Source organism: Pseudomonas kitaguniensis, from assembly GCF_009296165.1.
Lineage (GTDB): Bacteria > Pseudomonadota > Gammaproteobacteria > Pseudomonadales > Pseudomonadaceae > Aquipseudomonas > Aquipseudomonas kitaguniensis.
The window spans coordinates 1-57,671 of the sequence record NZ_VUAZ01000081.1; the positions used below are offsets into that span (position 1 = coordinate 1).

Here is a 57,671-nt window from a genome sequence, read left to right on the forward strand (position 1 = left end):
TTCACCGAGGCAATCACCGCAGGCGCCAGGCCCGGCAACAACAGGCCGGCGCCAACGGCTTGCATCACGCGGCGACGGCCGAGGTCGAAGTGGCTCATGCAGTTGCCCTCTTGAGTATCAAAAGGGCCACTTAAGCACGGGCGCATGAAGCGGATGTGACACTGATTACAGGCCGATGCAAATCAACTGTGGGAGCGGGCTTGCTCGCGATGGCATCCACTGGGTATTGCTGATGTACCGAGGTGCCTGCATCGCGAGCAAGCCCGCTCCCACAAAAAGCAAAAGCAGCTCTGCTGTGTCTGCAACAGCCGCCGTTGATCTGCTTCAACCACTCAGGCCGCTACAGATGTAGAGCAGCGCCCACCTTCAATCTGATAGAACTTCTAGCCCCACACCCGCCTCATACCTGATAAGCCCACACCCACGGCACGCCCATGGATCTCGTCATCGCCCGGCCCGAAGGCCTCTACTGCCCCGCTGGTGATTTCTATATCGATCCCTGGCGCCCGGTTGAACGCTCAGTTATCACCCACGCCCACGGCGACCACGCCCGCACCGGCAACCAGCATTACCTCGCCGCCGCGCCCGGCGAAGGCATTTTGCGCTCGCGCCTGGGCCAGGACATCAACCTGCAAACCCTGGCTTACGGCGAAAAGCTCGTACACCACGGCGTCACCTTAAGTTTTCACCGGCCGGGCATGTACTCGGCTCAGCCCAAGTGCGCCTGGAGTACCAAGGCGAGGTCTGGGTAGCTTCCGGCGACTACAAAGTTGAACCCGACGGCACCTGCGCGCCTTTCGAGCCGGTGCGATGCCATACGTTTATCACCGAATCGACCTTCGGCCTGCCAATCTACCGCTGGCAACCGCAAGCGCAAATCTTTGCCGGGATCAACGACTGGTGGCAGGCCAACATCGCTGCCGGCAAAGCCAGCGTGTTGTTCTGTTATTCCTTCGGCAAAGCCCAACGCATCCTGCATGGCATCGACGCCAGCATCGGCCCGATCCTCAGCCACGGTGCCGTTGAGCCGCTGAACCGTGTGTACCGCGAGGCCGGTATCTACATTCCCGAAACGCTCTACGCCGGTGACTTCAACAAGGCCGACCCACTGCTGCGCCAAGCCTTGATCATCGCCCCGCCGTCCGCTGGCGGCAGCAGTTGGATAAAGCGCTTCGGCGACTACAGCGACGCCTTCGCCAGCGGCTGGATGCGCCTGCGCGGCACGCGGCGGCGGCGCGGTGTGGACCGGGGTTTTGTACTCTCGGACCATGCCGATTGGCCGGGACTGTTGTGGGCCATCGAACAAACCGGCGCCGAACGGGTGATGGTCACCCACGGCTCCGTCGGCGTTTTGGTGCGCCACTTGCGCGAGAAAGGCCTGGACGCCCAAGGCTTCACCACCGAGTACGGCGATGACGAAGAAGAGGCCACCGCATGAAGGCCTTCGCTGAGTTGTACGCCAACCTCGACGCCACGACCTCCAGCAATGCCAAACTGGCCGCGTTGCAAGCTTACTTTTTGCAGGCTGCGCCAGAAGACGCGGCGTGGGCAGTGTATTTCTTGTCCGGGGGGCGGCCGCGTCAATTGGTGCCCACGCGCCTGCTGCGCGACATGGCCACCGAAGCGTCGGGCATCGAAGCGTGGCTGTTTGAAGAGAGCTACCAGTCGGTGGGCGACCTGGCCGAAACTATTTCGCTGCTGTTACCCGAATCGACTTACACCTCGCAAGACGGGCTGGCCGTGTGGCTGGAAGAAAAACTGTTGCCGCTGCGTGGGTTGCCACCGCTGGAACTGGCCGAACGCTTGCCCGCGTTATGGGCACAACTGGATCAGCCGAGCTTGATGGTCTGCATCAAGTTGATCACCGGCAGTTTTCGCGTCGGCGTGTCCAAATTACTCGTCACCCGCGCCCTCGCCGCCATGGCGGATTTGGACAGCAAACGCGTGGCCCAACGGTTGGTGGGCTACACCGACCTGTCGAACCGTCCGACAGCACAGGGTTACCTCAAGCTGATCGCCGCCGAATCATCCGACGAACATGCGCAACGCGGCGGTCAGCCTTATCCGTTTTTTCTGGCACATGGGCTGGCGCAACCGGTGGAGCAATTCGACGCCTTGCTCGGTTCGCCGACCGATTGGCAGGTGGAATGGAAGTGGGATGGCATTCGCGCGCAGTTGGTCAAACGTGAGGGCCGGCTGTGGATCTGGTCGCGCGGCGAAGAGTTGGTCACTGAGCGTTTCCCTGAGCTGCACAGCCTGGTCAGCGGCCTGCCGGATGGCACGGTGATCGACGGTGAAATCGTGGGGTGGAAGGACTCGGTACAACCGTTCGCGTTGCTGCAACAGCGCATCGGCCGCAAGACCCTGAGCAAAAAAGTCCTAGAGGATGCACCGGTCGCGGTGCTGGCCTACGACCTGCTTGAGCATCAGGGCGACGACTGGCGCAACCACACGCAAGGTGAGCGCCGCGCCCAGCTTGAAAAAGTCATCGCGGCCTGCAATCAACCGGTGCTGCAAGCCTCGCCGCTACTGACGGGCACGACGTGGCAGGCGCTGGCCGAACAGCGTGAAGACTCGCGCCGCCTCGGCGTGGAAGGCATGATGCTCAAGGCGCGCGACGGCCTGTACGGCGTGGGCCGCACCAAAGACATGGGCGTGTGGTGGAAATGGAAGGTCGACCCGTTCAGCGTTGACGCGGTGTTGATTTACGCGCAGCGCGGGCACGGCCGACGGGCCAGCCTTTACAGCGACTACACGTTTGCGGTGTGGGACGGCGCGCCCGGCAGTGAACGCACGCTGGTGCCATTTGCCAAAGCCTATTCAGGCTTGACTGACGAAGAGATGCGCAAGGTTGATGCGATCGTGCGCAAAACCACGTTGGAAAAGTTTGGCCCGGTCAGCAGTGTGACCCCAAGCATGGTGTTTGAGTTGGGCTTCGAGGGCATCGCCTTGTCCAAGCGCCACAAGAGCGGCATTGCGGTGCGGTTTCCGAGGATGTTGCGCTGGCGGCAGGATAAGCGCGTGGAAGAAGCCGACACGCTGGTCACGCTGCAGGACTTATTGAGCTGAGATAAATCCCCTGTGGGAGCGGGCTTGCTCGCGAATGCGATTGTTCAGTTACAGATGAGTTGACTGACCCGACACATTCGCGAGCAAGCCCGCTCCCACATTCCGATCTGCGCATGATCCAAAACAGTGCGCTCAATTTTCGACGCCCATTTTCGGGCATCTCCTACACTCATAACGGCCTTATCCCACCTTTTAAAACGCTAATTCGCAGCGACATTCGGAACTATGGTGCAGAAATTGCTACTTGTGATCCGTCTGACAGCGTTCAGTAACAGTCCTAAACGCGCCACAAGCGCTTATCTTGGTTTCCAGGGATTACATAATGAAAAAAGCATTGCTGACCCTTTCTGCACTGGCTCTGTGCATGGCTGCTGGTGTTGCTACAGCCAAGGAATACAAGGAATTGCGTTTTGGTGTCGACCCTTCCTACGCGCCGTTCGAATCCAAGGCGGCTGACGGCAGCCTGGTGGGCTTCGATATCGACTTGGGCAATGCGATCTGCGCCGAGCTGAAGGTCAAGTGCAAATGGGTCGAAAGTGACTTCGACGGCATGATTCCAGGCCTCAATGCCAACAAGTTTGATGGCGTGATTTCCTCAATGACCGTGACCGCAGCCCGTGAAAAGGCGATCGACTTCTCCAACGAGCTGTTCTCCGGCCCGACTTCCCTGGTGTTCAAAAAAGGCGCTGGTTATTCAACGCCTGAGTCCCTCAAAGGCAAATCGGTCGGTTACGAGCAGGGCACTATTCAAGAAGCCTACGCCAAGGCCGTGCTCGACAAAGCCGGTGTGACCACCAAGGCCTACGCCAACCAGGACCAGGTTTACGCCGACCTGACTTCCGGCCGTTTGGACGCTTCGGTGCAGGACATGCTGCAAGCTGAACTGGGCTTCTTGAAGTCCCCGGCAGGCGCTGGCTACGAAGTCAGTGCGGCAATTGATGACCCATTGCTGCCGTCGAAAACTGCGGTCGGTATCAAAAAAGGTAACAAAGACCTCAAGGCCTTGCTGGATAAAGGTATCAAAGCGTTACACGATGATGGCACCTACGCCACTATCCAGAAGAAACACTTCGGCGATCTGAACCTGTACAGCGGTAAATAACACCCTGGCGCCCATCTTTTTCAGGTGGGCGCTTTTTTGTCGCCATAGGTCCTGAATTCATGTTTGAAGATCTTTTGCAAACCCTGGGGCTGAGTGCCTTCAGTTTGAAGGGGTTCGGCCCACTGTTGCTGCAAGGTACGTGGATGACCATCAAATTGTCGGTCGCCTCGCTGGCCGTCAGTGTGTTGCTGGGCCTGCTTGGCGCCAGCGCCAAATTGTCCCGCGTAAGCCTGATCCGCATCCCCGCCCAGCTCTACACCACCCTGATTCGCGGCGTGCCCGACCTGGTGCTGATGCTGCTGATTTTTTACAGCCTGCAAATCTGGCTGACTGGTTTTACCGACTTTATGGAATGGGACTACATCGAGATCGACCCATTCAGCGCAGGCGTCATCACCCTGGGCTTTATCTACGGTGCTTATTTCACCGAGACTTTTCGCGGCGCGATTCTCGCGGTGCCGCGTGGCCAACTGGAAGCGGCAACCGCCTATGGCCTCAAGCGTGGGCAGCGGTTTCGCTACGTGACCTTCCCGCAGATGATGCGCTTTGCCTTGCCGGGCATCGGCAACAACTGGATGGTGATGCTCAAGGCCACGGCGCTGGTGTCGATCATCGGCCTGGCCGACTTGGTCAAGGCGGCGCAGGACGCTGGCAAGAGCACCTATCAACTGTTCTATTTTTTGGTGATCGCGGCGTTTATCTACCTGCTGATCACCAGCGCCTCGAACTTCGTGCTGCGCCGGCTTGAACGGCGCTACTCCGCCGGGTCCAGGGAGGCCGTGCGATGATCGAACTTCTGCAGCAATACTGGCGGCCCTTCCTTTATAGCGACGGCCAACACATTACCGGGCTGGCGATGACGATGTGGCTGCTCAGCGCCTCGCTCGTCATCGGGTTTTTGGTGTCGATCCCGCTGTCCATCGCGCGCGTGTCGCGCAAACGCTACGTGCGCTGGCCGGTGCAGTTCTACACCTACCTGTTTCGCGGCACGCCGCTGTATATCCAATTGCTGATCTGCTACACCGGCATTTACAGCATTGCGGCGGTGCGCGCGCAGCCGTTGCTGGATGCGTTTTTTCGCGATGCGATGAACTGCACCATCCTCGCGTTTGCGCTGAACACCTGCGCCTACACCACCGAAATTTTCGCCGGGGCGATCCGCAGCATGGCGCATGGCGAAGTCGAAGCCGCCAAGGCCTACGGCTTAAGCGGCTGGAAGCTCTATGCCTACGTGATCATGCCGTCGGCGCTGCGCCGTTCGTTGCCGTATTACAGCAATGAAGTGATCCTGATGCTGCACTCGACCACGGTGGCGTTTACCGCGACGGTGCCCGACATTCTCAAAGTGGCCCGGGACGCCAACTCGGCCACCTACATGACCTTTCAATCGTTCGGTATCGCTGCGCTGATCTACTTGACCGTGACGTTTGCGCTGGTTGGATTGTTTCGCCTGGCGGAACGCCGTTGGCTGGCGTTTCTCGGGCCGAACCATTAAGGAGCACCTATGCGTCATCAGGTTCACCCACTGATCGCGCCGGTGCCAGGCACGGCGCGGCAAATTCACAGTTTTCACTTCGGCCCGGAACACAGCGACGGCAAGGTCTACATCCAGGCCTCACTGCATGCCGACGAACTGCCGGGCATGCTGGTGGCCTGGCACCTCAAGGCGCGCCTGGCGCAACTGGCCGCAGCCGGGCGTTTGCGCAGCGAAATCGTGCTGGTGCCGATCGCCAACCCGGTGGGCCTGGAACAGGTGTTGATGGACATTCCCCTGGGCCGCTACGAGCTGGAAAGCGGGCAGAACTTCAATCGGCTGTTTGTCGACCTCAGTGAAGACGTCGGCAACCGCGTCGAAGACCTGCTGGGGGATGATGCGCAATACAACGCGCAGATGATTCGCGCCGCACTGTTCTGCGCGCTGGCCGAGCAAACCGCCGAGACCCAATTGCAATCGCAACGGCTGGTGCTGCAACGTCTGGCCTGCGATGCCGACATGGTGCTCGACCTGCATTGCGACTTCGAAGCCGTGGCGCACCTGTACACCACGCCCGAGGCCTGGCCGCAGGTGGAACCGCTGGCGCGGTATATCGGCTCGGAAGCGAACTTGCTGGCGACCGATTCCGGCGGGCAGTCCTTCGATGAATGTTTCACCTTGGTCTGGTGGCAGTTGCAAAAACGCTTCGGCGAGCGCTTCCCGATTCCGATGGGCAGCTTTTCGGTGACGCTCGAACTGCGCGGCCAAGGTGACGTCAACCACGGTTTGGCCAGCCTCGACTGCCAGGCGATCATCGACTATTTGACCCACTTCGGCGCAATTGAAGGCGACGTGGCGCCACTGCCCGACCTGCCCTACCCGGCCACGCCGCTGGCGGGTGTGGAGCCTGTGACCACGCCGGTTGGCGGTTTGCTGGTGTTCAGCGCGCTGCCGGGTGAATACCTGGAAGCCGGGCAACTGATTGCCGAAGTCATCGACCCTATTACTGACCGCGTAACGCCTGTGCTGTGTAAAAACGCCGGCCTGCTTTACGCCCGCTCGCTACGGCGCATGGCCACAGCCGGGATGGTCATCAGCCATGTCGCAGGCTCAGAGGCCTACCGCAGCGGCTACCTACTTTCGCCTTGAGGATGCACGCCCCATGTACAAATTGACCGTTGAAGGCCTGCATAAAAGCTATGGCGACAACCCAGTGCTTAAAGGTGTTTCGCTCAAGGCCAAGACCGGTGACGTGATCAGCCTGATCGGCGCCAGCGGCTCGGGCAAGAGCACCTTTTTACGCTGCATCAACTTTTTGGAAACCCCCAACGACGGCGCGATGACCCTCGACGGCCAACAGATCCGCATGGTCAGCGACCGCGAGGGCATGCGCGTGGCCGATGACGCCGAGCTGCAACGCCTGCGCACGCGGCTGGCGATGGTGTTCCAGCATTTCAACTTGTGGAGCCACATGAGCGTGCTCGAAAACATCACCATGGCCCCGCGCCGGGTGCTGGGCTGTAGCAAGAAGGACGCCGAGGACCGCGCGCGGCGCTACCTCGACAAGGTGGGCTTGCCGGCGCGCGTGGCCGATCAATACCCGGCGTTCCTCTCTGGTGGCCAGCAGCAACGGGTGGCCATCGCCCGCGCCTTGGCGATGGAACCTGAGGTGATGCTGTTCGACGAACCGACCTCGGCGCTCGACCCGGAGCTGGTCGGTGAAGTGTTGAAGGTGATTCAGGGGCTGGCCGAGGAAGGCCGCACGATGATCATGGTCACCCACGAAATGAGCTTTGCACGCAAGGTTTCCAACCAGGTGTTGTTTCTGCACCAGGGCCTGGTGGAAGAGCAAGGCACGCCGGAGGATGTGCTGGGCAATCCGAAGAGCGAACGCCTGCGACAGTTCCTGAGCGGCAATTTGAAGTAAACCTTTACCTCGCCTGGAGGGTCTTTGACTTAGAGCCTCCAGAGCGTCCGCTGCCGCATGGCAAAACCCCTCGATTTTGCAAAAACCTGGTTTGCCGACAAAGGCTGGAAGCCGTTCGCCTTTCAAAAAGACGTGTGGGCGGCGGTTAAGCAGGGCCAGTCCGGGTTGCTGCATGCCAGCACCGGCGCGGGCAAAACCTACGCGTTATGGTTTGCCGCACTCAACCGGTTCGCCATCACTCGGCCGCCCGCCGTCGGCAAGCGTAAACCGCCTGCCGAGCCGCTGACGGTGTTATGGATCACGCCGATGCGCGCGCTCGCCGCCGACACCGCGCGCGCCCTTGAAGCGCCGCTGCACGCGCTGCAGATTCCCTGGAGCGTGGGCCTGCGCACGGGCGATACCAGCAGCAGCGAGCGCGCCCGGCAAACCCGTCGCCAGCCGACCGCGCTGGTCACCACCCCCGAAAGCCTGACGTTGATGCTGGCGCGCGCGACAGTGAGGCAAGCCTTGGGCACCTGCGCATGGTGGTGGTGGATGAATGGCACGAATTGATCGGCAATAAACGCGGCGTGCAGTTGCAACTGGCACTGGCGCGCTTGCGGCGCTGGCACCCGGAACTGATGGTGTGGGGGATTTCGGCAACGCTGGGTAATCAGGCCCACGCGCTTGAAGTTTTAATCCCACAAGGCGACGGGATCAATGTGCAGGGGCAAACGGCCAAATTGTTGCAGGTCGACACCTTGCTGCCGCCCACCACCGAGCGTTTTCCTTGGGCGGGGCATATTGGCTTGAAAATGTTGCCGCAAGTGCTGGCCGAAGTGGACTCCAGCAGCAGTTGCCTGGTATTCACCAATACCCGGGCGCAGTCGGAAATCTGGTACCAGGCGTTGCTCGAGGCGCGGCCGGATTGGGCCGGGTTGATTGCCTTGCACCACGGATCGCTGTCGCGCGAGACCCGCGACTGGGTGGAGCGCGCGCTGAAAGACGGCCAGCTCAAAGCGGTGGTGTGTACCTCGAGCCTGGACCTTGGGGTGGACTTTTTGCCGGTCGAGCGAGTGTTGCAGATCGGCTCGGCCAAGGGCGTCGCGCGGCTGATGCAACGCGCCGGGCGTTCCGGGCATGCACCGGGGCGGCCATCACGGGTGACGTTGGTGCCGACTCACAGCCTGGAACTGGTGGAAGCCGCTGCCGCGCAGGATGCCATCGCCCAGCGGCGCATCGAAGCCCGCGAATCGCCGCACAAACCCTTGGATGTACTCGTACAACACGTGGTGAGCATGGCCTTGGGCGGTGGTTTTACGCCCGAGGCGCTGTTGGCCGAGGTGCGCGGTGCCTGGGCTTATCGCGACCTCACTGAAGCGGATTGGGCGTGGGCATTGGGGTTTGTGCGCCATGGCGGGCTGTCGCTGACGGCTTACCCGGATTACCGCCGCGTGGAGCCGGACGAGCAGGGTATCTGGCGCGTGCCGGACGCCCGCTTGGCACGTCGCCACCGCATGAGCGTGGGCACCATCGTCAGCGACGCCAGTATTAATCTGAAATATTGGAGCAAGGGCGGCGGCGGCAAGAACTTGGGCAGCGTCGAAGAAGGCTTTATAGCGCGGCTCAAGCCGGGCGACGGGTTTCTGTTTGCCGGGCGTTTGCTGGAGCTGGTGCGGGTCGAGAACATGACCGCCTACGTGCGCCGCAGCACTGCAAAAAAAGCCGCCGTGCCGCGCTGGAATGGCGGGCGCATGCCGCTCTCCAACGAGCTGGCGCAAGCCGTGGTTGAACGCCTTGACGCAGCGGCGCACGGTCGCTTTGAAGGCCCCGAGATGCAAGCGGTGCAACCTTTGCTGCAGACCCAAATGCGCTGGTCCGGCCTGCCGACGCGCGAGCATTTGCTGGCCGAGGCGCTCAAATCGCGCGAAGGCTGGCACCTGTTTCTGTACCCCTTCGCGGGGCGCCAAGTGCATTTGGGTTTGGCCAGCCTGCTGGCATGGCGGGTCAGCCAACAACAGCCGGTGACCTTTTCGATTGCGGTAAATGATTACGGGCTGGAACTGTTGAGTGCCACGCCGGTGGATTGGCCTGTGGTGTTGAACGAGACTCTGCTGAGCCCAGCGAACTTGTTGTTGGACGTTGCCGCCAGCCTGAACGCCGGTGAACTGGCCCTGCGCCGTTTTCGCGAAATCGCACGCATCGCCGGGCTGGTGTTTGCAGGTTACCCCGGCGCGCCCAAAAGTACGCGGCAGGTGCAAGCTTCCAGCGGTTTGTTTTTTGAAGTGTTCAAGCAATATGACCCGCAGAACCTGTTACTCACACAGGCCGGGGAAGAAGTCCTGCGTGACGAGTTGGACATTCATCGACTGCAAGACACTCTGCGTCATTTATCGACGCTGAAACTCGACCTGCACGTGATCGAACGGCCCACGCCGCTGGCCTTCCCGCTGTTGGTTGAGCGGATGCGTGAAAGCATGAGTTCGGAAAAATTGTCGGAGCGCATTGCGCGGATGGTCAAGGACCTGGAAAAAGTCGCGGATAACGGGAAGCGCTGATGCATTGCTCATTGGCGCTTGAAGGTGAAGAACTCTGGTTACTCGCAGATAAGGCGGTGTACTGGCCCGCGCGCCAGTGCCTGTTGATCGCCGACGCGCATTTTGGCAAGGCGTCGGCGTATCGCAGCCTGGGGCAACCGGTGCCACAAGGCACCACGACCGACAACCTGCAGCGATTGGACCGGCTGTTGTCGGCCTTAGCGTGCGCGCAGGTGATTTTTCTCGGTGATTTCCTGCACGGCCCGGCTCCCACGCCAGCGGCACGCTGAGCGCCTTGAGGGCGTGGCGCGAGCGCAACCCCGACCTGCCGATGACCTTGATTCGCGGCAATCACGATAAACGCGCGGGTGACCCACCGGCGGATTTGAGGATTGAAGTGGTGCCGGAGCCGCTGCTGATGGGCCCATTTGCCCTGCAACACGAACCGCACACACATGCCAGCCACCACGTGCTGGCGGGGCATGTGCACCCGGTGTACCGCTTGCGTGGCAAGGGCCGGCAAAGCCTGCGCCTGCCGTGCTTTCAAATCGGCACGCGCGTCAGCCTGCTGCCGGCGTTTGGCGCGTTTACGGGTGGCTATTCAGTCGAGCAGCGCCACGATCAGCAGATTTTTGTGATCGGCGATCAGCACGTATGGCCAGTCCGCTAATGGCCTGACCCTACGCCCTTGCGCGCAGCCATCAAGCGACAGGTGCGGGTGGCGGCTCATCGGGAAGCGTGGGCACTCCGGGCTCGGAGGGCTGCGGGTAATCTTCGTCAGGTTGGCCAGGAATACCGCCCGCATAGGCGGGGTCGGCCATCAGGGACCAGGCCAGAACACCAATTTGGTTAGGTTCAAGCCGGGCAAGTTCGGCGCTGATTCGCGGGTTGATCTTCATAGAGTACTCCTCAAGCGTGGCTCGCGCGCTTCACACGCGCCGAGGCAGTACACCCAATAGAGTCGATTCCCGCAGACTAATTCCCTTAGCGTGTAAGACCTTTCTATCAAGCGCGTGGGAGAGTGACGCCGCGCTGGCCCTGGTACTTGCCGCCGCGGTCCTTATAGGACACTTCACAGGCCTCGTCGGATTGCAGGAACAGCATCTGCGCCACGCCCTCATTCGCGTAGATCTTGGCCGGCAGCGTGGTGGTGTTGGAGAACTCCAGGGTGACGTGCCCTTCCCACTCAGGCTCGAGCGGTGTCACGTTGACGATGATGCCGCAGCGCGCGTAAGTGCTTTTACCCAAGCAGATGGTCAGCACGTCGCGCGGAATACGGAAGAACTCCACAGTGCGCGCCAGGGCGAAGGAGTTGGGCGGGATGATGCACACGTCGCTCTTGACGTCGACGAAGCTTTTTTCGTCGAAGTTTTTCGGATCGACGGTTGCCGAATTGATGTTGGTGAACACCTTGAATTCATCGGCGCAACGCACATCGTAGCCATAGCTGGACACACCGTAGGAGATCACCCGATCAGCGCCTTCACCACGAATCTGGCGCTCTACGAAAGGTTCGATCATGCCGTGCTCTTGCGCCATGCGGCGAATCCACTTGTCCGATTTGATGCTCATGGCGGGTGTCCTGAATAGCGAGGTGGAAAAATTCTGTTGGGCATCTTACCGGGGCCAGCTCCGGGGTTCAAAGGGCGAGGGGCTTTTCTTGCCGAATGCACCCTTAGCTATAGGCCGAACCCAACGGGGCCGGGGCTCGTATTGCAGCTTGCGGTGACTGTAAATACCACCGCCGAGCACGAAAATAGAGAAACCTTCGGAAATACCATTGGCACGTTCGGTAAAAACGGTTAAGGTGACGTCACTGTGTTGCTTGTGTCACTGAGAATCTCTACACGATATGTTGAATTTCGATCCAACCATCTCCAAGAATTTTTCCTGCTCTTTGCACTCAGTCTCGGCCAGGGCTTTTCCTGAGTCGCAGTTAACTTTGTTCAAGGAGTTACACCATGTCTAATCGCCAAACTGGTACCGTTAAGTGGTTCAACGATGAAAAAGGCTTCGGCTTCATCACTCCACAATCCGGTGACGACCTGTTCGTTCACTTCAAAGCTATCCAATCCGACGGCTTCAAAAGCCTGAAAGAAGGCCAACAGGTTTCTTTCATCGCTACCCGCGGTCAGAAAGGCATGCAAGCTGAAGAAGTTCAAGTTATCTAACTTGTACTGACTTAGTCGAAAAAACCCCGCCCTTAAAAGCGGGGTTTTTTTATGCCTGGATTTCGGGACTTTACCCGCACTTAACGCCAGGCACAAAAAAAATGTGGGAGCGGCTTGCTTGCGAATACGGTGTTTCAGTTAGCACATCTGGCGACTGATTTATCGTTTTCGCGAGCAAGCCCGCTCCCACATTTCGCCCTGCGCAGCTTATTGGAACAACGACTCGCTCGACAGGCCATTCTTCTCGAGGATCTCGCGCAAGCGCTTGAGACCTTCCACCTGGATCTGCCGCACTCGCTCACGCGTCAAGCCGATCTCCAGGCCCACATCCTCAAGGGTGCTGCTCTCGTGGCCACGCAGGCCGAAGCGGCGAATCACCACTTCACGCTGCTTGTCCGTAAGCTCAGAAAGCCACTGGTCAATGCTTTGCGAAAGATCATCGTCCTGCAGCAGCTCGCAAGGGTCCGTTGGACGATCATCCGTCAGCGTGTCCAGTAGGGTTTTATCCGAATCCGGCCCCAACGAAACATCGACCGAAGACACGCGCTCGTTCAAGCCGAGCATGCGCTTGACCTCGCCTACCGGTTTTTCCAACAGGTTGGCGATTTCTTCAGGCGAGGGTTCATGATCGAGTTTTTGTGTGAGCTCACGCGCCGCCCGCAGGTAGACGTTAAGCTCCTTGACCACATGAATCGGCAACCGGATCGTGCGGGTCTGATTCATGATCGCCCGTTCGATGGTTTGACGAATCCACCATGTGGCGTAGGTCGAAAAGCGAAAGCCGCGCTCAGGGTCGAACTTCTCAACCGCCCTGATCAGGCCGAGGTTACCCTCTTCAATCAGGTCCAACAGGGACAGGCCGCGATTGACATAGCGTCGGGCGATTTTCACCACCAGGCGCAGGTTGCTTTCAATCATGCGTTTGCGCCCAGCCGGATCACCCTTTTGCGACAAGCGCGCAAAATGGACTTCTTCTTCGGGGGTCAGCAGCGGGGAAAAACCGATTTCATTGAGGTACAGCTGCGTAGCGTCGAGCGCACGCGTGTAATCAATGTATTTATGCTGCTTTAACGCGGCGGAGTTTTTGGATTTGGTACGAACTGAGGGTGATGCAGCTCCCTCATTATTCGACATCGATTCCATATCGATGGATTCCTCCCTAAGGAGAACCTCATCGTCGATGTCAAACTCCGGCGCTTCTTTACTGAGAGCCATTGTTATAGTCCTTTGGTGAGTTCGACCTCAAGCTCAAGCGGCGCCTTTATCCTTGGCAACGCTGGAGCCTGTTCCTTATACGTGACGGAACAGGCTGTGCAACCTATCAACGACGGGGTAGGAATTGCAGCGGATCTACAGGCTTCCCTTGGCGGCGAATCTCAAAGTGCAGTTTCACCCGGTCTGTACCCGTTGACCCCATTTCGGCAATTGTCTGTCCGACTTTGACCTGCTGCCCCTCCCGAACCAACAGCCTGCGGTTATGACCATAGGCACTGACGTAGGTGTCGCTGTGTTTGATGATGACCAGCTCGCCGTAGCCCCGCAAACCACTCCCGGCGTACACAACTGTCCCATCAGACGCAGCTAAAACAGGCTGTCCCAAATCCCCGGCGATATCAATGCCTTTATTCAAACTACCGTTTGAAGAGAACTTTCCAATCAGCACCCCGTTTGAAGGCCAGCCCCACCCGGTCGGCGCAGGCCCTGCAGGCGGCAACGGCGCGGCTGCCGGCCTATTCGCAGGCGTAGACGCGGCAGTGCCTGCAGGCCGAGTGATGATCGTGGTTTTGCTCGAGGACGACGGCGAAGATCCGGAATTTGTCACAACTGTCGTAGGCGTTGAACCGGTACGGCCATCGAAACGAATCGTTTGGCCCGGATGTATCGTATACGGCACAGGAATATTGTTGCGAGCTGCGAGCGCTTGTAATCCCAGCCGTAGCGGAAGGCGATCGAGAACATGGTGTCGCCCTTGCGCACGACGTATTGCCCGGTGGTCACTGTCGGCTTTTGTGGCACGGCGTTATTTCGGTCGACAACCCGCGCACCTTTGGAGGGCGAACTGGAACAACCCGCCAATAACAAGGAACTCAAGACAAGGCCAAGCACCAGTCGCTGAAAGCTCGTTTTACTCATACGCTGCGCAAGACCTGTGAGACTCACCCGCCGCTCCCTTTATGGTGGCTGAACATGAATGCCTGTATCAGGCTTGAAATATGACGCAAGTATAACTGGGCATTGGATTTTTACCGGCACAGGACTCATACGAAAAATTCGTCATGTTTAATCCCGGCGTCCAATCACGCTGACTCAACAAGCCCGGCTGTAAGACACATGCTCACCCACAGAATTCACTGTGTGCGAATAAATGATCAGGCCAGCGGCCCGTTGAGCAACGGTACAAAGCGCACGGCGCCCAGCACATGCCGGGAAAAGCCTTCGTCTTCACGCACAATGAGCATTAATTGTTGCACTTCACCGGCGCCCACCGGGATAACCAAACGCCCGCCAGGCGCCAGTTGATCGAGCAACGCCTGCGGCACATCGGTGGCCACGGCGGTGACGATAATGCCGTTATACGGCGCCAGCGCCGGCCAGCCTTCCCAGCCATCACCCCAACGGAACACTACGTTACGCAGGTTGAGTTCGACCAAGCGCTCCTTGGCGCGGTCTTGCAGCACCTTGATGCGCTCTACCGAGAACACCCGCTCTACCAGTTGCGATAGCACAGCGGTCTGGTAACCCGAACCGGTGCCGATCTCCAACACTTTGTCCAACGGCCCCGCCGCCAGCAGCAATTCGCTCATGCGCGCAACCATATAGGGCTGCGAGATGGTCTGGTTGTGGCCGATCGGCAACGCGGTGTCTTCATAGGCGCGGTGCGCCAGGGCCTCGTCGACAAACAAGTGTCGCGGCGTGCGCCGGATGACTTCCAGCACTTGGGCGTTTGACAGCCCTTCTTCGTACAGACGCTGGATCAAACGCTCGCGGGTACGCTGGGAGGTCATCCCGATGCCACGGCGCAGCAGGTCGTCTTGTTCACGCGCCATCAACGCAGCCCCTCCAGCCAGCCATCGAGACTACTGAAGGCATCACTGAAGGTGCGATCAAGTTGCAACGGGGTAATCGAAACATAACCTTGCATCACCGCATGAAAGTCCGTGCCTGGGCCGCCGTCCTCGGCATCGCCCGCAGCCGCGATCCAATAACCTTCCTTGCCACGCGGATCGACCACTTTCAGTGGCGCCGCCGCACGCGAACGATGGCCCAGGCGCGTCAGTTGAATGCCGCGAATATGGTCGAGCGGCAAGTTGGGAATATTTACGTTGAGCACCGTGCGCGGCGGCAGGTCGAGTGAACCATGAGCCTCCACCAGCTTGCGGGCGAAATACGCTGCGCTCGCGAGGTTGTCCAGTTGCCGCGAGGCAAAGGAGAAGGCGAATGAAGTACGGCCCAGAAAACGCCCTTCAAGGGCCGCCGCCACGGTACCGGAATACAGCACGTCATCGCCCAGGTTGGCGCCGAGATTGATGCCCGACACCACCAAATCCGGCTCCTGACTCAACAAGCTGTTGATCGCCAGGTGCACGCAGTCAGTGGGGGTACCGTTCACGCTGATAAAGCCGTTGGCCAGAACCTGCGGGTGCAAAGGACGGTCGAGCGTCAGCGAACTGCTGGCGCCACTCTTGTCCTGGTCAGGGGCCACCACCACGCACTCGGCGTAATCTTGCAGCGCAGCATAGAGCGCGGCAAGGCCGGGTGCGGTGGCACCGTCATCGTTTGATATCAGAATACGCATGGGTTGTCCGTCTGCCCCACCGGCACCAGATCAACAATCTCGCGCACCAAGACAGTGGCGAAGCATCCGGCCGGCAGGACGAATTCCAATTGCAGAATGTCCAGCGAAGGATAATGCCACGTCAACCCGCCAATGGGCAGTCGCAGAATGCGACGTTCCTGGCTCATGCCGGCATTCACCAGCCAATCGCGCAGCTCTGGCTCGCTGGCGGCAATCGCTTGTTCCAGCGCATGCGTAGCACCGGCCGCTGGCGAATCGCCTTCGCCCCACTGCGGCCCGGTAGGGTGCAGGTCCAGAATTGCCAGGCGCGGGTCGCTGCATTCAGCCTCGCCCGCCGGGAAAAAACTACGGCTGTCGGTAAACGCCAGCAGGTCGCCGACCTGGGCGCGCTGCCAGGAACCGTCAGCGACACGTGCGCCAAAACTTTGTTGAACAAAAAACTGCGCGCGGTGGACAGCAACCGCGAACGCACATTGCGCTGCTCCGGCAAGGCCTTGCGCGCCGCCCACGCACGCGCGTCCACCACGTTGCCACCGTTGTGACCAAAGCGCTGGGCGCCGAAATAGTTGGGAATACCGTGCTCGGCGATCAGCTGCAAACGCGCGTCGATGGCGGCGGTATCGCCCGCCAATTGGGTGAGGCGCAGGGTGAAGCCGTTGGCCGAATGTGCGCCGCGCTGCAGCTTGCGCTTGTGGCGCGCAGTTTTAAGGATCTTGAGGCTGTCGTTTTCTGCACCGCTCATGTCCGGGTCGGCTTTGCCCGGCAGTTGCACGCTGAACCACTGGCGGGTCAACGCCTGGCGGTCCTTGAGCCCGGCATAGCTGACGGTGCGCAACGGCACGCTGGCGGCCTTGGCGATGCGCCGCGCGGCCTCTTCGGTGTTGAGCCCACGCTTCTCGACCCACAGCCACAGGTGCTCGCCATCGCCGGTCAGCGGAATATCGAGCACTTCGTCTACCTGAAAATCTTCAGCCGTCGCCTTCAAGACCGCGCTGCCCAAGGCCTCGCCGTAAGCCCGTGGGCCCAGCAGTTGCAGGTCATTCATGCGCGCAGCAACAAGGCGACGGAGTGCACCGCGATGCCCTCTTCCCGACCGGTAAACCCGAGCTTTTCGGTGGTGGTGGCTTTCACGTTGACTTGATCCAATTCAATTTGCAGGTCGGCGGCAATCAGTGCACGCATCGATTCAATATGCGGGGCCATTTTTGGCGCCTGGGCCACGATGGTGTTGTCGACGTTAGCGACTTTCCAGCCTTTGGCGTGTATCAGACCGACCACGTGGCGCAACAGCACGCGGCTGTCCGCACCCTTGAAGGTGGGGTCGGTGTCCGGGAAGTGCTTGCCGATATCGCCCAACGCCGCCGCGCCGAGCAAGGCATCGCTCAAGGCATGCAACACAACGTCGCCGTCGGAATGAGCGAGCAACCCATGGTGGTGTGCAATGCGCACGCCGCCCAAGGTGATGAAATCGCCTTCAGCGAAACGGTGCACATCGTAGCCGTGGCCAATACGCATAAAAAAACGCCCCGATTTAATTCAGGGCGTGATTCTACCTACTTTTGCCTCACATTAACCGAGCAAAGCACGACCATGGTGTCGCAAATGATCTTCGATGAAGCTGGCGATAAAGAAGTAGCTGTGATCGTAGCCAGGCTGCAAACGCAATTGAAGCGGGTGATTAGCCGCCTTGGCCGCTTGCTGCAACGCCTCAGGCTTGAGTTGCACGGTGAGGAAGTCATCGCGATCACCCTGATCCACCAGCAATGGCAGCTTTTGCGTGGCCTCACTGATCAGCACGCAGGCATCCCATTCCCGCCACTTTGAACGTTCTTCGCCCAAGTAACGCGAAAAGGCTTTTTGCCCCCACGGGCAATCCATCGGGTTGTTGATCGGCGAAAATGCCGACACCGACAGGTAACGCCCCGGGTTGCGCAGCGCACACACCAGCGCGCCATGGCCGCCCATGGAGTGGCCGCTGATGCCGCGCTTATCCGACGCCGGGAAATGCGCTTCAACCAATGCGGGCAATTCCTGCACAACGTAGTCATGCATCCGATAGTGCTTGGCCCAAGGCTCCTGCGTGGCATTCAGGTAAAAGCCTGCGCCGAGGCCAAAATCCCACGCGTTGTCTGGGTCGTCCGGCACACCTGGCCCACGCGGGCTGGTGTCGGGTGCGACGATAATCAACCCCAGTTCGGCAGCCATGCGCTGGGCACCGGCCTTCTGCATGAAGTTTTCATCGGTGCAGGTCAGGCCCGACAGCCAGTACAACACCGGCAACTTGCCGCCCTGCTCCGCCTGTGGCGGCAAGTAGACGGCGAAGGTCATGTCGCAACCCAGCACCTGGGAATGATGTTTGTAGCGTTTGTGCCAGCCGCCGAAGCTCTTCTGGCAGGAAATATTTTCCAGCGTCATGGGGATGCTCCCAGCTGCAAGCTGCAGGCTTAAAGCGCCAGGCAGGCGTACACCCGCTTGGCGCTTATAGCTTGCAGCGTGAAGCTGCTTCAGAAGTGGATGACGGTACGAATGCTTTTGCCTTCATGCATCAGGTCAAACGCTTTGTTGATGTCTTCCAGGCCCATGGTGTGGGTGATGAAGGTGTCCAGCGGGATTTCGCCGGTCTGGGCCATGTCTACGTAGCTTGGCAACTCGGTACGGCCACGCACGCCACCGAACGCCGAACCGCGCCAGACGCGACCGGTCACCAGTTGGAATGGACGCGTGGAAATTTCCTGGCCGGCACCGGCAACCCCGATGATGACCGACTCGCCCCAGCCTTTATGGCAGCACTCAAGGGCTGCGCGCATCAGTTGCACGTTGCCGATGCACTCAAAGGAAAAGTCCACGCCGCCATCGGTCAAGTCGACGATCACGTCTTGAATCGGGCGGTCGTAATCTTTCGGATTGATGCAGTCGGTGGCGCCCAATTGCTTGGCGATTTCAAACTTGGCCGGGTTGATGTCGACGGCAATGATGCGCCCAGCCTTGGCCTTGACGGCGCCAATCACGGCCGACAAGCCAATACCGCCCAAGCCAAAGATGGCCACGGTGTCGCCCGGCTTGACCTTGGCCGTATTGAGCACCGCACCGATGCCGGTGGTCACACCGCAACCCAGCAGGCAGACTTTTTCCAGCGGGGCTTCTTTAGGAATCTTCGCGACGGAAATTTCCGGCAGCACGGTGTACTCGGAGAACGTCGACGTACCCATGTAGTGGAAAATCGGCTGGCCCTTGTAGGAAAAGCGCGTGGTGCCGTCGGGCATCAGGCCTTTGCCTTGCGTAGAACGAATGGCCTGGCACAGGTTGGTCTTGCCCGATCGGCAGAATTTGCACTGGCCGCATTCCGGGGTGTACAGCGGGATCACGTGGTCGCCGACGGCCACCGAGGTTACGCCCTCGCCGATCGCCTCAACCACCGCACCGCCTTCATGGCCGAGGATCGATGGGAAGATGCCTTCCGGGTCTGCGCCCGACAAGGTGTAGGCGTCAGTGTGGCACACGCCGGATGCGACCACGCGCAACAGCACCTCGCCCGCCTTGGGCATGGCGACATCCACTTCAACGATCTCAAGGGGCTTATTGGCTTCAAAGGCTACGGCGGCGCGGGACTTGATCATCCGGGTTTCTCCAGGGAGTTAAAAACTAAGACAGTGAGTGTAAAACATGGCTTCTTGATTAATAATCCAGACAAAAGCAAAACATTATTGCCATACAGGGATAATCGCCGTGTTGGAGAACCGTTGGGAAGGCATTGACGAGTTCGTCGCCGTGGCTGAGTACAGCCAATTCACGGCGGCGGCCGAGCGGCTTGGGGTGTCGTCGTCGCACATCAGCCGACAGGTGGCGCGCCTTGAAGAACGTTTGCAAACGCGGTTGTTGTACCGCAGTACGCGCAAGGTAACCCTTACCGAGGCCGGCCAGACCTTCCTGCAACACTGCCAGCGCTTGCAGGACGGTCGCGAAGAGGCCTTGCGCGCCGTGGGCGACCTGGCCAGCGAACCCAAGGGCATGTTGCGCATGACCTGCGCCGTGGCCTACGGCGAGCGTTTTATCGTGCCGTTGGTCACGCGGTTCATGGGGCTCTACCCACAGCTGCGAGTGGATATTGAACTGAGCAATCGTCAGTTGGACCTGGTGCACGAAGGCCTCGATTTGGCGATCCGTCTCGGGCGCCTGCAAGACTCGCGCATGGTCGCCAGTCGCCTCGCCCCTCGGCGCATGTACCTGTGCGCGTCGCCGTCCTACCTGGAACGCTATGGTCGACCGCACAGCGTGTCGGAATTAAGTCGGCATAACTGCCTGATAGGCAGTTCGGATATTTGGCAACTGGCCCAGGACGGTCGCGAATTTTCACAACGGGTGCAGGGAAACTGGCGCTGCAACAGTGGGCAAGCCGTGCTGGATGCAGCCTTGCAAGGCGTCGGGTTGTGCCAGTTGCCGGACTATTACGTGCTGGAGCATTTGCACAGTGGCGCGTTGGTGCCGTTGCTGGAAGCGCATCAGCCGCCGAACACGGCAGTGTGGGCGTTGTACCCGCAGCAAAGGCATTTGTCGCCGAAGGTACGCAAGCTGGTGGATTTTTTGAAGGTGGGGTTGGCCGAGCGGCCGGAGTACAGCCTTTGATCAAGAGGTGGCTGGTTTGGCCTCATCGCGAGCAAGCCCGCTCCCACAGTTGAACAGGGGTTGACCCGTAGGAACACGGTCAACTGTGGGAGCGGGCTTGCTCGCGATGGCGTCGACTCGGTGCCACCGACTACCGCCGATTCGCCCACCGCAGCCGCAGCCACTCCAGATCTTCCGGCCGAGTCACCTTGATATTGTCCGCACGCCCTTCAACCAGGCGCGGCGCCTGGCCGGCCCATTCCATCGCCGAGGCTTCGTCGGTGATCACGGCATCAGCCACCAGGCTGTCGGCCAAGGCGCGGTGCAAGGCGCCCAGGCGGAACATCTGCGGCGTATAGGCCTGCCAGATAAGGCTGCGATCCACGGTTTCGACCACACGACCGTGTTTGTCAGCGCGCTTGAGGGTGTCGCGCGCCGGTACGGCCAGCAAACCGCCGACCGGGTCATGCGCCAGCTCAGCCAACAGTGTGTCGAGGTCATCGCGACTCAGGTTAGGCCGCGCCGCGTCGTGCACCAACACCCAATCGTCATCGCTGGCGCCCAAAGCATTCAGTTGCAGCAACGCATTGAGTACCGAGCCTGAGCGTTCCGAACCACCGTCCGCACGCTGAATGCGCGGGTCTGTGGCACACGTCAGGTTGGGCCAATAAGGATCATCAACAGCAAGACTGACCACCAGGCCCTTGAGCGATGGGTGGTCGAGAAAACAGCCAAGGCTGTGTTCGAGAATTGTGCGCCCGCCCAGTTGCAAATATTGCTTGGGACGGTCCGTAGCCATACGGGCACCGACGCCCGCGGCAGGAATCACGGCCCAGAAGGCCGGTAAACGGTCACTCATTGCGCGAGCTGGTAGAGGGTTTCGCCCTCCTTGACCATGCCCAACTCATGGCGAGCCCGCTCTTCAACGGTCTCGGTACCTTTTTTCAGCTCAAGCACTTCGGCGTCAAGGACGCGGTTACGCTCCAGCAGAATTTCGTTTTCGGCGTGCTGGTCGGCAATTTGCTGGGTCAGCTCTTTCACTTGCGCAAAGCTGCCATTACCGACCCATAGGCGGTATTGCAGGCCAGCCAGCAACAAGAGCAAGACGAGGAACAACCAATTGGGACTGCGCATCGAAATCCGGGTATCCAGTAAAAAAAGACAGCCATGTAAAACTTTTAAAGCAACTGATAGCACGAAGCCTGGAAAAACCAGGCTTGTACTTGATCGCCATCAGATTAGCGTCGAAATCTATTCTATCGAGAATTTTCCGACGCCACCTGCCAACTTTTTACTATTTAACACGCCGCGAAACAATCAGCCGCGGAACTCGCTGCGACCGTTGTACTTGGCCTTACCTGCCAATTGCTCTTCGATACGCAGCAATTGGTTGTACTTGGAAACGCGGTCGGAACGGCACAGCGAACCGGTTTTGATCTGGCCAGCCGAGGTGCCCACAGCCAGGTCGGCAATGGTCGAGTCTTCGGTTTCGCCGGAGCGGTGCGAGATCACGGCGGTGTAGCCAGCGGCCTTGGCCATCTGGATGGCTTCCAGAGTTTCGGTCAGGGTGCCGATCTGGTTGAACTTGATCAGGATCGAGTTGGCGATCTTTTTGTCGATGCCTTCTTGCAGGATCTTGGTGTTGGTCACGAACAAGTCGTCGCCCACCAGTTGAATCTTCTCGCCGATTTTGTCGGTGAGGATTTTCCAGCCGGCCCAGTCGGACTCGTCCAGGCCATCTTCAACCGAGATGATCGGGTAACGCTCGCACAGGCCTTTCAGGTAGTCGGCAAACCCTTCGGAGGTGAACACGTGGCCTTCGCCGGACAGGTTGTACTTGCCGTCTTCGTAGAATTCGCTGGCGGCGCAGTCCAGTGCCAGGGTCACGTCGGTGCCCAGCGTGTAGCCAGCGTTGGCCACAGCTTCGGAGATCACTTTGAGTGCATCTTCGTTGGACGCAAGGTTCGGCGCGAAACCACCTTCGTCACCCACTGCAGTGCTCAGGCCACGCGCCTTCAACACTGCTTTGAGGTGATGGAAAATCTCGGTTCCCATGCGCAGGCCTTCGGAGAAGGTCTTGGCACCCACCGGCTGCACCATGAACTCCTGGATGTCGACGTTGTTATCGGCGTGCTCGCCACCGTTGATGATGTTCATCATCGGCACCGGCATCGAGTAAACACCCGGCGTACCGTTCAGGTTGGCGATGTGCGCGTACAGCGGCAGGTCCTGGTCCTGTGCGGCGGCCTTGGCGGCAGCCAGGGACACGGCGAGGATCGCGTTGGCGCCCAGGCTACCTTTGTTGTCGGTGCCGTCGAGCTTGATCATCGCGTGGTCAAGGGCTTTCTGGTCAACAGGGTCCTGGCCCAGCAGCAGGTCGCGGATCGGGCCGTTGATGTTGGCGACGGCCTTGAGTACACCTTTGCCCAGGTAACGGCTCTTGTCGCCATCACGCAGTTCCAGCGCTTCGCGCGAACCGGTAGACGCACCGGACGGCGCGCAGGCGCTGCCGATGATGCCGTTATCGAGAAGCACGTCGGCTTCGACGGTGGGGTTGCCACGGGAGTCGAGAACTTCACGACCTTTGATGTCGACGATTTTTGCCATTGTTGTAAACACTCCAAAGTTGACGAAAACGACGCAGCTGAAGGAAATCTTTTGACCGACCGCAAGGGTGGAACAACGGGGCAGGCTTGCAGGCGACAAGGCTCAGGCCCGCAGGCCTGAGCGTAAAGCGAGGGAAAGTCTACCGGAGAAACGGCCGTTACGCGGTCTCTACCGTCGGAAAACTCTTGACCAGTTCGTCCAACTGCTTGAGCTGGGCCAGGAACGGTTCCAGCTTGTCCAGGCGCAAGGCGCACGGGCCGTCGCATTTGGCATTGTCCGGGTCCGGGTGGGCTTCCAGGAACAGCCCGGCCAGCGACTGGCTGATGCCGGCCTTGGCCAGGTCCAATACCTGGGCGCGCCGCCCACCGGCGGAATCGGCACGACCACCGGGCATTTGCAGCGCGTGGGTCACGTCGAAGAACACCGGGTATTCGAACTGTTTCATGATGCCGAAACCGAGCATGTCGACCACGAGGTTGTTGTAGCCGAAGCTCGAACCACGCTCGCAGAGGATCAACTGGTCGTTACCCGCTTCCACGCATTTGCTCAGGATATGTTTCATTTCCTGTGGCGCAAGAAACTGGGCTTTTTTGATATTGATCACAGCGCCGGTCCTGGCCATCGCAACCACCAGATCGGTCTGGCGCGACAGGAAGGCCGGCAACTGGATGATGTCGCACACCTCGGCGACCACGGCAGCCTGCTCGGGCTCGTGGACGTCGGTGATGATCGGCACGCTGAAAGCTTGCTTGATGTCCTGGAAGATCCGCATGCCTTCTTCAAGGCCCGGGCCGCGATAGGAGGTCACGGACGAACGGTTGGCCTTGTCGAAGCTGGCCTTGAACACGTAAGGGATACCCAGTTTCTGGGTAACCTTGACGTACTCTTCACAGACCTGCATCGCCATGTCGCGGCTTTCCAGCACGTTCATGCCGCCGAACAGCACCATGGGCTTGTCGTTGGCAATTTCGATGTCGCCTACGCGAATGATCTTCTGGGCCATCAGGTTTACGCCTTCTTCTGATGTTGCGTCAGTGCTGCTTTAACGAAACCGGTGAACAACGGGTGACCGTCGCGCGGCGTCGAGGTGAACTCCGGGTGGAACTGGCACGCCACGAACCATGGATGATCCGGCGCCTCGACCACTTCCACCAGCTTGCCATCACCGGAGCGACCGGACACTTTCAGGCCGGCTTCCTTGATCTGCGGCAGCAGGTTGTTGTTCACTTCGTAGCGGTGACGGTGACGCTCGACGATCACGTCCTTGCCGTAGCAATCGTGAACCAAAGACCCCGGCTCCAGCAGGCAGTCTTGTGCGCCAAGGCGCATGGTGCCGCCGAGGTCGGAGGTTTCAGTACGCGTTTCAACGGCGCCGGTGGCATCTTCCCACTCGGTGATCAGGCCCACGACCGGGTGGCCGCTGGCGTGATCGAACTCGGTGGAGTTGGCGTCTTTCCAGCCCAGCACGTTACGTGCGAACTCGATAACGGCCACTTGCATACCCAGGCAGATACCGAGGTACGGCACCTTGTTCTCACGGGCGTACTGCACGGCGGTGATCTTGCCTTCCACGCCACGCAGGCCAAAACCGCCTGGCACCAGAATGGCGTCAACACCTTCGAGCAGCGCAGTGCCCTGGTTCTCGATGTCTTCGGAATCGATGTAGCGCAGATTGACCTTGGTACGGTTGCTGATACCGGCGTGGCTCATCGCTTCGATCAGCGACTTGTACGCGTCGAGCAGTTCCATGTACTTGCCGACCATGGCAATGGTCACTTCGTGCTCAGGGTTGAGCTTGGCGTCGACCACCGCTTCCCACTCGGACAGATCTGCGCCATTGCATTGCAGGCCAAAACGCTCGACCACAAAATCATCCAGGCCTTGCGAATGCAGGATGCCCGGGATCTTGTAGATAGTGTCGGCGTCTTCGAGGGCAATCACCGCACGTTCTTCAACGTTGGTGAATTGCGCGATCTTGCGACGCGAAGAAATGTCGATCGGGTGATCGGAGCGGCACACCAGCACATCCGGCTGCAGGCCGATGGAACGCAGTTCCTTGACCGAGTGCTGGGTAGGCTTGGTTTTGGTTTCGCCAGCGGTGGCGATGTACGGCACCAGCGTCAGGTGCATCAGCATCGCGCGCTTGGCGCCGACTTCGAAACGCAATTGGCGAATGGCTTCGAGGAACGGTTGCGATTCGATGTCACCCACGGTGCCACCGATCTCGACCATCGCCACGTCGGCATCGCCTGCACCCTTGATGATGCGGCGCTTGATTTCGTCGGTGATGTGCGGGATCACCTGGATGGTTGCACCCAGGTAGTCACCACGGCGCTCTTTGCGCAGCACGTGCTCGTAAACACGGCCTGTGGTGAAGTTGTTGTTCTGGGTCATGGTCGTGCGGATGAACCGCTCGTAGTGGCCCAGGTCCAGGTCGGTCTCGGCGCCGTCGTGTGTGACGAACACTTCACCGTGCTGGAACGGGCTCATGGTGCCCGGGTCAACGTTGATGTACGGGTCCAGCTTGAGCATGGTGACCTTAAGTCCCCGCGCCTCCAGGATGGCCGCCAATGAAGCGGAGGCAATGCCTTTCCCCAATGAAGAAACAACACCGCCCGTGACGAATATGTAGCGCGTCATGAAAAACCCTAGAAGTCTGCGTTAAAGCGGTCCGAGCCGCCGGGGAAAGCGAAGGAAGGCCGAAGCCCCCGATCACCTGCATTAATCACAGTGCACCTTTCAAAAAAACCGCCGCGTGGTGACAGACCAGCAGTGAAACACTGGTGCGTTGATCGCTACACATTTTTTGGAATCGCCCAGCAAAGACTGCTTGGTAATCGGCAACGACTGCGATTCAGGCGAATCCACAGAAGTTGTATCAAGAAGGGAGCGTAGTCTACCGGAAAGGCTCTATCAGCTCAAACCTTGATCGCAGGTCTGTGGCATCCACTGTAATTGCCAGTCGCCCGGCGGCATCGCCCATAGCCCTGCAAGGCTTGGGGCAGCCAGCAATTGCTCGCCCCGATACAGCAGCGGCAATCTGCCACGCACCACGCCCGGCAGCCCGCATTCATTCAGCAGGCGCTTGAGGTCGCGCCGACCGCGACCTGGCACTTCGACGACTTCGCCGCCCTGGCGATAACGGATCGTCAATGGGCCTTCGGGGGCCTTGCCGATACAGTTGAGCAGGCCATTGCCGGGTAACTTTAGTGGGGTGTGCGGATCAAGCCAGCTCACCGACGCGTCGGAAAACGCCGACCAGCTTGAAGGCAGCCACCAGATGTGTGGGCCGCAACGGTGCAATTGGCCGTCGGCCAAGCGCCACAGCGGTTGTGCGTCGCCCTTGGCATCGCGCAGTGAATACCAGCCGGCCCAATGGTCGCTGTCGGGCAAACGCGTCAGCGGCGTCAGCCAATGTCGCAGGGCGTTACGTTGACGGGCGTCGGAAAGCTCGCGCAATGGCGCCAACGCCAATGATGGCAAGGGCAGCCAGGGAAATGGCGAAGGGTGATCGGCGGTTTGCAGGTCCATGAGCGCCAATTCGTCAAGCAGGCCCTGGGCTTCACCCAGATGCTCGGCAGCGCGCGCCAGGCGGGTGACGGCTTGGGGCCAACGCTCGGTCAGCGTTGGCACTACCCGGTGGCGCAGGTAATTGCGCGAAAAACGCGGGTCGGCGTTGGAGGGGTCTTCGATCCAGCTCAACTGATGTTCGTGTGCGTAGGCCTCCAATTCAGCGCGTGAGGCATTCAGCAGCGGCCGCACCAGGTGGCCAGCCGCGAATGGGCGATGCGCCGGCATTGCCGACAGCCCTCGCACCCCTGCCCCACGCAGCAGGCGAAACAGCAGGGTTTCGGCCTGATCGTCGCGGTGCTGGCCCGTCAGCAATACCTGCCCTGCCCCAATTACCTCGGCAAACGCCGAGTAACGTGCGTCACGCGCTGCACGCTCAAGGCTGGCGCCGGGCTGCACCTGCACACGCATGACGCGCAAGGGCACACCCAAACCGTCGCAGACCGTTTGGCAATGCTCTGGCCACGCGTCGGCGGCAGCTTGCAGGCCGTGGTGAACATGAACAGCACGCAGAGGTGGAATGTTTGCCAGAGAAGCGAGGAGATGCAGCAGGACGGTGGAATCGAGGCCGCCGGAGAAAGCGATATGCCAAGCCGGGGCGTTGCGCCACGGGGCGAGGGTTTGCAGGAGTTTGGCGCAGAGCACCGGTTTCATCAGATGTTACCGCCGCAAATCTGGAATACGTTGGCCAAGCATACACAAAGCAAATGTGGGAGGGGGCTTGCTCCCGATAGCGGTGCATCAGTCACCAAATACATTGACTGACACTCAGCAATCGAGGGCAAGCCCCCCTCCCACATTTAATGCTGCGGCGCTCTTAGAGACCGTAGCTCATCAAGCGCTCATAACGGCGCTTGAGCAGCGCTTCGTTATCCAGCTTCTTGAGCATCGCCAGTTGCGCACCCAGTTCAGCGCGGATGCTCGCGGCAGCGGCAGCCGGGTCGCGGTGGGCGCCGCCCAACGGTTCGCCGATAACTTTATCAACGATACCCAAGCCTTTGAGGCGATCGGCAGTGATGCCCATGGCTTCGGCAGCGTCCGGGGCTTTATCGGCGGTTTTCCACAGGATCGAGGCGCAACCTTCGGGCGAGATCACCGCGTAGGTCGAATATTGCAGCATGTTCAACTGGTCGCACACGCCAATCGCCAGTGCACCGCCGGAACCACCTTCACCAATGACGGTGGCGATGATCGGGGTTTTCAAGCGGGCCATCACGCGCAGGTTCCAGGCGATCGCTTCGCTTTGGTTGCGCTCTTCGGCGTCGATACCCGGGTAAGCGCCCGGGGTGTCGATGAAGGTCAGGATCGGCATTTTGAAGCGCTCGGCCATTTCCATCAGGCGGCACGCCTTGCGGTAGCCTTCAGGGCGCGGCATGCCGAAGTTACGGCGAACTTTCTCGCGCACTTCACGACCTTTCTGGTGACCGATCACCATCACTGGCTGGTCGTCCAGGCGAGCGATACCGCCGACGATGGCGGCGTCGTCAGAGAAGTGGCGGTCGCCATGCAGCTCGTCGAACTCGCTGAAGATATGCTGAATGTAGTCCAGCGTGTACGGACGGCGCGGGTGGCGAGCCAGGCGCGCGATCTGCCAGCTGGTCAGCTTGCCGAAAATGTCTTCGGTGAGCGTGCTGCTCTTGTCTTGCAGTCGAGCAATCTCATCGCCGATATTCAGGGAATTGTCATTGCCGACCAGGCGCAGTTCTTCAATTTTGGCTTGCAGGTCAGCGATCGGCTGTTCGAAATCAAGAAAATTCGGGTTCATAAGCGTCCGTCTTGGGTCGACGGCCAGGGAGTGCCTGGCCAGCCGGTTGTCTATTCGCGCTACCTTAAGGGACAGGCGCGTCTAGGTCGAGATTAAATGTTGGGTCGAGATCGGGCGAATACTCTTCATCAAAAAGAACGCGCCCGGCCATCAACGGTATTGGAGGAAGACGTTGTCACGGCCGAACTGGTCACGCAAAGCTTGAATCAAGCCATCCGCGGGATCAATTCGCCAAGTCTCACCAAACTGCAACATGGCCTTGGCGTCGTTACCGGTGTACTCCATGGTCACCGGGCACGCGCCACGGTGACGCTTGAGCAGGTCACCCAACCAGCGTAGCTGATCGCCTTTGAGCGCTTCGGTCTTGACCTTCAAACGCAGGCTTTCGGCCAAATTGGTGCGCGCATCTTCCATGCTCATCACCCGCTTGATCCGCAGGCGCAGGCCGCCGGAGAAGTCGTCATTACTGACCTCGCCTTCTACCACCACCATTGCGTCGGTCTGCAACAGCGACTGCGCCGAGTGGAACGCATCGGCAAACAGCGACGCTTCGATGCGGCCCGAGCGGTCATCGAGGGTGATAAAACCCATCTTGTCGCCCTTTTTATTTTTCATCACGCGCAGGGCGATGATCATACCCGCCACGGTTTGGGTGTCCCGCGCCGGTTTCAGGTCGATGATGCGCTGACGTGCGAACCGGCGAATTTCACCTTCGTATTCGTCAATCGGGTGACCGGTGAGGTACAGGCCCAAGGTGTCTTTCTCACCCTTGAGGCGTTCCTTGAGGGTCAGGTCCTTGGCTTTGCGATGGTTGGCATAAACGTCGGCGTCTTCCTCGACGAACAGCCCGCCAAACAGGTCGGCGTGCCCGCTGTCGTGGGTGCGCGCGGTCTGTTCGGCGGCCTTGATCGCTTCTTCCATGGCGGTCAGCAGCACCGCGCGGTTGCGGTCGATATTCGCCTGGTAAGCCTTCGGCTCATCATGGAAATACGGGCCAAGACGATCGAGCGCGCCACTGCGGATCAACCCATCAAGGGTGCGTTTGTTGATGCGCTTGAGGTCCACCCGCGCGCAAAAGTCGAACAGGTCCTTGAACGGCCCGTGCTGGCGCGCCTCGGTAATGGCCTCCACCGGTCCTTCACCCACACCTTTGATCGCGCCCAGGCCATAAATGATGCGGCCTTCGTCGTTCACCGTGAACTTGAACTCCGAGGCGTTCACGTCCGGCGCGTCAAGGCGCAGCTTCATGGTGCGCACTTCTTCGATCAAGGTCACGACCTTGTCGGTGTTGTGCATATCCGCCGAAAGTACCGCCGCCATGAACGGCGCCGGGTAGTGGGTTTTCAGCCAGGCGGTCTGGTACGACACCAGGCCGTAGGCGGCGGAGTGAGATTTGTTGAAGCCATAACCGGCGAATTTTTCCACCAGGTCGAAGATGTTACCGGCAAGGTCGGCGTCGATATTGTTGGTCGCGCAACCTTCAATGAAACCGCCGCGCTGCTTGGCCATTTCTTCGGGCTTTTTCTTGCCCATGGCGCGCCGCAACATGTCGGCGCCGCCGAGGGTGTAACCGGCCATGACCTGGGCGATCTGCATCACCTGTTCCTGATACAGGATGATGCCGTAAGTCGGTGCCAGTACCGGCTTGAGGCCTTCGTACTGGTAGTCGGAGTGCGGGTACGCCAGCTCGGCGCGGCCGTGCTTACGGTTGATGAAGTCATCCACCATGCCCGATTGCAGCGGGCCAGGACGGAACAACGCCACCAGTGCGATCAAGTCTTCCAGGCAGTCGGGCTTGAGCTTTTTGATCAGCTCTTTCATGCCGCGCGACTCAAGCTGGAACACCGCCGTGGTTTCGGCTTTTTGCAGCAACTGGTACGTCGGCTTGTCGTCCAGCGGGATAAACGCGATGTCCAGCGGCGCTTCATCAACCTTGGCGCGCTCGCGGTTAATCGTCTTCAGCGCCCAGTCGATGATGGTCAGGGTACGCAGGCCGAGGAAGTCGAACTTCACCAGGCCAGCCGCTTCCACGTCATCCTTGTCGAACTGGGTAACCAGGCCGCCGCCTTCTTCATCGCAATAGATCGGCGAAAAGTCGGTGAGTTTGGTCGGCGCGATGACCACGCCACCGGCGTGTTTACCGACGTTACGCACGACGCCTTCGAGCTTGCGCGCCATGTCCCAGATTTCGGCGGCTTCTTCATCGACCTTGATAAAGTCGCGCAGAATTTCTTCCTGCTCGTAGGCTTTTTCCAGGGTCATGCCGACTTCGAACGGGATCATCTTCGACAGGCGATCCGCCAGGCCGTAGGACTTGCCCTGCACCCGCGCCACGTCGCGGATGACCGCCTTGGCGGCCATGGAACCGAAGGTGATGATCTGGCTGACCGCGTTGCGGCCATATTTTTCGGCCACGTACTCGATCACGCGGTCACGGCCGTCCATGCAGAAGTCGACGTCGAAGTCGGGCATGGAAACCCGTTCGGGGTTGAGGAACCGTTCGAACAGCAGGTCATATTCCAGCGGGTCGAGGTCGGTAATCTTCTGTACATACGCAACCAGCGAGCCAGCACCTGAACCCCGGCCCGGACCTACCGGCACGCCGTTGCTTTTGGCCCACTGGATAAAGTCCATTACGATCAGAAAGTAACCGGGGAAGCCCATCTGGATGATGATATCCAGCTCGAAATTCAGCCGGTCAACGTACACCTGGCGCTTGGCGTCGTAGTCCTCGGTGGTGTCCTTGGGCAACAGCACACTCAGACGGTCTTCCAGACCATCAAACGACACTTTGCGAAAGTACTCATCGATGGTCATGCCATCGGGGATCGGGAAGTTGGGCAAGAAGTGCTTGCCCAGCTTCACTTCGATATTGCAGCGCTTGGCGATCTCGACGGAGTTTTCCAGCGCTTCGGGCAGGTCGCTGAACAACTCGGCCATCTCTTCAGCGCTTTTGAGGTACTGCTCTTCGCTGTAGTTCTTCGACCGGCGCGGGTCATCCAGGGCACGGCCTTCGCCGATGCACACACGCGTCTCGTGGGCCTCGAAATCTTCCTTCTTTATAAAACGCACATCGTTGGTCGCCACCAGCGGCGCGCCCAGCTTGTCGGCCAGGGCCACGGCGGCGTGCAGATGCTCTTCATCATTCGGCCGATTGGTACGCTGAACCTCCACGTAGAAGCGGTCGGGGAACACCTGCATCCACTCGCGGGCCAGCACTTCGGCTTCCTGAGGGTTGCCGCCCAACAGCGCGATACCCACCTCGCCCTCTTTGGCGGCCGAGAGCATGATCACGCCCTCGCTCGCCTCGGCCACCCACTCGCGCTCGATGATGATCGAGCCGTTGCGCTGGCCATCGATAAAACCGCGAGAAATCAGCTCGGTGAGGTTGCGATAACCGACGCCGTTCATCGCCAACAGGCTGATGCGGCTCAAAGGGTTATCCGGGTCTTTGTTGGACAGCCACAGGTCGGCACCGCAAATCGGCTTGATGCCGGCGCCCATGGCGTTCTTGTAGAACTTGACCAGGGAACACATGTTGTTCTGATCGGTAACCGCTACCGCGGGCATGTTCATGCCCACCAGGGTTTTGACCAGCGGTTTGATCCGTACCAGGCCGTCGACCAGGGAATATTCAGTGTGCAGGCGCAGGTGAACGAATGAAGCCGGCATAGTGATCCTGTGCAAAAACTTAGAAACAACAAGGCCCGGGATTGTACCGGGCCTTGGCAAAAACATCAGCCTCGCGACTAAACCTCGGTGAGGCTCTCGCGCAGCGCGTAAGCCTGGCGAACCGGGGCGAACGAGCGCCGGTGGATAGGCGTTGGGCCCAAGCGAGCCAATGCTTCCAGATGAACGGGCGTCGGGTAGCCTTTATGGCCACCGATGCCGTAGCCGGGGTAGATCAATTCAAACGCGGCCATTTCACGGTCACGGCTGACCTTGGCCAGAATCGACGCGGCAGCGATGGCGGGCACCTTGCTGTCACCCTTGACCACGGCTTCTGACGGCATCGCCAATGTGGGGCAGCGGTTGCCGTCGATCATCGCCATTTTCGGAGTGATGTGCAGGCCTTCCACCGCGCGCTGCATGGCCAGCATGGTCGCGTGGAGGATGTTCAATGTGTCGATTTCTTCGACTTCGGCCCGAGCAATATGCCAGCTCAGGGCTTTTTCACAGATCTCGTCGTAGAGTTTTTCGCGACGCGCTTCGGTGAGCTTCTTCGAATCATTAAGGCCGAGGATCGGACGGTTCGGGTCCAGAATCACCGCTGCCGTGACTACCGCACCACACAGCGGGCCGCGCCCTACTTCGTCAACACCGGCCACCAGTTCGTGGGCTTGCGCGACCAGGCTGAAATCCAGGCCCATTTGCACGGTCATAAGGTTTCCTGTTTGTGGCCGATCAATGTAAGCACGGCATCCGCCGCCTGGTTCGACGCATCACGGCGCAAGGTGCGATGGATGTCGTCAAAACCACGGGTCTGCTCCTCGCCACCGTCGATCAGCGGCAATAAGGCCTGCGCCAAGGCCTCTGGCGTTGCATCGTCCTGCAGCAACTCCGGCACCAACAGGCGCTGGGCCAACAAATTGGGCAAAGAGATGTAAGGGCTTTTGACCATGCGTTTCAGAATCCAAAAGGTCAGCGGCGCCAGGCGATAAGCCACAACCATGGGCCGCTTGTAGAGCAAAGCCTCCAGGGTGGCGGTGCCCGAGGCGATCAGTACCGCGTCGCACGCCGCAAGGGCCAGGTGCGACTGACCGTCAAGCAAGGTCAAAGGCAGGTTGCGCCCCTCAAGCAGCGTCTCGATTTGCGCGCGTCGTTGCGGGCTGGCGCACGGCAGCACAAAACGCAGACCGGGCTTGAACGCCTGCAGGCGTTCGGCGGCATCAAAAAACAAAGCGCCGAGGCGACCGACTTCGCCGCCACGACTGCCCGGCATCAGCGCCACCAGCGGACCATCGGGCAAGCCCAGCTCGGCACGCGCGGCGGCGCGGTCAGCGTGCAATGGAATGGTGTCGGCCAGGGTGTGCCCGACAAACCGCACCGGCACGCCCTTCTCCTCGTAGAACCTGGCCTCAAAGGGCAGCAGGGTCAGCATCAAGTCGCAGCCTTCGCGGATGTTGAGCACGCGCTTCTGTCGCCACGCCCAGACGGACGGGCTGACGTAGTGCACGGTCTTGATCCCGGCCTGACGCAACTTGAGTTCGATATTGAGGGTGAAATCCGGCGCATCGATGCCGATAAATACGTCGGGCTTTTCTTCGATCAGGGTTCGAATCAGCAGCTTGCGGCGAGCCAGCAGCTCACGCAAACGGCCCAACACTTCCACCAGCCCCATGACCGAGAGGCGCTCCATGGGAAAGTAAGACGTGAGGCCTTCGGCCTGCATCAGCGGGCCACCCACACCGATGAATTCAACCGCAGGGTGCTGGGCCTTGAGCGCGCGCATCAGGCCTGCGCCCAAAATATCGCCGGATGCTTCTCCGGCCACCAGCGCAATACGCAGATTAGCCATGATCAGCGGGTGATGCCGCGAGTCGATGCCTGGATCGAGTCACGGAATACCGCGACCTCCGGGAACAAGGCTGCCGGCTCGGTCAGCTCGGTCAACGCCTGCTCAACCGTCAATCCCTGGCGGTACACCACCTTGTAAGCGCGGCGCAGGGCGTGAATCGCGTCTTCGCTGAAACCGCGACGGCGCATGCCTTCAAAGTTCATGCTGCGCGCTTCGGCTGGGTTGCCGAATACCGTGACGAATGCCGGCACGTCCTTGCCGATCGCGGTGCCCATGCCGGAAAAGCTGTGGGCGCCGATATGGCAATATTGGTGCACCAGCGTGAAGCCGGACAAAATTGCCCAGTCGTCAACGTGCACGTGGCCGGCCAGCGCAGTGTTATTGACCAGAATGCAGTGGTTACCAATAACACTGTCGTGGCCAATGTGTGCGTAGGCCATGACCAGGTTGTGATCACCCAGGGTGGTCTCCGCACGATCTTGCACGGTGCCACGGTGGATGGTCACGCCTTCACGGATGATGTTGTGGTCACCGATTACCAGGCGTGTTTCTTCACCCTTGTACTTCATGTCCGGGGTATCTTCGCCTACCGAGGAAAACTGGTAGATACGATTGTGTTTGCCAATACGGGTCGGACCTTTAAGGATCACGTGTGGCCCGATGACAGTCCCCTCGCCGATTTCAACACCTGCGCCGATGATCGACCAAGGGCCGACCTCAACGTCGGCGGCCAGAACGGCCGACGGATCGATGATTGCGCGAGGGTCAATCAAACTCATAGTTTGCGTTCCGCGCAGATGATCTCGGCGGAGCACACAGGCTTGCCGTCCACCGAGGCCTGGCATTCGAACTTCCAGATCTGGCGCTTGCAACTGATGAACTTGGCTTCGAGGATCAACTGGTCACCCGGCGTGACCGGGTTGCGGAAGCGCAGCTTGTCGGAGCCCACGAAATAATACAGCGTGCCGTCGGCAGGCTTGAGGTCGAGCATTTTGAAACCAAGGATACCGGCAGCCTGCGCCATCGCTTCGATGATCAATACGCCCGGCATGATTGGATGCGCAGGAAAGTGACCATTGAAGAACGGTTCGTTGATGCTGACATTCTTGTAGGCACGAATGCGCTTTTCCTCGACGTTGAGGTCCACTACACGGTCCACCAGCAGGAACGGGTAACGGTGAGGCAGGTATTCGCGAATCTCGTTGATGTCCATCATTTCGGGGGGGAAGCCTGTAATAAAGATTGGGGGCGGGCGACTAAACGCACGCCCCGCTAGCAAATCAAGGAGGCAGTCTAGCGGCTGTGCACACTTGATATGGAAATGGTATCAGCCTTCTGATGAAGCATCACCGCCAGGGGTCACGTCCTCGACACGCTTTTCGACCTGCTTGAGGCGTCGGGCCATATCGTCGATCTTGCGCAAACGTGCGGCACTTTTGCGCCACTCAGCCGCTGGCTGCATGGCCGTACCGGAAGAGTAGGACCCAGGCTCGGTAATCGAATGGGTCACCATGGTCATGCCGGTAATGTACACGTTGTCGCAAATCTCGATATGCCCCACCAGCCCAACGCCGCCGCAAGCATGCAATGCTTGCCAATCTTGGCACTGCCGGATATGCCCACGCAGGCGGCCATGGCGGTGTGATCGCCAATCTGCACGTTATGCGCAATCTGAATCTGGTTATCGAGCTTCACGCCGTTACCGATCAAGGTATCGGCCAAGGCCCCGCGATCGACGGCGGTGTTCACGCCGATTTCCACGTCATCGCCGATCCATACGCCGCCGACGTGGGCAATCTTGTGCCAAACACCTTTGGAATTGGCAAAGCCAAAACCTTCGCCGCCGATGACGGCGCCCGACTGAATCACCACTCGCTCACCGATACGCACGCCGTGGTACAGGGTCACGCGCGGGGCCAACCAGCCATCGGCGCCGATTTCACAGCGCGCACCGATAAAGCAATGTGCGCCGACCGTTACCCCGGCGGCAATGCGCGCGCCGCTCTCGATCACTGCAAATGCGCCAATGCTGGCCGCAGGATCAACCACAGCATCCTCGGCGATCACCGCAGACGGATGAATACCGGGGCTGGCCTTGGGTTTTGGAGCGAACAGGTGCGACGCCTTGGCAAAAGCCAGGTAAGGGTCAGCCACCACCAGCGCAGCCCCGGTAAACCCTTCGGCATCGGCGGCCGTCAGCAACACGGCTGCGGCTTGGCTGTCGGCCAGGTATTTACGGAATTGGGGCTTTGCCAGGAAGCTCAACTGAGCTGGGCCAGCCTCCTGCAAGGCGGCTAGCCCAGTGATTTCTTTCTCACTGGAGCCACGCAAGGTGGCCCCCAGGAGCTCGGCCAACTCGCCGAGTTTGATAGTTGCGGTCATGGCTTACTTCAGCTGATTCATGCGCTCGATCACCTGACGGGTGATGTCGTATTGAGGCTTGACGTCGATCACGGCGCCGCGCTCAAACACCAAGTCGAAGGCACCTTTCTTGATGACTTCTTCCACAGCGCTGTCGAGTTTCGGCTTGAGCTGCTTGAGCATTTCGCGGTCTGCAACAGCCTTGGCTTCGTTCAGTTCTTTGGACTGGAACTGGTAGTCACGGGCCTTTTGCTTGAATTCAAGCTCCAGACGCTCGCGCTCGCCTTGCTGCATGTTTGTCGCCGCGCGACCAGACGATCCTGGATACCCTTGGCGCTGCTTTCCAGAGTCTTCAGCTTGGTCAGTTGTGGGCCGAATTTTTTCTCGGCGTCCACTGCGTAACGCTTGGCCGCATCGGACTCCAGCAGGGCCATCTGATAGTTCAGAACGGCGATTTTCATTTCGGCGAAGGCCGGTGTGGTTACCAGCACAGTTGCCAGCAGAACCAATTGAGTCAACTTACGCACGATGCACTCCTACAGAATCCGTTGTCGTTATCTTGGGTCAGACGCTTAGAACGTCTGGCCGAGGGAGAATTGGAAAATCTGGGTTTCAGCGTTATCCGGTTTCTTGATCGGCATGGCCAGAGCAAAGCTCAATGGGCCAAGCGCGGTCACCCAGGTCACGCCAACACCAACGGAGCTTGCCATGTTGCTGAGGCTCACGTCGTTGCACTGAGTCTGAGACTTCACGCCACTAGGGTTGCTGACCTGCTGGCACTTGGAGTCGAATACGTTACCCACGTCCCAGAAGACCGAAGTACGCAACGAACGCTGGTCCTTGACGAATGGCAGCGGGAACAGAATCTCCGCACCACCCTGGATCAACACGTTACCACCGAATGGCGTAGCGTCGTTGTCGGAGTCCGCGATGGTGCCGCGGTTACCGGTGATCGCTTCACCGCGGCTTGGCGTACCACGCGGACCCAAAGTGCTGTCCTTGAAGCCACGAACCGAGTTGAAACCACCTGCATAGTAGTTCTCGTAGAACGGCAGACCACTGGTGGAACCGTAACCGTCGCCATAACCCAGCTCAGTGTGCAGGCGCATGGTGTAGTTATCGCTCAGCGGCTGGAACAACTGGCCACGGTAGTCGAGCTTGAAGAACGACAGGTCGCTGCCCGGTGTTGTGACTTCCGCAGTCAAGCTCTGGGAATGGCCACGGGTCGCCAGTACACCTTTGTTCAGGGTCGATTCCGACCAACCGGCCGAAGCCTTGAAGTTCAGGAACTGATCACCCTCTTTCTGCGTGAAGTTGAAGATTTCGTCCACGGTGTAAACACCGGTCTTGATCTTGTCCTGTTGCGCGGTCAAGCCGAAGGTCAGGCGCGACGTTTCGCTGATCGGGTAGCCGATGTTCACACCGGCACCAAAACTATCGATAGCGTAGCTCGCCAGTTCGGTGTTGAGCTTGTCGTAGTCGGTGGTGCGGTAGAAGGCGTTATAGCCCAGGCTCACACCGTCAGCAGTCCAGTAGGGGTCGACATAACCGAAGTTATAGCGGCTCTGGTATTCGCTGCGCGTAAGACCGATGGAAACCTTGTTACCGGTACCGAGGAAGTTGTTCTGGGTGATCGAACCACCGAGGATCAGGCCGGCACTCTGTGCGAAACCGACGCTGGCGGTGATCGAACCGGAGGCTTGCTCTTCAACCGCGTAGTTCACGTCAACCTGGTCATCCACACCCGGTACGGCCGGGGTTTCGACGTTGACTTCCTTGAAGAAGCCCAGGCGCTCAAGACGCGTTTTGGACTGGTCGATCAAATAAGTCGACGCCCAGCCACCTTCCATCTGGCGCATTTCACGACGCAGCACTTCGTCGGCAGACTTGGTGTTGCCACGGAAGTTGATGCGGTTAACGTAGGCACGCTTGCCGGGGTCGACGACAAAGGTGACGTCCACGGTGTGGTCATCATCGTGCGGGGTCGGCACGCCGTTAACGTTGGCGAAGGTATAGCCTTCGTTACCCAGACGACGGGTGATCAGTTCGGACGTGGTGGTCATCAGCTTGCGCGAGAACACCTGGTTCTTCTGCACCAGCAACAGCGCCTTGACCTGGTCTTCAGGTACTTTCAGGTCGCCGCTGAGTTTTACGTCACGAACGGTGTACTTCTCGCCTTCGTTGACGTTGACGGTAATGTAGACGTGCTTTTTGTCAGGGGTGATGGACACCTGGGTCGAAGCGATATCCATATTGATATAGCCGCGGTCCAGGTAGTAGGAACGCAGACGCTCCAGGTCACCGGACAGTTTTTCACGGGCGTACTTGTCGTCGTTCTTGAAGAACGACAACCAGTTGGTGGTCTTCAGCTCGAACAGGTCGATCAGGTCGTCATCAGCGAACTTGGTGTTACCCACCACGTTGATGTGCTGAATCGCCGCCACGGTGCCTTCGTTGATGTTGACCTTAAGGCCGACACGGTTACGAGGCTGCGGGATCACTTCGGTTTCCACGCTCGCGGAGTAGCGACCCTGGGCAACGTACTGACGTTGCAGTTCGTTACGCACACCCTCAAGGGTGGCGCGCTGGAAGATCTCGCCCTCGGCCAGGCCGGATTGCTTGAGGCCCTTCATCAAGTCTTCAGTGGAGATCGCTTTGTTGCCCTCGATCTCGATACTGGCGACAGAAGGTCGCTCAACGACGGTGATGACCAGGACGTTGCCTTCGCGACCCAGCTGGATATCTTGAAAGAACCCGGTTTTGAACAGCGCACGAGTGGATTCCACCAGGCGACGATCATCCGCCTGTTCCCCGACGTTCAACGGCAAGGCACCAAAGACGCTACCGGCGGAAACCCGCTGGAGGCCGTTGACGCGAATATCGGAGATAGTGAAGGACTCGGCGTGAACTTCGGCGATCATCAATACGGTGAGAACCGCAGTTAGCAGCAGACGTTTCATGAAGTCCTTTCTTATTCCAACTGGCAATAAACAAACTGCCGCAAAATGCGGCAGATTCGCAATTCAGCGAAGCGTTACAGTCGTCCCAGATCGTTGACCAGAGCTAACAACATCACTCCGACCACCAAACTGATACCGATCTGTATCCCCCAACCCTGCACCCGATCCGACAAGGGGCGACCACGCACCCACTCGACCAGATAAAACAACAGATGCCCCCCATCCAATACAGGAATGGGCAGCAAATTCAGAACTCCAAGGCTAATACTCAGATAAGCCAGGAAATTCAGGAAATCCGCGACACCCGACTGGGCAGAAGCGCCCGCCACTTTAGCAATGGTTATCGGTCCACTCAAGTTTTTTACCGAGAGCTCGCCGAACAACATTTTCTTGAGCGATTCGAGGGTCAGCACACTCATGGTCCAAGTGCGTTTTGCACCCTCGCCAATCGCCGCTACAGGCCCGAAGCTGACCTCGCGCACCATCGATGGCGGCCATTCGACACCCTTGACCCCGGCACCGAGGTAACCCCCGGCCGCCTTGGCTTCCCCGCGAACCGCCAGGGTCACAGGGACGTCGATTTGAGCACCATCGCGCTCAACTTTCAGCACAATTTTGGTATCAGGACGTACACGCACCAGGTCGACCACTTGCTGCCAGTCGCCCAGCGGCTGACCATCAAGGGCCAGCAAGCGGTCGCCGGTTTTCAGACCTGCGGCCTGCGCCGGGCCTTTAGAATCCAGCTCGGCGAGCACCGGCGGCAGCGACGGACGCCATGGGCGAATCCCCAGCGACTTGATCGGGTCGGGTTCGTCCGCCCCTTTGAGCCAGTGATCCAGGGTCAGCTCGCGCGGGGTTTCGGCAGTCGAATCCTGCTCGCGCACCAGCACATTGATGGTGCCGCTTTCACCCATGCGGCGCACCAACTGCAAATTGACGGCGCCCCAACCCGTGGTCGGCTCGCCATCAATAGAAACAATTTCCTGCCCAGCGACCAGCCCGGCCTTGGCCGCCATGCTGCCCGCTTCGACCGCGCCGATCACCGGGCGCACCTGCTGGCTGCCCAGCATGGCCAATACCCAGAAGAACAGCATCGCCAACAGAAAGTTGGCAATCGGCCCGGCTGCCACAATAGCGATACGCTGACCCACGGTCTTGCGATTGAAGGACTGGTCCAGTTGCTCCGCAGGCACTTCGCCTTCGCGCTCGTCGAGCATCTTGACGTAGCCACCCAGCGGGATGGCCGCAATCACGAACTCGGTGCCACGACGGTCGTGCCAGCGCAGCAACGGCATGCCGAAACCGACGGAAAAGCGCAGTACCTTGACGCCGCAACGACGCGCCACCCAAAAGTGGCCGAACTCGTGGAAGGTCACCAAAACACCCAGAGCGACCAGGGTGCCGACAATCATGTAGAGCGCACTCATCTAATTTCTCCGCATTCCAATCCAGTGCCTCAAGGCTCAAACCTGCCCCAAGACTAACGCGCGTTGCGGTTCAACCATTGCTCGGCCAGCGCCCGGGCTTTTGTATCAGCTTCGAACACTGCGCCCAAATCATTTACTGGCACGACCGGCTCAAGGCTCAAAACGTCCTCAATGATACTCGCGATCTGCGGAAAGCGGATTCGCCGTTCGAGAAACGCCGCCACCGCGACTTCGTTGGCCGCATTGAGCATCGCCGGCGCACTGTTGCCCGCCTGCGCAGCATGCCGCGCCAGGCGCAAACACGGAAAGCGCTGTTCGTCCGGTGCTTCGAAGTCCAACCGTGCAATCGCGAACAGGTCCAGGGGCGCCACACCGGAATCAATCCGCTGCGGCCACGCCAGGGCGTTGGCGATTGGCGTGCGCATATCGGGGTTACCCAATTGCGCCAATACCGAACCGTCCACGTAGTCGACCAGGGAATGAATCACACTTTGTGGATGGATAACCACCTCGACCTGACCTGGCCGGGCGTCGAACAGCCAACACGCCTCGATCAGTTCCAGGCCCTTGTTCATCATGCTCGCCGAATCCACCGAAATTTTGCGCCCCATGGACCAGTTCGGGTGCGCACAGGCCTGATCGGGAGACACGTGCTCCAGCTCGGCCAGTGGAGTTTGACGGAACGGCCCGCCGGATGCCGTAAGAAGAATCCGCCGCACACCGACTTGGCTCAGACCACGCGCAAAATCACCGGGCATGCATTGGAAAATCGCGTTGTGCTCGCTGTCCAGCGGCAGCAGCACGGCGCCGCTGTTGCGTACCGCCTGCATAAAGAGTGTGCCGGACATCACCAGCGCTTCTTTGTTGGCCAGCAAAATCTTCTTGCCGGCATCAACCGCCGCCAGCGTAGGACGCAAACCTGCAGCCCCCACAATGGCTGCGACCACGGTATCGACCTCGGCATCGGCCGACACCTGGCACAAGCCCTCCTCGCCCACTAACACCTGCGTAGCAAGGCCGGCAGCCCGCAGCTCTGCCTGTAAACCACGCGCCGCAGCCGCCTCAGGTACCACAGCAAAGCGTGGCGTGTGGCGCGCACACAGCGCGAGCAGTTCAGGTAAACGCGTAAAGCCGGTCAGGGCAAACACTTGATAGCGGTCCGGGTGGCGAGCGATCACATCCAGGGTGCTCAGCCCTACCGAGCCGGTCGCACCCAATACCGTCACCTGTTGCAAACGGCTCACGAAGCGGTCATCCACAGCAGCACGGCAAAGATCGGAATCGCGGCGGTGAGGCTGTCGATTCGGTCGAGCACGCCGCCATGACCCGGCAGCAGGTTGCTGCTGTCCTTGACCCCGGCCTGGCGCTTGAACATGCTTTCAGTGAGGTCGCCCACCACCGAGATAAATACAACAATGGCGGTGCCCAACAAGGCCAGGAGGATTTCCTTCAGCGCCCAGTCGCGCACCACACCCACCACCAGCGTGATCAGCAAGGTCAATGCCAGGCCGCCGTAAACGCCTTCCCAGCTCTTGCCGGGGCTGACGGCCGGCGCCAGTTTGCGCTTGCCGAAGGCTCGACCCGAGAAGTAAGCGCCAATATCAGCGCCCCACACCAGCACCATCACCGCCATGATCAGCCAATTGCCCATCGGCGAATTTTTGATCTCGACCAGCCCTTGCCAGGCCGGCAGCAGAATCAACAAGCCAATCACCAGCTTGCTGGCCACACTCGACCAATGGCCACTGGTGCGCGGATAGGTGAGTACCAGGAAGGTCGCCAGCGCCCACCACAGCACAGCCGCGCCCAACACCCAAGGCACCACAATGCTCGACAGGGTATGCATCAGGAACAGCAACAGCGCCACGACAGCGGCGTACACCACACGCGGTAATTGAGCGCTGAAACCCGCCAGGCGCGCCCATTCCCAAGCCCCCCAGGGTCACGACCAGGCCGATAAACAGCGCAAAGCTGGAACCGTTGAGCAGGAAGAAACCACACAAGGCAATCGGTAGCAGGATAAGTGCTGTGATGATTCGTTGTTTAAGCATTTAAACCCGGGCTCCAGCTTCTATCTGCTCGCTCGTTTTACCGAAGCGACGCTGACGGGAAGCGAAATCGGCCAGCGCATTACGCATGGCATCGTGTTTGAAGTCCGGCCAGAACAGGTCGGAGAAGTACAGCTCGGTGTAAGCCAACTGCCACAGCAGGAAGTTGCTGATGCGGTGCTCGCCACCGGTACGGATGCACAAGTCCGGCAACGGCAAGTCGCCCGTCACCAGGCAGGTTTGCAGCAGGTCGGGCGTAATGTCGTCCGGCCGTAGATGACCGGCCTGCACTTCGCGGGCAAGCCGCTGCGCAGCCTGGGCGATGTCCCACTGGCCACCGTAGTTGGCTGCAATTTGCAGCACAAAACGATTGGCACCCGCGGTGATCGCCTCAGCTTCGCGCATGGCCGCTTGCAGTTCCGGGTGGAACCGCGAGCGATCACCAATGATCCGCAGGCTGATATTGTTGTCGTTGAGGCGCTTGGCCTCACGACGCAGGGCCTTGAAGAACAGGTCCATCAGGGCACTGACTTCTTCGGCCGGGCGCTGCCAGTTCTCGCTGGAGAAGGCAAACAGCGTCAATACTTCGACCTTGGCCTCGGCACACACCTCAATCACGGCGCGCACCGCATCGACACCCGCTTTATGCCCGGCAACACCCGGCATAAAGCGTTTTTTCGCCCAGCGATTATTCCCATCCATGATGATCGCGACATGGCGCGGCACCACGGAAGGTACAGTCTGCTTGGTCTTTTCCATGAAGGCGTCCTGACCCCTTATACGGCCATCAGGTCCTTTTCTTTTTCTTCCGTGGCCTTGGTGATCTGGGCCTCGGCATCTTTGGTCAGCTTGTCGATGTCAGCGACGGCGCGACGCTCTTCGTCTTCGCTGATTTCTTTGTCCTTGACCAATTTTTTCAAGTCACCCAACGCATCACGACGGATGTTACGCACGGCAACGCGCGCATCTTCCGCTGCGCTGCGCGCCTGCTTGGTGAAGCCCTTGCGGGTTTCTTCAGTCAGGGCCGGCATCGAGATCAACAGCAACTCGCCGAGGTTGGTCGGGTTAAGGTTCAGGCCGGCGCTCTGGATTGCCTTGTCGACGGCGCCGAGCATGTTGCGCTCGAAGGCCACGACTTGCAGGGTGCGCGAGTCTTTCACGGTGATGTTGGCGACTTGGGTGATGGAAGTGTCTGTGCCGTAGTACGGCACCATCACGCTACCCAAAATGCTCGGGTGGGCCTTGCCGGTACGGATCTGCCCAAAAGCGTGGTTCAGAGAATCCAGCGATTTGTGCATGCGCTCTTGAGCGTCTTTCTTGATTTCGTTGATCATTGTTGGCCTTCCTCGATCAGAGTCCCTTCCGCGCCGCCGTGTACGATGTTCAGCAGGGCGCCGGGCTTGTTCATGTTAAATACGCGCAGTGGCATCTTGTGGTCGCGGCACAGGCAAATAGCCGTCAGGTCCATCACGCCCAGCTTGCGATCCAGTACTTCATCGTAAGTCAGATGATCGAACTTCTCGGCATGCGGGTCTTTGAATGGGTCTGCGGTGTAAACGCCATCCACCTTGGTGGCCTTGAGCACTACGTCGGCATCAATTTCGATGGCGCGCAGGCACGCAGCCGAGTCCGTGGTGAAGAACGGGTTACCGGTACCCGCAGCGAAGATCACCACTTCCTTGGCGTTCAAGTGGCGCATGGCCTTGCGGCGATCATAGTGATCGGTCACGCCGACCATGGAAATAGCCGACATCACGATTGCCGAGATGTTGGCACGCTCCAGGGCGTCACGCATGGCCAAGGCGTTCATCACAGTGGCCAGCATGCCCATGTGATCACCGGTGACCCGATCCATACCGGCCGCACTGAGTGCCGCACCACGGAACAGGTTGCCACCACCGATCACCAGGCCGACCTGGACGCCGATACCGACCAATTGGCCGACTTCCAGCGCCATGCGGTCGAGCACCTTGGGATCAATCCCGAACTCTTCCGAGCCCATCAGGGCCTCGCCGCTAAGCTTGAGTAGAATGCGTTTATAGCGAGCTTGATAACCACTGCCCTGCTGAGCCATTGCGAATCTCTCCTGCGGCGTATTTTTAAAAATTCTTGGCGAGCCGTTTACGGCTTGCGTTCACTCTAGCTGGACGCTGTCACAGCGCCATCGGAACACGGCTTTGTAAGCCAGTTCCGATAGGAATCCAAATAAAATCGGCCTTCCCATTTGAAAAGAGGCTGCGCGCGTGAGCGGGCAGCCTCTTTCGGCGACAGTTAAAAACTGTCTTATTGCTTGGCGGCAGCCAGCTGGGCAGCAACTTCTTCAGCGAAGTTGTCGACCGGCTTCTCGATGCCGTCGCCTACTTTGTAGTAGGTGAAGGAAACGATTTCTGCACCGGCTTTTTTGGCCAGTTCGCCCACTTTGATCTCAGGGTTCTTGACGAACGCCTGCTCAACCAGGCTCGCTTCAGCCAGGAACTTGCTGATACGGCCTTTGATCATGTTTTCAACGATGTTTTCTGGCTTGCCGGCGATCTTGTCAGCGTTGAGGCTCAGGAACACGGCTTTTTCGCGTTCGATTGCGTCAGCGGACACTTCCGATGGCAGCAGGAATTCAGGGTTGCTGGCCGCTACGTGCATAGCGATGTCTTTGGCCAGTTCAACGTCGCCGCCTTTAAGGGCAACTACAACGCCGATCTTGTTACCGTGCAGGTAACCGCCAACCACATCACCTTCGATGCGAGCCAGACGACGGATGTTGACGTTTTCGCCAACCTTGCCGACCAGTACCAGGCGATCAGCTTCTTGCGCTTCGATCAACGGCTCAACAGTTGTCAGCTTGTCGTCGAATGCTTTTTTGACGCTGGCAGCAACGAATGCCTTGAAGTCGTCCTGCAGAGCCAGGAAGTCGGTCTGCGAGTTCACTTCCAGCAGAACGGCGGCTTTACCGTCTTCAACCAGAGCGATAGCGCCTTCAGCCGCTACGTTGCCTGCTTTCTTGGCAGCTTTGATGGCGCCGGAAGCACGCATGTCATCAATAGCTTTTTCGATGTCGCCGCCAGCCTTGGTCAAGGCCTTTTTGCAATCCATCATGCCTTCGCCAGTACGCTCACGCAGTTCTTTAACCAACGCTGCAGTAATCTCTGCCATTTCAAAATCCTCTTGGATAGGTTTTCAACCATTCCACCCGATCAAACGGGCGATCAATTCTTCCCGAATCTCCGTTGTAGGCCGCTGCACATGACAGAGCAATGATGCACCGCCACACGTGGGCGCCAACAAACGGTTTTCGAGGTGGCAAAAAGGGGGCCAAGCCCCCTTTTTGCTTACTGAGTCAACGCCAGGGCGTCAGTTACTCAGCGGCAGCTACCGGAGCTTCCTCAACGAACTGCTCGGTACCACCAGCAACGTGGTTGCGACCACGGATTACAGCGTCAGCCATCGAACCCATGTACAACTGGATAGCGCGGATTGCGTCATCGTTGCCTGGGATGATGTAGTCAACGCCTTCCGGGCTGCTGTTGGTATCGACTACGCCGATAACCGGGATGCCCAGTTTGTTGGCTTCGGTGATCGCGATGCGCTCGTGATCAACGTCGATAACGAACAGTGCGTCAGGCAGACCGCCCATGTCCTTGATACCACCCAGGGAACGATCGAGCTTTTCCAGATCGCGAGTGCGCATCAGCGCCTCTTTCTTGGTCAGCTTGGCGAACGTACCGTCTTCGGCCTGGATTTCAAGGTCACGCAGACGCTTGATGGAAGCACGGATGGTTTTGAAGTTGGTCAGCATGCCGCCCAACCAGCGGTGATCGACGTACGGCGAACCGCAACGTGCTGCTTCTTCAGCAACGATCTTGCCAGCGGAACGCTTGGTGCCAACGAACAGAATCTTGTTTTTGCCCTGGGCCAGACGCTCTACGAAAGTCAAAGCTTCGTTGAACATTGGCAGGGTTTTTTCAAGGTTGATAATGTGGATCTTGTTACGCGCGCCGAAAATGTATTTACCCATTTTCGGGTTCCAGTAACGGGTCTGGTGACCGAAGTGCACACCGGCCTTCAGCATATCGCGCATGTTGACTTGGGACATGATAGTTCCTTAATAAGTCGGGTTTGGCCTCCACGTATCCCAATGACCAACCAGCGGCTTCAAGGCCTCCGGCACCCAGGTCATCGTGTCGACACGTGTGTGGATTTAAGCTTCGCGGGGTATCCCCGGAAAGCGGCGCATTTTATACCATATGAAGGACAAAAACGAAACCCGAATTCACAGTTGCCGTGTGACGCTTTTGCGTAACCCTTTGAATAGCCCCAACAAGCCCCATTTTATAGGCTCCAGGCCTATGTGGAAGCAGGCTTGCTCGCGATACAGGCAGCTCGATACTGATGCCTATAGAAAGAAGCGATCACCAGGCGCTCATAATTTGCCACCCACGTCTGGTAGAATCACGTTTTTTGGGGCTTGTGCGAATTCTGTAACCTTTTGTCGCACGCCCGTAAACCGTATTGATTTCAGCGCGTCGCGCTAGAGAGAGCCTGTATGACCGTTACCTTGAAAACCGCCGAAGACATCGCCGGCATGCGCGTTGCCGGCAAACTGGCTGCCGACGTGCTGGAAATGATCGCCGAACACGTCAAGCCAGGCGTCACCACCGAAACCCTGGACCGCCTGTGCCACGACTATATAGTTGACGTGCAAAAAGCCATCCCTGCTCCGCTGAACTACAAAGGCTTCCCCAAGTCGATCTGCACCTCGATCAACCACGTGGTGTGCCACGGCATCCCGGGCGACAAGCCGCTCAAAGATGGCGACACCCTGAATATCGACGTCACCGTGATCAAAGACGGCTACCACGGCGACACCAGCCGCATGTTCCACGTCGGCACCGTGCCGGTCTGGGCCGAGCGCCTGTCGCAGATCACCCAGGAATGCATGTACAAGGCCATCGAAATCGTCAAACCCGGCTGCCGCCTGGGCGACATTGGTGAAGTGATCCAGAAGCACGCTGAAAAGAACGGCTTCTCGGTGGTGCGCGAGTTCTGCGGCCATGGCATCGGCAAGGTGTTCCACGAAGAACCGCAGATCCTGCACTACGGCCGCGCCGGCACCGGCATGGAACTGAAAGCCGGCATGACCTTCACCATCGAGCCGATGATCAACCAGGGCAAAGCCGACACCAAAGTGCTGGGCGACGGCTGGACCGCCATCACCAAAGACCGCAAGCTGTCGGCGCAGTGGGAACATACCCTGCTGGTGACCGACACCGGTTACGAAATTTTCACCCTGCGCGCCGACGACACAATCCCGCGTATTTCGGCGTAAGGCTGGCCCTGGTTTTCCCACTCCGTGTTGTGACTGACTGATAGATAGAAAGGAAAGCCGATCGATGCCCCAGGTGGATCCCGAACTCTTCGACCGCGGCCAGTTCCAGGCCGAACTGGCACTGAAGGCAAGCCCCATCGCAGCCTTCAAGAAGGCTATCCGTCAGGCGCGCGAGGTGCTTGATGAGCGCTTTCGCAAGGGCCGGGACATTCGTCGGCTGATCGAGGACCGCGCCTGGTTCGTCGACAATATCCTGCAAAAAGCCTGGGAACAGTTCAGTTGGAGCGAAGACGCCGACATCGCCCTGGTGGCGGTCGGCGGCTACGGGCGTGGCGAGCTGCACCCTTACTCCGACATCGACCTGCTGATTCTGCTCGACAGCGCCGATCATGAGATTTTTCGCGATTCCATCGAGCGGTTTCTGACGCTGCTGTGGGACATCGGCCTGGAAGTCGGCCAGAGCGTGCGCTCGGTAGAAGAATGCGCCGAAGAGGCCCGCGCCGACCTGACCATCATCACCAACCTGATGGAAAGCCGCACCATCGCCGGCCCCGAACGCCTGCGCCAGCGCATGCTCGAAGTCACCAGTACTGCGCATATGTGGCCAAGCAAGGATTTCTTCCTGGCCAAGCGCGCCGAGCAAAAAGCCCGGCACCACAAGTACAACGACACCGAGTACAACCTGGAGCCCAACGTCAAAGGCTCGCCGGGCGGGCTGCGCGACATCCAGACGATCCTGTGGGTGGCCCGTCGCCAATACGGCACGCTGAACCTGCGCGCCCTGGCAGGCGAAGGTTTTCTGGTGGAAAGCGAGAACGCGTTGCTGGCCTCGTCCCAAGAGTTTTTGTGGAAGGTGCGCTACGCCCTGCACATGCTCGCCGGGCGCTCCGAAGACCGCCTGCTGTTCGACCATCAGCGCTCTATCGCGACCCTGCTGGGCTATGAAAGCGAAGATGCCAAAACCAGCATCGAAAGCTTCATGCAGCAGTATTACCGGGTGGTCATGAGCATCGCCCAGCTCAGTGACTTGATCATTCAGCACTTCGAAGAAGTGATATTGGCCCCCGAAGACGAGGCGCCACCGCAACCGATCAACTCGCGCTTCCAGTTGCACGACGGCTATATCGAGGCGCGCAACGACAACGTGTTCCAGCGCACCCCGTTCGCGATGCTGGAAATCTTCGTGCTGATGGCCCAACAGCCGGAAATCAAAGGCGTGCGCGCCGACACCATCCGCCTGCTGCGCGAAAACCGGCACCTGATCGACGACGACTTCCGCAACGACATTCGCAATACCAGCCTGTTTATCGAGCTGTTCAAGTGCCGCATCGGCATCCACCGCAACCTGCGCCGGATGAACCGCTACGGCATTCTGGGGCGCTACCTGCCGGAGTTCGGCTTTATCGTCGGGCAAATGCAGCACGACCTGTTCCACATCTATACCGTGGACGCGCACACCCTGAACCTGATCAAACACCTGCGCAAGTTGCAGTACACCCAGGTCTCAGAGAAATTCCCGCTGGCCAGCAAGCTCATGGCGCGGCTGCCCAAGCCCGAGCTGATTTACCTGGCCGGCCTGTACCACGACATTGGCAAGGGCCGTCACGGCGACCATTCGGAAGTCGGCGCGGTAGACGCAGAGGCCTTCTGCCAGCGCCATCAACTGCCCGCGTGGGACAGCCGCCTGATCGTCTGGCTGGTGCAGAACCACTTGGTGATGTCGACCACCGCCCAGCGCAAGGACTTGTCCGACCCACAGGTGATCCACGATTTTGCGCAAATCGTCGGCGACGAAACGCACCTCGACTACCTGTACGTGCTGACGGTATCGGACATCAACGCCACCAACCCGACCCTGTGGAACTCGTGGCGCGCCAGCCTGTTGCGCCAGCTCTACACCGAGACCAAGCGCGCCTTGCGCCGTGGCCTGGAAAACCCGGTGGACCGCGAAGAGCAGATCCGCCGCACCCAAAGCGCCGCCCTGGACATACTGGTGCGCGGTGGCAACGACCCGGACGACGTCGAGCAGTTGTGGTCGCAACTGGGCGATGATTACTTTCTGCGCCACACCGCGGGCGACGTGGCCTGGCACAGTGACGCGATTCTGCAGCAGCCGGCTGATGGCGGCCCGTTGGTGCTGATCAAGGAAACCACCCAACGTGAATTCGAGGGCGGCACGCAGATTTTCATCTACGCACCGGACCAGCACGACTTCTTCGCGGTGACCGTGGCCGCCATGGACCAGCTCAACCTGAACATCCATGACGCCCGGGTTATCACCTCGAGCAGCCAGTTCACCCTCGACACCTATATTGTGCTCGACACCGACGGCGACTCGATTGGCGACAACCCCGCGCGGGTTAAAAAAATTCGCGAAGGCCTCACCGAAGCCCTGCGCAACCCCGACGACTACCCGACCATTATCCAGCGCCGGGTGCCGCGCCAACTCAAGCACTTTGCGTTTGCGCCCCAAGTGACCATTCCAACGACGCCCAGCGCCCGGTCACGGTGCTCGAACTCAGCGCGCCGGACCGCCCAGGCTTGCTGGCGCGCATTGGCGGGATTTTCCTGGAGTTCGACCTGTCGTTGCAGAATGCCAAGATTGCAACCCTCGGCGAGCGCGTGGAAGACGTGTTCTTTATCACCGATGCCGACAACCAACCACTGTCCGACCCAGAGCTGTGCCGACGTTTGCAGGCAGCAATCGTCCAGCAATTGAGCGTGACCCAGGAGCCTGGCGTCGAGCTGACACGCCTGACGATTTGAATTTTAACGTTGTGAACGCGATTCCTGTGGCAGCAATGCCATCGCAGGCAAGCCAGCTCCCACAGGGTCAGCGTTCATCCTGACAGAGAACATCATGAACAACGCTCTGAACCAGTTGCAGCCCTACCCGTTCGAAAAATTGCGCGCCCTGCTGGGCAGCGTCACGCCGAACCCGGACAAACGCCCGATTGCGTTGTCGATTGGCGAGCCCAAGCATAAATCCCCCGCATTTGTTGCCCAGGCGTTGGCTGATAACCTCGACCAGATGGCGGTTTACCCCTCCACGCTGGGTATCCCGGCCTTGCGTGAGGCGATTGGCGCCTGGTGCGAGCGCCGCTTCAATGTGCCCAAGGGCTGGCTGGACCCGGCGCGCAACATCCTGCCGGTCAACGGCACGCGCGAAGCGCTGTTTGCCTTTACCCAGACCGTGGTCAACCGCAGCGACGACGCATTGGTGGTGAGCCCGAACCCGTTCTACCAGATCTACGAAGGCGCCGCCTTCCTTGCAGGTGCCACGCCGCATTACCTGCCGTGCCTGGATGAAAACGGCTTTAACCCGGACTTTGACGCCGTGTCTGCGGACGTCTGGAAACGCTGCCAGATCCTGTTTCTGTGCTCGCCAGGCAACCCTACCGGCGCACTGATCCCCGTCGACACACTGAAAAAACTCATCGCCCTGGCGGACGAATACGACTTCGTCATCGCCGCCGACGAGTGCTACAGCGAGCTGTACTTCGACGAGCAAACGCCGCCGCCGGGCCTGCTGAGCGCCTGCGTCGAACTGGGCCGCACTGACTTCAAGCGTTGCGTGGTGTTCCACAGCTTGTCCAAGCGCTCCAACCTGCCAGGCCTGCGTTCGGGCTTTGTGGCCGGCGACGCGGCTATCCTCAAAGCGTTCTTGTTGTACCGCACCTACCACGGCTGCGCGATGCCGGTGCAAACCCAACTGGCCAGCGTCGCCGCCTGGCAAGACGAAGCCCATGTGCTGGCCAACCGTGACCTGTACCGCGAAAAATTCGACGCGGTGCTGGCGATTCTGAAGCCGGTGCTGGACGTGCAAAGCCCGGACGGCGGGTTTTACCTGTGGCCGAATGTGAATGGCGATGATGCTGCGTTTTGCCGGGACTTGTTCGTAGAGGAACACGTAACCGTGGTGCCGGGCTCGTACCTGTCACGCGAAGTCGACGGCGTTAACCCTGGCGCCGGTCGCGTGCGCATGGCGCTGGTCGCGCCGCTGGCTGAATGCGTGGAAGCGGCCGAGCGGATTCGCGCGTTTATCCAGCGCAAGCAGTAACTGCTTCCATACCCGCACCGTGCAACGCGGTGCAGGTTAGACAGGCGCCGTTAACGGCGCCTTATAATCGCTGTTAATGGAACTGAATATTTAGAACACACCACGCAAGGTGTGCAAGGCCGTTATTGCTTAACTAACTTCACTTACGCCTCCACAGGAATAATGATGACTGTTAACGCCACGTTTGACTTGTATACCAACCCTGCACTCACCCTCCTTCAAACAGCGCCAACCGAAGCAATCAGACATGCCCGTGGCATCGCCACTACCGCGTATCTATGGCCACAAAACTCAACCATTACCATCTCCATGTTCGACATGCCTGACGGCGCAAAAAACTACATTAAAAAAAATATAAACCTTTGGCAGCCTTACACCAATTTGAAATTTGATTTCATCAACAGCAATGATGGGGATATCAGGATATCCGGAAAAAAAGAGGGTGGCGGGAGTTGGTCAACCATAGGCACGGAGGCAAAAACACTTCCAATCGACGCCCCCACCATGCACATTGACCTCGTTCAAACGGCTGATTTATTGAACCAGACAATACGGCATGAGTTCGGTCACGCACTGGGCCTTGAGCATGAACACCAACACCCGGAGAACACTATAAAGTGGGACACGGAAAAGCTGTATAAGGCCGCTGCACTGGATAATATTTCAGACGCGGACACCTATGAAAATTTTTTAAAACCACACGACCCAACAACCACAACCCAATCAGCTTATGACGCCGCTTCAATTATGCACTACAAAGTTCTGCCTTCGGTAACAACCGATGGGAGTCAAGTCGGTTTCAACGAGGAGCTATCAGAAGGCGATAAAAAATTCATGGCATTTCTTTATCCTCCCACCTCTGTATCACCACTACCCTGATGCTTATTGCACGGCTGCCAGGTCAGTAGCCCTGCCTTACTCCCCCCCATCACGCAGTGCAGTGCACGTGTCGACCCCTCATTCATCACGGGAGCGTAACCACAAACAATAAGCCAGGAATCTCTCCAGGCTCAGGTCGAATAAACATGTGTATATCCAACCCGTTGAGTGCCACTGATGATCAATAACTTGCCACCGCTGCCTGTTTATACTCGCCACTGCGAGCCGTCCATTGAACCTGACAGTTTAGACACCCACACCCAAAGCCTTTCCAGGAGAAGGCGCAATATCGGTGAACCGGGCAAATATTGGCCGCAACACAGTACGCTCAAGATCGCTCTGTATGATTACGAAATCGACGATGAATACGTGAAGGCAGTCATAAAAGCCGCCAGCCACTGGTTGCCGCATATCAATCTGAAGTTTGAATTCGTGAGCGGCGACGAAGGTGATGTGCGCATCTCGCGCAATCTTGCGGGCGACGCCGGCGGCTCATCGAAATCAGGGACTGACGCCAAAGAACAACCCTGGTACCCCAGTATGTACCTGCCCGGGAACCATGCGGACCCGAGGTTTGAATACGTGGTGATGCATGAGTTCGGGCACATGCTGGGTGCCCATCATGCCCACCAACATCCCGAAGCCGATATCCCTTGGGACATCAAAAAAATAGCTGCAAGCTACAAGGTCAGGGGCTACTTGAACGAGCAGGATATGGAAAAAAACCTGCTGCCGCTGCCTCGCAGCAGCACCTACGATTTTCTGCCTTACGACCCCGACTCGGTCATGCACTACGAGGTCGAACCGAGCCTGACTGATGGCAATTGGGGCCAGAGTGAGTCTTGGGAGATCAGCGACGGGGACATTGCCTGGGCACACATGGCTTATCCAAAACCGGAACAGCCTTAGGCCAGCAGTGAACTACTTGTGCAAACCAAGGTTCGCCTCACTCATATCCAGGTCCGCCAACACCTCGCGCAACACGTCATCACCAATCTGGTGATGGCGGCTCAAGCTGTACAACTCCAACCGCTGCGCGCGCAAGGCCCTGAGGCGCAGCCTGCGCTCAAGCTGGTCCATCTGCTGCGCCAGCGCCTGGGCTTCGGCCGAGTCGTTGAACACGTCTAACTGGTGGCGATATTCCGACATCAAACGCGCCTTCAGCTCGGTCGCCAACGCGGCCTGAGCGGCGTCCTGGCTTTCGGTTTCTGTCGGTTCCTGAGCTTCCAGGGCATGAATGGCGGCCACCGCGGTTTTTTTCCACGCCTCGCGCACTTCATTGTGACGCTGCTCATCCGGGCTTTTTTCGATACCGCGCAACAGCAAGGGCAAGGCGATGCAGGCGGAAATCAACGACAGCAAGATCACACCGGCAGCAATAAAGATCAGCAGGTCGCGCTCCGGGAAATCCTGCCCCGGCGCCAACAGCAAAGGCACCGACATCACACCCGCCAGCGTCACTGCACCGCGCACGCCGCCGACGGTCAACAGCCAGCAGGAACGGGCCGTCGGCACCATGGTCAACTCGCTTTTGCCACGAAGGCGGCGCAGCAAACCCGACAGCCGCCAGATGCTTTGCACCCAGATAAAACGCAGCACGACCAGCACCATAAAAATCGCAATCACTTCCAGGCAGCGATACAACAGGGTTGGCCACAGCGTCGGCTCATGGCTCACCACCGCCTTGATGATGTCCGGCAACTGCAGGCCCAATAACAGGAAGATCAGGCCGTTGAACGCGAACTCCAACAGCGACCAGACACTGCGATTGAGCAAGCGCGTACTGGTTTGGCGTGGCAGCAAGTCGAGCCAGCTTTGCATCATGCCCGCCGCTACCGCCGACAAAATACCCGATGCGCCCAGGCGTTCAGCCAACACATACGCGGCGAACGGCAGCAGCAACATGAACACCACGTGGGTAGCCGGGTCGTCCCAGCCCCGCGCGATCATCCAGGCACGCAACCGGCCGACCAACCAGCTCAATGCCACGCCGACGGCCAGGCCACCCACCGCCACCAGCACAAAGGTCAGGCTGGCATCCGCCAGGGAAAACACGCCGGTCAGCGCCGCCGCCAGCGCGAACTTGAACGTCACCAGGCCCGAGGCATCATTCATCAAGGCTTCGCCCTGCAGCATGTGCATCAGCGGCTTGGGCAAACGATTTTGGGAAATAGCTGACACCGCCACGGCATCGGTCGGTGATAAAACAGCCGCCAGGGCGAAGGCAACCGGCAGTGGAATTGCAGGCAATAGCCAATGAATGAAATAACCGGCGCCGACCACCGTGAACAGCACCAACCCCACCGCCAACGTCAGGATAGGCCCGCGCAGGCGCCACAACTCGCGCTTGGGCATGCGCCAACCATCGGAGAACAACAGCGGCGGCAGGAACAGAAACAAGAACAGCTCCGGGTCCAGGGCCACATGCAGGCCCAACGTCGGCCAGGCCAACAAGGCACCGGCGGCGATCTGCACCAAGGGTAACGGCAGAGGAATGACACGCCCCACAAGGCGCGAAACGCTGACCAGCATCAGCAAGATAAGAACGGTGTAGGCGGTTTGCATAACGCGGGTTTCCCGGACAATCGGCTTGCAACGACACCTATCTGGCAACAACTGGCCGTTGAAGTGCCATATTACCCGGCTATGTTACCCACCCAGGCGCTGCATGACCGTGACGAGCGGCACCCAAACGCGCTGGTCATGGCATAATCCGTGATCTTTAGTTTTTTTCGTACACAGCATCAGATCAGAGGGGGGCAATTCCTTGACCGCTTCAAGCAAAACGTTGCACCTTTTTGGCATCAAAGCCTGCGACACCATGAAAAAGGCCCGCACCTGGCTCGATGAGCACGCTGTGAGCTATGCGTTCCACGACTACAAAACGGCCGGTATCGACCGCGAACACTTGACCCAATGGTGCAACGAGCACGGTTGGCAGGTGGTTTTGAACCGTGCGGGCACCACCTTTCGCAAACTCGAAGACGAACGCAAAGCCGATCTCGATCAGTCGAAAGCCATTGAATTGATGCTCGCACAACCCTCGATGATCAAGCGCCCAGTGCTCGATCTCGGCGACAGAACCCTGATTGGCTTCAAGCCAGATAGTTATTCGGCAGCCCTTACGTAGGCCAGCCCTTCCATTTTTGTAGAGGTAACAGCATGTCCAACTCCCTGTTCAGCCTGGGCTTCGGCGTCGGCACTCAGAACCGCCAAGGTGCTTGGCTGGAAGTGTTTTACGCACAACCGTTGCTCAACCCGTCGGCTGAAATCATCAACGCCATCGCGCCGATCATTGGTTACACCGACGGCAACCAGGCCATTACATTTACTGTCACCCAGGCCTTGCAAATGGCCGACGCGCTTAAAGGCGTCGACAGTGCTCAAGCGGCTTTGCTCAGCCGCCTGGCTGAAAGCCACACCCCGCTGGTGGCCACACTGTTGGCTGAAGACGCGGCACTGACGTCCACGCCCGAGGCCTACCTCAAGTTGCACCTGCTGTCGCATCGCCTGGTCAAGCCGCACGGCCTGAGCCTGGCCGGTGTGTTCCCGCAGTTGCCGAACGTGGCGTGGACCAGCCAGGGCGCGATCGACATCAGCGAACTGGCTGAACGCCAACTCGAAGCGCGCCTGCGTGGCGAGCTGCTGGAAGTGTTCTCGGTGGACAAGTTCCCGAAAATGACCGACTACGTGGTTCCGGCCGGCGTGCGTATCGCTGATGCCGCGCGTATCCGCTTGGGCGCCTACGTGGGCGAAGGCACCACGGTAATGCACGAAGGTTTCGTCAACTTCAACGCCGGCACCGAAGGCCCGGGCATGATCGAAGGCCGCGTGTCGGCTGGCGTGTTCGTCGGCAAAGGCTCCGACCTGGGCGGCGGCTGCTCCACCATGGGCACGCTGTCGGGCGGCGGCAACATCGTGATCAAGGTGGGCGAAGGCTGCCTGATCGGCGCCAACGCCGGCATCGGTATCCCGTTGGGCGACCGCAATACCGTAGAGTCAGGCCTGTACGTGACTGCCGGGACCAAAGTTGCACTGCTCGACGAGCAAAACCAACTGGTTAAGGTGGTTAAAGCCCGCGAATTGGCCGGCCAACCCGACCTGCTGTTCCGCCGCAACTCCGAGACCGGTGCCGTGGAGTGCAAAACCCACAAATCGGCTATCGAACTGAACGAAGCGCTGCACGCTCACAACTAAGCAGCCACTCGATGCCACTAGCGAGCCGTGCCTTTGCGGTGCGGCTCGCCATACGAGTTATGAACACCATGCTTGTGCCTTCCCCCTGGCGCGCTGATTTTCCGGCCATCGCCACCCTGCAACGGCAAGACCAGACCTACCTGGACAACGCCGCCACCACGCAAAAACCTCAAGCCCTGCTGGATGCGATCAGCCATTACTACACCAATGGCGCAGCCAATGTGCACCGTGCCCAGCATTTGCCGGGCGCCCACGCTACCCAGGCCTTTGAAGACAGTCGCAACAAGGTCGCGCAGTGGTTG

45 protein-coding genes and 8 pseudogenes (1 of these 53 running past the window's edge) are annotated in these 57,671 nt (G+C 59.2%); 19 read left to right on the forward strand and 34 right to left on the reverse strand.

The window, feature by feature from the left end; translation table 11 throughout:
• Nucleotides 1-434 precede the first annotated feature (434 nt).
• The 9 genes and pseudogenes from F0169_RS14515 (at nt 435) to pdeM (ending at nt 10,758) form a co-directional block, all read left to right on the forward strand.
• Nucleotides 435-1,438, forward strand: a pseudogene (locus tag F0169_RS14515) (ligase-associated DNA damage response exonuclease).
• On the forward strand, nt 1,435-3,069 hold the full coding sequence (locus tag F0169_RS14520; protein ID WP_152746912.1) for an ATP-dependent DNA ligase: 1,635 nt from the start codon (nt 1,435-1,437) through the stop codon (nt 3,067-3,069). Before F0169_RS14515 ends, F0169_RS14520 begins: the two are co-directional and overlap by 4 nt.
• A 322-nt stretch (nt 3,070-3,391) precedes the next feature.
• Nucleotides 3,392-4,171 (forward strand): transporter substrate-binding domain-containing protein, encoded by a 780-nt coding sequence (locus tag F0169_RS14525; protein ID WP_058412387.1) that lies wholly within the window; start codon nt 3,392-3,394, stop codon nt 4,169-4,171.
• Between the two features lie 59 nt (nt 4,172-4,230).
• Nucleotides 4,231-4,959, forward strand: coding sequence for an ABC transporter permease (locus F0169_RS14530; RefSeq protein ID WP_058412388.1), 729 nt, complete (start codon nt 4,231-4,233; stop codon nt 4,957-4,959).
• Nucleotides 4,956-5,666 (forward strand): ABC transporter permease, encoded by a 711-nt coding sequence (locus tag F0169_RS14535; RefSeq protein WP_058412389.1) that lies wholly within the window; start codon nt 4,956-4,958, stop codon nt 5,664-5,666. Before F0169_RS14530 ends, F0169_RS14535 begins: the two co-directional genes overlap by 4 nt.
• A 9-nt stretch (nt 5,667-5,675) precedes the next feature.
• Nucleotides 5,676-6,794: a succinylglutamate desuccinylase/aspartoacylase family protein gene (locus F0169_RS14540; protein WP_122250985.1), complete on the forward strand. Its 1,119-nt coding sequence runs from the start codon at nt 5,676-5,678 to the stop codon at nt 6,792-6,794.
• Between the two features lie 13 nt (nt 6,795-6,807).
• On the forward strand, nt 6,808-7,572 hold the full coding sequence (locus tag F0169_RS14545) for an ABC transporter ATP-binding protein (RefSeq protein ID WP_152746913.1): 765 nt from the start codon (nt 6,808-6,810) through the stop codon (nt 7,570-7,572).
• A gap of 57 nt (nt 7,573-7,629) precedes the next feature.
• A pseudogene (locus F0169_RS14550) lies at nt 7,630-10,109 on the forward strand (ligase-associated DNA damage response DEXH box helicase).
• Nucleotides 10,109-10,758: pseudogene (gene pdeM / locus F0169_RS14555) on the forward strand (ligase-associated DNA damage response endonuclease PdeM). Before F0169_RS14550 ends, pdeM begins: the two co-directional pseudogenes overlap by 1 nt.
• Before the next feature lie 31 nt (nt 10,759-10,789).
• Here the strand turns inward: pdeM and F0169_RS14560 are convergent.
• Together F0169_RS14560 and dcd are read right to left on the reverse strand one after the other, a co-directional pair.
• Entirely contained in the window at nt 10,790-10,987 is a 198-nt protein-coding gene (locus F0169_RS14560) for a hypothetical protein (RefSeq protein ID WP_058412394.1), read from the reverse strand.
• Nucleotides 10,988-11,093: 106 nt separating this feature from the next.
• Nucleotides 11,094-11,660 carry a dCTP deaminase gene (gene dcd / locus F0169_RS14565; RefSeq protein ID WP_058412395.1) on the reverse strand — a complete coding sequence of 189 codons (567 nt, stop codon included), beginning with the start codon at nt 11,658-11,660 and terminating at the stop codon, nt 11,094-11,096.
• A 389-nt stretch (nt 11,661-12,049) separates the two neighbouring features.
• Between dcd and F0169_RS14570 the strand changes: the two genes are divergently transcribed.
• Entirely contained in the window at nt 12,050-12,259 is a 210-nt protein-coding gene (locus F0169_RS14570; RefSeq protein WP_002554837.1) for a cold-shock protein, read from the forward strand.
• Between the two features lie 207 nt (nt 12,260-12,466).
• Here F0169_RS14570 and rpoS read toward each other — a convergent pair whose 3' ends face one another.
• The 8 genes and pseudogenes from rpoS to F0169_RS14610 all read right to left on the reverse strand — a co-directional run bounded on the left by rpoS (nt 12,467) and on the right by F0169_RS14610 (nt 19,672).
• On the reverse strand, nt 12,467-13,474 hold the full coding sequence (gene rpoS, locus F0169_RS14575) for an RNA polymerase sigma factor RpoS (RefSeq protein WP_152746914.1): 1,008 nt from the start codon (nt 13,472-13,474) through the stop codon (nt 12,467-12,469).
• A gap of 106 nt (nt 13,475-13,580) precedes the next feature.
• A pseudogene (locus F0169_RS14580) lies at nt 13,581-14,419 on the reverse strand (peptidoglycan DD-metalloendopeptidase family protein).
• Between the two features lie 209 nt (nt 14,420-14,628).
• Complete coding sequence (locus tag F0169_RS14585) at nt 14,629-15,264, reverse strand: protein-L-isoaspartate(D-aspartate) O-methyltransferase (RefSeq protein ID WP_172979446.1); 636 nt, start codon at nt 15,262-15,264, stop codon at nt 14,629-14,631.
• A gap of 41 nt (nt 15,265-15,305) precedes the next feature.
• Nucleotides 15,306-16,055 (reverse strand): 5'/3'-nucleotidase SurE, encoded by a 750-nt coding sequence (surE, locus tag F0169_RS14590; protein ID WP_058412399.1) that lies wholly within the window; start codon nt 16,053-16,055, stop codon nt 15,306-15,308.
• Nucleotides 16,043-17,100 (reverse strand): annotated as a pseudogene (gene truD, locus F0169_RS14595) (tRNA pseudouridine(13) synthase TruD). The gene surE and the pseudogene truD overlap by 13 nt, the downstream one beginning before the upstream one ends.
• Entirely contained in the window at nt 17,097-17,570 is a 474-nt protein-coding gene (ispF, locus tag F0169_RS14600) for a 2-C-methyl-D-erythritol 2,4-cyclodiphosphate synthase (RefSeq protein WP_058412401.1), read from the reverse strand. Before ispF ends, truD begins: the two are co-directional and overlap by 4 nt.
• A 54-nt stretch (nt 17,571-17,624) precedes the next feature.
• Nucleotides 17,625-18,470: an S-formylglutathione hydrolase gene (fghA, locus tag F0169_RS14605; protein ID WP_058412402.1), complete on the reverse strand. Its 846-nt coding sequence runs from the start codon at nt 18,468-18,470 to the stop codon at nt 17,625-17,627.
• Between the two features lie 89 nt (nt 18,471-18,559).
• On the reverse strand, nt 18,560-19,672 hold the full coding sequence (locus F0169_RS14610; RefSeq protein WP_058412403.1) for an S-(hydroxymethyl)glutathione dehydrogenase/class III alcohol dehydrogenase: 1,113 nt from the start codon (nt 19,670-19,672) through the stop codon (nt 18,560-18,562).
• A gap of 109 nt (nt 19,673-19,781) precedes the next feature.
• On the opposite strand from F0169_RS14610, the gene F0169_RS14615 reads away from it, so the two are divergent.
• Nucleotides 19,782-20,678: a LysR substrate-binding domain-containing protein gene (locus tag F0169_RS14615; RefSeq protein ID WP_172979443.1), complete on the forward strand. Its 897-nt coding sequence runs from the start codon at nt 19,782-19,784 to the stop codon at nt 20,676-20,678.
• A 130-nt stretch (nt 20,679-20,808) separates the two neighbouring features.
• Here F0169_RS14615 and ispD read toward each other — a convergent pair whose 3' ends face one another.
• The 23 genes and pseudogenes from ispD to rpsB all read right to left on the reverse strand — a co-directional run bounded on the left by ispD (nt 20,809) and on the right by rpsB (nt 47,000).
• Nucleotides 20,809-21,516, reverse strand: coding sequence for a 2-C-methyl-D-erythritol 4-phosphate cytidylyltransferase (gene ispD, locus F0169_RS14620; protein ID WP_152746915.1), 708 nt, complete (start codon nt 21,514-21,516; stop codon nt 20,809-20,811).
• Nucleotides 21,513-21,791, reverse strand: a complete 279-nt coding sequence (gene ftsB / locus F0169_RS14625) for a cell division protein FtsB (protein ID WP_058412406.1) — start codon at nt 21,789-21,791, stop codon at nt 21,513-21,515. The genes ispD and ftsB overlap by 4 nt, the downstream gene beginning before the upstream one ends.
• Nucleotides 21,792-21,974: 183 nt before the next feature.
• The gene (eno, locus tag F0169_RS14630; protein WP_058412407.1) at nt 21,975-23,264 is read right to left on the reverse strand and encodes a phosphopyruvate hydratase; all 1,290 of its coding nucleotides are present in this window, start codon (nt 23,262-23,264) and stop codon (nt 21,975-21,977) included.
• Between the two features lie 157 nt (nt 23,265-23,421).
• On the reverse strand, nt 23,422-24,267 hold the full coding sequence (gene kdsA, locus F0169_RS14635; RefSeq protein WP_152746916.1) for a 3-deoxy-8-phosphooctulonate synthase: 846 nt from the start codon (nt 24,265-24,267) through the stop codon (nt 23,422-23,424).
• A 5-nt stretch (nt 24,268-24,272) separates the two neighbouring features.
• Nucleotides 24,273-25,904, reverse strand: a complete 1,632-nt coding sequence (locus tag F0169_RS14640; RefSeq protein ID WP_058412409.1) for a CTP synthase — start codon at nt 25,902-25,904, stop codon at nt 24,273-24,275.
• Nucleotides 25,905-26,177: 273 nt separating this feature from the next.
• Entirely contained in the window at nt 26,178-27,488 is a 1,311-nt protein-coding gene (gene tilS, locus F0169_RS14645) for a tRNA lysidine(34) synthetase TilS (protein WP_152746917.1), read from the reverse strand.
• Between the two features lie 163 nt (nt 27,489-27,651).
• On the reverse strand, nt 27,652-28,599 hold the full coding sequence (locus F0169_RS14650) for an acetyl-CoA carboxylase carboxyltransferase subunit alpha (RefSeq protein ID WP_152746918.1): 948 nt from the start codon (nt 28,597-28,599) through the stop codon (nt 27,652-27,654).
• A 150-nt stretch (nt 28,600-28,749) separates the two neighbouring features.
• Nucleotides 28,750-32,271 carry a DNA polymerase III subunit alpha gene (gene dnaE / locus F0169_RS14655; RefSeq protein ID WP_058412412.1) on the reverse strand — a complete coding sequence of 1,174 codons (3,522 nt, stop codon included), beginning with the start codon at nt 32,269-32,271 and terminating at the stop codon, nt 28,750-28,752.
• 77 nt (nt 32,272-32,348) lie between these two features.
• Entirely contained in the window at nt 32,349-32,975 is a 627-nt protein-coding gene (rnhB, locus tag F0169_RS14660) for a ribonuclease HII (RefSeq protein ID WP_161936695.1), read from the reverse strand.
• Between the two features lie 2 nt (nt 32,976-32,977).
• Nucleotides 32,978-34,117, reverse strand: a complete 1,140-nt coding sequence (gene lpxB / locus F0169_RS14665; protein ID WP_152746919.1) for a lipid-A-disaccharide synthase — start codon at nt 34,115-34,117, stop codon at nt 32,978-32,980.
• A 2-nt stretch (nt 34,118-34,119) separates the two neighbouring features.
• Nucleotides 34,120-34,896, reverse strand: coding sequence for an acyl-ACP--UDP-N-acetylglucosamine O-acyltransferase (lpxA, locus tag F0169_RS14670; RefSeq protein ID WP_058412415.1), 777 nt, complete (start codon nt 34,894-34,896; stop codon nt 34,120-34,122).
• Entirely contained in the window at nt 34,893-35,333 is a 441-nt protein-coding gene (gene fabZ / locus F0169_RS14675; protein ID WP_003172281.1) for a 3-hydroxyacyl-ACP dehydratase FabZ, read from the reverse strand. The genes lpxA and fabZ overlap by 4 nt, the downstream gene beginning before the upstream one ends.
• Before the next feature lie 111 nt (nt 35,334-35,444).
• Nucleotides 35,445-36,499: pseudogene (lpxD, locus tag F0169_RS14680) on the reverse strand (UDP-3-O-(3-hydroxymyristoyl)glucosamine N-acyltransferase).
• 3 nt (nt 36,500-36,502) lie between these two features.
• Nucleotides 36,503-36,988 (reverse strand): OmpH family outer membrane protein, encoded by a 486-nt coding sequence (locus F0169_RS14685; protein ID WP_341869100.1) that lies wholly within the window; start codon nt 36,986-36,988, stop codon nt 36,503-36,505.
• A 62-nt stretch (nt 36,989-37,050) separates the two neighbouring features.
• Nucleotides 37,051-39,438, reverse strand: coding sequence for an outer membrane protein assembly factor BamA (bamA, locus tag F0169_RS14690; protein ID WP_058412417.1), 2,388 nt, complete (start codon nt 39,436-39,438; stop codon nt 37,051-37,053).
• A 74-nt stretch (nt 39,439-39,512) separates the two neighbouring features.
• Nucleotides 39,513-40,865, reverse strand: a complete 1,353-nt coding sequence (gene rseP, locus F0169_RS14695; protein WP_152746920.1) for a sigma E protease regulator RseP — start codon at nt 40,863-40,865, stop codon at nt 39,513-39,515.
• 53 nt (nt 40,866-40,918) lie between these two features.
• Nucleotides 40,919-42,109: a 1-deoxy-D-xylulose-5-phosphate reductoisomerase gene (gene ispC, locus F0169_RS14700; RefSeq protein ID WP_172979444.1), complete on the reverse strand. Its 1,191-nt coding sequence runs from the start codon at nt 42,107-42,109 to the stop codon at nt 40,919-40,921.
• Nucleotides 42,106-42,916, reverse strand: a pseudogene (locus F0169_RS14705) (phosphatidate cytidylyltransferase). The gene ispC and the pseudogene F0169_RS14705 overlap by 4 nt, the downstream one beginning before the upstream one ends.
• Nucleotides 42,917-43,672, reverse strand: a complete 756-nt coding sequence (uppS, locus tag F0169_RS14710; protein ID WP_058412421.1) for a polyprenyl diphosphate synthase — start codon at nt 43,670-43,672, stop codon at nt 42,917-42,919.
• A gap of 17 nt (nt 43,673-43,689) precedes the next feature.
• Nucleotides 43,690-44,247 carry a ribosome recycling factor gene (frr, locus tag F0169_RS14715; RefSeq protein ID WP_058412422.1) on the reverse strand — a complete coding sequence of 186 codons (558 nt, stop codon included), beginning with the start codon at nt 44,245-44,247 and terminating at the stop codon, nt 43,690-43,692.
• Nucleotides 44,244-44,987 (reverse strand): UMP kinase, encoded by a 744-nt coding sequence (gene pyrH / locus F0169_RS14720; protein ID WP_003172271.1) that lies wholly within the window; start codon nt 44,985-44,987, stop codon nt 44,244-44,246. The genes frr and pyrH overlap by 4 nt, the downstream gene beginning before the upstream one ends.
• A gap of 209 nt (nt 44,988-45,196) precedes the next feature.
• On the reverse strand, nt 45,197-46,060 hold the full coding sequence (gene tsf / locus F0169_RS14725; RefSeq protein ID WP_058412423.1) for a translation elongation factor Ts: 864 nt from the start codon (nt 46,058-46,060) through the stop codon (nt 45,197-45,199).
• A 202-nt stretch (nt 46,061-46,262) separates the two neighbouring features.
• Nucleotides 46,263-47,000, reverse strand: a complete 738-nt coding sequence (gene rpsB / locus F0169_RS14730) for a 30S ribosomal protein S2 (RefSeq protein WP_058412424.1) — start codon at nt 46,998-47,000, stop codon at nt 46,263-46,265.
• A 450-nt stretch (nt 47,001-47,450) separates the two neighbouring features.
• On the opposite strand from rpsB, the gene map reads away from it, so the two are divergent.
• From map to F0169_RS14755, 5 genes and pseudogenes are all read left to right on the forward strand, one after another.
• Nucleotides 47,451-48,233 carry a type I methionyl aminopeptidase gene (gene map / locus F0169_RS14735; RefSeq protein ID WP_058412425.1) on the forward strand — a complete coding sequence of 261 codons (783 nt, stop codon included), beginning with the start codon at nt 47,451-47,453 and terminating at the stop codon, nt 48,231-48,233.
• Between the two features lie 64 nt (nt 48,234-48,297).
• A pseudogene (locus F0169_RS14740) lies at nt 48,298-50,999 on the forward strand ([protein-PII] uridylyltransferase).
• A 94-nt stretch (nt 51,000-51,093) separates the two neighbouring features.
• A complete protein-coding gene (gene dapC, locus F0169_RS14745) occupies nt 51,094-52,293 on the forward strand; it encodes a succinyldiaminopimelate transaminase (protein WP_152746921.1) in 1,200 nt (399 codons plus the stop codon).
• Between the two features lie 165 nt (nt 52,294-52,458).
• Nucleotides 52,459-53,172, forward strand: a complete 714-nt coding sequence (locus F0169_RS14750; protein ID WP_172979445.1) for a M12 family metallopeptidase — start codon at nt 52,459-52,461, stop codon at nt 53,170-53,172.
• A gap of 177 nt (nt 53,173-53,349) precedes the next feature.
• The gene (locus F0169_RS14755) at nt 53,350-54,081 is read left to right on the forward strand and encodes a M12 family metallopeptidase (RefSeq protein ID WP_152746923.1); all 732 of its coding nucleotides are present in this window, start codon (nt 53,350-53,352) and stop codon (nt 54,079-54,081) included.
• A 12-nt stretch (nt 54,082-54,093) separates the two neighbouring features.
• Here F0169_RS14755 and F0169_RS14760 read toward each other — a convergent pair whose 3' ends face one another.
• The gene (locus tag F0169_RS14760) at nt 54,094-55,737 is read right to left on the reverse strand and encodes a Na+/H+ antiporter (RefSeq protein WP_152746924.1); all 1,644 of its coding nucleotides are present in this window, start codon (nt 55,735-55,737) and stop codon (nt 54,094-54,096) included.
• A 202-nt stretch (nt 55,738-55,939) separates the two neighbouring features.
• On the opposite strand from F0169_RS14760, the gene F0169_RS14765 reads away from it, so the two are divergent.
• The 3 genes from F0169_RS14765 to F0169_RS14775 all read left to right on the forward strand — a co-directional run.
• A complete protein-coding gene (locus F0169_RS14765) occupies nt 55,940-56,302 on the forward strand; it encodes an ArsC family reductase (RefSeq protein WP_058412431.1) in 363 nt (120 codons plus the stop codon).
• Between the two features lie 32 nt (nt 56,303-56,334).
• A complete protein-coding gene (dapD, locus tag F0169_RS14770) occupies nt 56,335-57,369 on the forward strand; it encodes a 2,3,4,5-tetrahydropyridine-2,6-dicarboxylate N-succinyltransferase (protein WP_058412432.1) in 1,035 nt (344 codons plus the stop codon).
• A 68-nt stretch (nt 57,370-57,437) separates the two neighbouring features.
• Nucleotides 57,438-57,671 carry the 5' end (the start) of an aminotransferase class V-fold PLP-dependent enzyme gene (locus F0169_RS14775; protein ID WP_152746925.1) on the forward strand. 972 nt of this gene lie beyond the right edge of the window, so only the first 234 of its 1,206 coding nucleotides appear in the window; it begins with the start codon at nt 57,438-57,440; its stop codon lies beyond the right edge, outside the window.

Excerpts from the sequence above, each read along its gene's own strand:
- ispD (WP_152746915.1), bottom strand. The coding sequence starts at position 21,516 with ATGAGTGACCGTTTACCGGCCTTCTGGGCCGTGATTCCTGCCGCGGGC.
- F0169_RS14540 (WP_122250985.1), top strand. The coding sequence starts at position 5,676 with ATGCGTCATCAGGTTCACCCACTGATCGCGCCGGTGCCAGGCACGGCG.
- eno (WP_058412407.1), bottom strand. The coding sequence starts at position 23,264 with ATGGCAAAAATCGTCGACATCAAAGGTCGTGAAGTTCTCGACTCCCGT.
- surE (WP_058412399.1), bottom strand. The coding sequence starts at position 16,055 with ATGCGTATTCTGATATCAAACGATGACGGTGCCACCGCACCCGGCCTT.
- frr (WP_058412422.1), bottom strand. The coding sequence starts at position 44,247 with ATGATCAACGAAATCAAGAAAGACGCTCAAGAGCGCATGCACAAATCG.
- rpsB (WP_058412424.1), bottom strand. The coding sequence starts at position 47,000 with ATGTCCCAAGTCAACATGCGCGATATGCTGAAGGCCGGTGTGCACTTC.
- dnaE (WP_058412412.1), bottom strand. The coding sequence starts at position 32,271 with ATGCCGGCTTCATTCGTTCACCTGCGCCTGCACACTGAATATTCCCTG.
- tsf (WP_058412423.1), bottom strand. The coding sequence starts at position 46,060 with ATGGCAGAGATTACTGCAGCGTTGGTTAAAGAACTGCGTGAGCGTACT.
- uppS (WP_058412421.1), bottom strand. The coding sequence starts at position 43,672 with ATGGAAAAGACCAAGCAGACTGTACCTTCCGTGGTGCCGCGCCATGTC.
- ftsB (WP_058412406.1), bottom strand. The coding sequence starts at position 21,791 with ATGCGCAGTCCCAATTGGTTGTTCCTCGTCTTGCTCTTGTTGCTGGCT.
- F0169_RS14520 (WP_152746912.1), top strand. The coding sequence starts at position 1,435 with ATGAAGGCCTTCGCTGAGTTGTACGCCAACCTCGACGCCACGACCTCC.
- dapD (WP_058412432.1), top strand. The coding sequence starts at position 56,335 with ATGTCCAACTCCCTGTTCAGCCTGGGCTTCGGCGTCGGCACTCAGAAC.
- kdsA (WP_152746916.1), bottom strand. The coding sequence starts at position 24,267 with ATGGCCCAGAAGATCATTCGCGTAGGCGACATCGAAATTGCCAACGAC.
- F0169_RS14750 (WP_172979445.1), top strand. The coding sequence starts at position 52,459 with ATGACTGTTAACGCCACGTTTGACTTGTATACCAACCCTGCACTCACC.
- lpxA (WP_058412415.1), bottom strand. The coding sequence starts at position 34,896 with ATGAGTTTGATTGACCCTCGCGCAATCATCGATCCGTCGGCCGTTCTG.
- F0169_RS14585 (WP_172979446.1), bottom strand. The coding sequence starts at position 15,264 with ATGACCTCCCAGCGTACCCGCGAGCGTTTGATCCAGCGTCTGTACGAA.
- fghA (WP_058412402.1), bottom strand. The coding sequence starts at position 18,470 with ATGACGCTGGAAAATATTTCCTGCCAGAAGAGCTTCGGCGGCTGGCAC.
- F0169_RS14530 (WP_058412388.1), top strand. The coding sequence starts at position 4,231 with ATGTTTGAAGATCTTTTGCAAACCCTGGGGCTGAGTGCCTTCAGTTTG.
- F0169_RS14545 (WP_152746913.1), top strand. The coding sequence starts at position 6,808 with ATGTACAAATTGACCGTTGAAGGCCTGCATAAAAGCTATGGCGACAAC.
- dcd (WP_058412395.1), bottom strand. The coding sequence starts at position 11,660 with ATGAGCATCAAATCGGACAAGTGGATTCGCCGCATGGCGCAAGAGCAC.
- fabZ (WP_003172281.1), bottom strand. The coding sequence starts at position 35,333 with ATGATGGACATCAACGAGATTCGCGAATACCTGCCTCACCGTTACCCG.
- rseP (WP_152746920.1), bottom strand. The coding sequence starts at position 40,865 with ATGAGTGCGCTCTACATGATTGTCGGCACCCTGGTCGCTCTGGGTGTT.
- map (WP_058412425.1), top strand. The coding sequence starts at position 47,451 with ATGACCGTTACCTTGAAAACCGCCGAAGACATCGCCGGCATGCGCGTT.
- dapC (WP_152746921.1), top strand. The coding sequence starts at position 51,094 with ATGAACAACGCTCTGAACCAGTTGCAGCCCTACCCGTTCGAAAAATTG.
- F0169_RS14560 (WP_058412394.1), bottom strand. The coding sequence starts at position 10,987 with ATGAAGATCAACCCGCGAATCAGCGCCGAACTTGCCCGGCTTGAACCT.
- lpxB (WP_152746919.1), bottom strand. The coding sequence starts at position 34,117 with ATGGCTAATCTGCGTATTGCGCTGGTGGCCGGAGAAGCATCCGGCGAT.
- F0169_RS14755 (WP_152746923.1), top strand. The coding sequence starts at position 53,350 with ATGATCAATAACTTGCCACCGCTGCCTGTTTATACTCGCCACTGCGAG.
- F0169_RS14570 (WP_002554837.1), top strand. The coding sequence starts at position 12,050 with ATGTCTAATCGCCAAACTGGTACCGTTAAGTGGTTCAACGATGAAAAA.
- ispF (WP_058412401.1), bottom strand. The coding sequence starts at position 17,570 with ATGCGTATTGGCCACGGCTACGATGTGCACCGTTTCGCTGAAGGCGAT.
- bamA (WP_058412417.1), bottom strand. The coding sequence starts at position 39,438 with ATGAAACGTCTGCTGCTAACTGCGGTTCTCACCGTATTGATGATCGCC.
- F0169_RS14640 (WP_058412409.1), bottom strand. The coding sequence starts at position 25,904 with ATGACGCGCTACATATTCGTCACGGGCGGTGTTGTTTCTTCATTGGGG.
- F0169_RS14760 (WP_152746924.1), bottom strand. The coding sequence starts at position 55,737 with ATGCAAACCGCCTACACCGTTCTTATCTTGCTGATGCTGGTCAGCGTT.
- F0169_RS14535 (WP_058412389.1), top strand. The coding sequence starts at position 4,956 with ATGATCGAACTTCTGCAGCAATACTGGCGGCCCTTCCTTTATAGCGAC.
- F0169_RS14650 (WP_152746918.1), bottom strand. The coding sequence starts at position 28,599 with ATGAACCCGAATTTTCTTGATTTCGAACAGCCGATCGCTGACCTGCAA.
- tilS (WP_152746917.1), bottom strand. The coding sequence starts at position 27,488 with ATGAAACCGGTGCTCTGCGCCAAACTCCTGCAAACCCTCGCCCCGTGG.
- F0169_RS14610 (WP_058412403.1), bottom strand. The coding sequence starts at position 19,672 with ATGATCAAGTCCCGCGCCGCCGTAGCCTTTGAAGCCAATAAGCCCCTT.
- F0169_RS14525 (WP_058412387.1), top strand. The coding sequence starts at position 3,392 with ATGAAAAAAGCATTGCTGACCCTTTCTGCACTGGCTCTGTGCATGGCT.
- rpoS (WP_152746914.1), bottom strand. The coding sequence starts at position 13,474 with ATGGCTCTCAGTAAAGAAGCGCCGGAGTTTGACATCGACGATGAGGTT.
- pyrH (WP_003172271.1), bottom strand. The coding sequence starts at position 44,987 with ATGGCTCAGCAGGGCAGTGGTTATCAAGCTCGCTATAAACGCATTCTA.